The following is a 56,839-nucleotide window of genomic DNA, read 5'->3' on the forward strand; positions in this document are numbered from 1 at the left end:
ACCGTCGAGCACGATGTCGACGGTGCGGCCGGGGAAGCGAACGGTCCGGGAGCCGATGCTGATGTGGTCAAGGGTGAGGTGTCGGAGTTCGGTGGTGGTCGCGGCGTGGAGAAGCGCAGAGAGCCCGATGAATGCCTCGTGCGGGAGGACATCCGTGCTGGTACTCCAGCGGCGGTAGAGGGCCCGCTGCTTGTTGAGAGTGAGTGTGGTCCCCCTGAAGCCGCGCTGCTGTGGGGCGTCCAGGGCGGCAGCGGGGTTGTGAAGCACCAGCCCGGTGCGGTGGGCGTGGGCAAAGAACTGCCGCAGACCTCCGAGCCAGGAAGCTCTGCGCGCCGGGTTGCGGGCGAGGAACGCCTCCAGGTCTGTAATGTTCACGCTCGCCCAAGCGGTGTGTCCCTGGGCGTGGAGATGTAGTGCCAGATCCCGGACGGTATCGAGGCGGATCTCGATGGTCTTGAGCTGGTTCGGTCGAAGCCCAAGGCACTCGGCATTCTGGCGCTGGGCCACCAACGCATCCGCGAAGGCACCCACGGCGGGGCGCAGCAAGGCCGGGACGGCCTGGATCCGACGCTCGCGCCGAGCGAAGGCTCTCGTGCCCTCGATGCCGACAGGGGCGGCGAGAAGACGGTGCGCGTAGAAGAAGTCTGCGAGCGGCCGCCTGAGCCACAGGAACGTCCGGTGAGCTTCGGTGAGGAGCGTGCGCGGGTCGGTGGAGCCGGTGTCGATGACGAGACGGGCGGTATGGGTGAGGGCGTCCGCAGCGTAGAAGGTGTGGCGGTGCGTGGTCAGATGCTCGGCGAAGGCATCCCACCAGGAAGGCTTGCGCGGCATACGGCGGGCCCATCCGGCCGCGCGGGTCTCCACCGTGTGAGGTGAGTGCTCGTAGCAGCGCTTGCACATGCCTCGCGCCCACTGGGCCTGGACTCCGCAGCGCGAACAGGCTGCGAGCGGTTCGGCCCTCGCCGGATCGCTGCACGGACGGCACCACTGGGTAGCGGCGTCGAGGGTCCGCCGGCGCCCGCAGCGCTGACACGGGCCAACCCCATGCCTCCCCGCAGCACGGCGCCGGCAAGCCGCACAGACCTGATCCACCGAGCGCCTGCCGCCACCACAGCCCGGGCACGTACGCGAGCACCAGGCGCACATGCCCGTGCCGGGGCGTAGCCAGCGCAGCTTCCTACAGGTCGGGCAACGGCCCTGAACGGCATCGGGAACGGACGCTGCCATGTGATGAGACCGCCAAATTTGCGAGGGGTGGGCCGGAATCCCGCTGATCACAGCGGCGGCAGTGACCGTGTCGCAAGGACCCGCCGCGATGGAGCGGGCGCAGGTTGCCTGTCCGTCAGCCCGGTCGACGCCGAGACCGCGGCCGGTCCTGCGGGGCGCAGGGCGAGTAGATCTCCAGGAGCGCAGTCCAGGGCCGCGCACAGGGCAGCCAGGGTAGACAGCTTCACCTGGGACGGCTGTTTCGTGAACAGAGCGGACACCGAGGCCGGCGACAAGTCCAGACCCGCCCTTTCGGCGAGCAGTCGGCGCAGTTGAGTTCCGGTCCACACGCCACGCTCCGCTGCGGCCATCCGCAGCCGCCACTCAACTTCTGGAACCGCCGGCTCCGGAGCCGCTGGTCTCGGCTCAGTCATGCACTCGCCTCTCTGATCAGCTGGCCAGCACGCGGACAGCAGAGTCGGTGGCGCGTCGCCAGGCGTCCTCAACGAACTTCTGCGAGGGCTTCACGTACGCCATCGTCGAAGCGATGTGGCGATGCCCAAGAAGCTGCTGCACCGCGATCAGGTCCATGCCCCGCTCGTACTGGTGCGTCGCGCACGCCCGGCGCAGCGCATGAGGCGTGAACCGCTCATCCCAGCCCACACCCTCAAGATCAAGAAGCCGGGCCAGACGATCCCGGACCGTGCCCGCCTTCAGCGCCTGGCCGTCCTCGTCGCAGAACAGCGGCGCGGTCGCAGGAAACAGCGGCCTGACGTCCTGCAGGTACCAGGCCAGGATCTGATCCAGGCCCTCCAGCATTGGGGCCCACCGCGGCCGCGGCCCCGAGGTGTTCGCCGCCTTCCCGAACCTCACGTGCAGCTTCCCCGACGGCCCCAGCTGCGGATGGACATCGGCCTGGTCCAGGCATACGAGCTCACTCACCCGGACCGCCGACAGGTACGGCGTGCGTAGCAGCGCGTAGTCCCGAGCCATGGCCGGGTAGTCAGACGCGACGGCCACCTGGGAGCGGACGAAGGAGAAGAACGTCTGCAGCCGCTCACGACCAGGAGGCGCCCCCACCGCGGCGTCATCGCCGGCATGTCGCACATGATTGAACCGGTCCAGCCCTCCGTTGCCGACCGGGACCCCGAACGCGGCGCGGACCCGGGTCTCGTACCGTTGCGCAACGAACGCGTGGAAAGCGCGCAGCATCTGCAGGTACTGGCGGCGCGTACCAGCCGCCAGACCTGCGACAGCAAGCGCGTGGAGCATCTCATCCACGTCATCGGCTTCCACCGCCCACACCGGACAGTCAAAGCACCCCAGGACCCGGGCGAGGAGCGAGCCATAGCCGCGGACCGTCGTCGGAGCGAACCCGCGCACCACCCACGTCCTCGCGAACGCCTCAGCGCACGCGGCTTGGAACGCCCACGGATCCACTCCACCATCAGGGTCAGTCAGCCCGCCCTCGACCAGACGCAGACCACCACGCTCCCCCACACCCACCCGCGACACCCCAAAGGCTCGTCAGTTAAGGCAGCACCTGAACAATCACGCCACCACCGACGAACCCAACGACCCACCCAACAAAAAGCAACCGTCGCCAGCGAAACAACCGGCTCATCCACACCAGGTCTTGGATAGCCACTGCGCCTCATCACAGACCAGGACATGCGGCTCCTCCAGCGCGCCACGCAGCATCCGGTCGAACTCGATCGCATGGGAGGGTGGGCGCCCCTGCAGGCCGAGAGCGTGGAACAGTTCGTGGCGTAGGTCCCGGGTGGAGGGGCGGGCACGGAACTGGATCCGGCGGGTGAGCTTCGGCGCGAGCTCGCGCAGCGAGGCGTTGACCGCGAAGGACTTGCCGTTGCCGGCCTGCCCGTAGATGCAGATCATCGCCTTCGCCTCGATCGCGGCCCGGATGTTCTCCCTGGCCGTAAGCAGGGCACGGGTGGAGACCACCTGGGCGCCCGGCAGGCGCATGAAGTGGTCCTCCCGCTCCCTGGGCAGACGTCCCCTGCGTTCAGCGGTAGCCATCTGCTGTCACTCCTTGCTGCCCGAACCGGGCTCCATGTCCGTCGCATCGGCCGGCACAGCGCTGCCAGAGCTGCGCTGCTTGGGGGCGGGGCAGGCAGTGCCGGAGCGCGGACGGGGCCGTGCCCAGCCCGCGGGCGGCTCCCGCGGCGGGATCAGGTCCGGCAAGGCTCTCGCCGCCAGATCCACCGCCTGCGCCCCGACAATCTCGGCCTCCGCCTCACTCGCGGTCTCCGTACGCCGCCGGCCCGGCGCAGCCGCCGTCGTCGTGGCCGTATAGCGGGTACGGCGCAGCTTCTCGGCCGCCTTCAGGTCCGCCTTCAGCGCTCTGGCCCTGCTCTCACGGACCCGGGACAGGGCGCGGCGCTGAGCCGGCGTCGCGGTCTCGGCGAGATAGGCGCTGCCCAGATGCCGGCCCCAGCCCTCGGCGGAGAACACCTCGATCCGCCCGTCGAAGTGCGGCAGATACCGCAGCCTCACCCTCGTACCGACATGGCCGGCCATCCAGTCCGCGATATAGGCACGGCGCCGCCAGGAGACCCCGTTCGTGGTGATCTTCCGGACGCGGCGGTCGTCCTCCAGCGCGAAGAACGCCAACCGCTCCTCCGGAACATCCTCGACCGGTGCCGGATCCGCCTCCCAGGCCTGCGCGGGCGTGCGGCCGCCGGTGAGGCCGGCCGGGCGGTGCTCGGTGTTCCACCAGGCCACCCAGTCCAGCAGGACCTTCACGAAGTCGGGGTACGGCAGCAGGTCCTCCACCGGGTCGGGCCGGTACGCCTGCGCGGGGCGGGCACGGCGGGTGTACCCGGGGAGGGAGACGAGCAGCATCTCCTCCACCGCACCGTTGAGGGCCTCGATAGTGCCCTTGCGGTAGGGCTTGTAGGCCGGGAGATCATCGACCGGGACAGCGAAGGCGCCCAACGCCCGCGACACCGCCTTCGACAGGAAGTCCTTACCGCGGTCGACCCGCACCCGGCCAGGCAAGCCCCCGAACGGCCCGTACGGCTCCTGGCGGCTGATCCCCGTGCGCAGCGCGGCCAGGACCGCGTCCCGGGCCGGCTGATGCGGGGTGACCGCCACCCCCACAACCACCTTCGACGCCACATCGATGAACCACGTCACCCACGGACACACCACCACCCCGTCCAGGCTCACCCGGACCGGGATCCGCTTATGGTCGCCCTCCCAGCACGCGTTGCGATGCGTCGGCGGACGCTTGCCGTACACGTCGTAGCGGCGCCGGGCGGCCTCACCGCCCTTCAGGCCCGCCCGATCCCCCGCCGACAGGTCCTGACGCACGGCACGCTGCAGAGTACGGAGAGAAGGAACCGAGTCCGGGGTACCCGCCGCAGCAGCCTCAGCGGTCAGTTCCCGGTGGACCGCGGCCACGTTCCCGCCCCACACCGCAAGACGCGCACGCAGATCCGCACTCACACCCACCCGCGACGGCATCCGCGCCGACAACCGCCCCTCACGTCGGGCCACCGCCACCCAGTTCCACACCGTCCGCAGAGAAACCTGAGGTTGTTCCTGTTTGGCGGACAGGTTCGATGTGTTGGTCAGGCTGCGGTGGTTTCGTACTCGGCTGGGCTTTGGTAGCCGAGGCTGCTGTGGAGTCGGCGGGTGTTGTACCAGCCTTCGATGTACTCGAAGATCGCGCTTTTCGCGGCAGCTCGCGTATGCCAGTTGTGCCGGCTGACGAGCTCGTTCTTCAGGGTCGCGAAGAAGGACTCGGCGAGGGCGTTGTCCCAGCAGACGCCGGTGCGTCCGACCGAAAGCCGGATGGACAGCTCGTCCGCGAGGCGGGCGAAGGCGTGGCTGGTGTACTGGGTGCCGCGGTCGGTGTGGAAGACGACCGGGCCCTTGGGCCGGCGCTGGTGGCAGGCGGCGGTGAGGGCCTCGGCGGCCAGGCTGGTGCCCAGGTGGTCGGCGGTGGCCCAGCCGACCACGCGGCGGGAGGCGATGTCGATGACGGTGGCCAGGTAGAGCCATCCCTCGCCGGTGGGGAGGTAGGTGATGTCCCCGCACCAGCGGGTGTCGGTCGCGGCCGGGTGGGTGCGGAAGTCGCGTCCGACCAGGTCAGGGCGAGTGCTGGAGGCCGGGTCGGGCATGGTGGTGCGGTGGTTTCGTCGGCGGTGCCGGCCGATGATGCCGGCCTGGCGCATCAGGCGGGCGACCCGGCGTCGTCCGCAGGTCAGGCCTTCACGCAGCAGAGCGGCGTGGATCCTGGGGGCGCCGTAGGTGCCGTGTGAGCGGTCGTGGATCTCGCTGATACGGCCTGTCAGTTCTTCGTCCCGCAGGGCCCGCGGCCCACGGGTCTCCTGGCGGCGTTTGTAGTAGGCGGACCGGGAGACCTTCATCAGTTCACAGGCGCGTTTGACGCTGTGACCTGCACGTTTCTCCGCCTCGATGAACGGTTGCACCGTCACCGGGTCCCCCTCGCGAAGAAAGCCGTGGCCCGCTTGAGGATCTCGATGTCCTCTCGCAGGCGGCGGTTCTCCCGCCGCAGCTGGGCCAGTTCGTCCCGCTCGTCGCGGTCCAGGTCCTTGGGCTGGTGACTGTCATCGGACTGCGCAAGCCACAGCCGCACCGCCGACTCGGTCAGGTCGAAGTCCTTGCAGACATCGGGCACCGACCGGTCCCCGCGCAGGCACAGCTCGACGATCTCGGCCTTGAAATCGGCCGTGAACTGCCGCCGCTGCCGCGGCTTCTTCTTCGGCATGTTCTCCATCATGGACATCCCTCCCCGAGCACGGGCCCGGATCCCGGATGTCCGCCAAACCGAAGCAACCCCAAACCCCAAGAGCCTGAGCAACCGCACGCGCATGCTCCGTGGCCAGCTCTCCCCGGGAATCGAGTGTCACCAACCGCGCCACGGCATCCTCGCGCCCCGCACCCCGGCACCACGGCATGTCCTCGCCGGCAGAAATCTGATCGGACACCCACACACCCCCAGCCCGAACCCGCACCATGCGGCTGTCCACACGCAGAGGTGTCCATCCCGACACGCCGGTCAGGCCAACACGAACGGATGAAGCTGAGCCTCTACTTCGCCGCGGCTGGCCGGACTACGGCTACCCGGATACCGACTACCGACCAGATCGCGGCTCGATGAGCAGTGCGTCCATGGGCTTGCTGCGATGCGGACTCAAGACCTCCACCCAGGTCACTCCGCCGTCCAGGAGACGGCCCATGTATCCGAAACCGTTCCACCCCAGATCGACGAAACAACGCTCGGCCTGCTGCTCCCGGCCGAACAGCCGCTGACCGTGCAGCGTCACCTCCCCCAGGTCTACGCCCCGCTGCTCCAACGCCACCAGGGCGCACGTCGCTGCACGGCGCAGAGGGCTCGTCTCCACCCATCGCCGCCGTACATGCCAGGCGGCTTCAGGGTCTTCGAGCTCCCCGTCCACCAGCCTCAGCGGCGTAAGGCTGATCCTTCCCTCGGTGTGCCGGCCGAACAGCTCAATCCTCGCCGGGCGCGGCACGAGGCTCTCCAGCCCTTCGAACTCCGCAAGCATGTGATCCCTGGGCGCAGTACCCGCCTCCGGATCCGCAGTCAGGGAGGCAAGGCGCTCGCGAGCCAGGGAAAACGGCTCGCCCTTACGCCAGAGCAAGAACAGCTCGAAACCCTCGTCCTGCAGACTGCTGCGGCCACGGAACTGGAAGGAAATCCCCCGGGTGCGGCCCCTCAGGGCCTGCCGCATCCCCACGTAGGAATCACGCCCGTTGATCGAGGCATGGAGCGACTCTCCGAGCCAGCGCTTGTCCGTACCGTGCTCGATGACGACATCGACATCGTTCGGCTCCAGCGCACCGCGCGCGTACGACCCGAAGACGTATACCTCCTCCACCAGACCCAGCGGCCAGTCACCACCCTCGAGCCGCGTGATCATGTCCGCCAGCAGCCGCGTCGCGCGCTCGCGCTTCACCCGGCTACTCCCTCGGCATACGCGGCGCGGAACTCCTGCGCCACCACGAAAACAGAACCTGGCACCGCACGCGGCCTCCCGTCCTGCCACGTCCGCCCAATCACCTCCGCCGAGGCCCTCCCCCGCGCCAACTGATACTCCTCGACAGCCGCAGCGAACTCCTCGGGAACCTCACGCCGGTCCACCACACCCGCCACCGCAACCTGCGGAAAGGAACCACCGAACGTCTCAAGCCGCGACCACCCCAGCGACCGGCCGGCCTTCCGCAGCGCCGAACGGATCAGAACGACCCCGCCCAACTCCTCTGCCTCGGCAACCCCGAGCCGGAGTTCGTACGACCCGCCGAAGCCACCCCCGCCTGGCGGACACGAACGACGCAACAACGGCACCAACACGGCGACAAGACGCTCATGACGCGGATCACCCGCAAACGACGGCATCCACCGAGCGTAGCCAGACACAACAGGCCCCCACCCAGCGTTCCGCCACACCCACCCACAGGGGCGACAAGCACCCCACACACCAAACGACAACAGCCTTCACCGGCAAAACGACACCCCAGCACCGCCGCACCCCAGCCCAGCACCAGTGAAGACCCATGACGCACACCCAGTGCACACCACACGACGCCCATCATGTTTCATCCCGGATTACCGGGATGAGTGCGATTTCATAGACCACGCCAAGTCGGGGTGGCTTCGGCGGTGAGTCTGCGGGTCATGAGGTTGATCATCGCGAGGTGGATCATGGCTTCGGAGCGGTGTGGGTGGGCTTCGTAGTCGCGGGCCAGGCGCCGGTGGTTCATGAGCCAGCCGAGGGTTCTCTCGACGGTCCATCGGCGTGGGAGGACGGCGAATCCCCTGGTGGTGGGGTCGCGGCGGACGATGTGCATGTCGATGCCGAGGGTCGCGGCGTGCTCGACGAGGTGCTGGCGGTAGCCGCCGTCGACCCAGGTCTTGCGGACGGTCGGATGGTCGGCGGCGACCCGTTCGATGAGGGTCTGGCCGGCGATCGAGTCCTGCACGCTCGCGGCGGTGACCACGACTGCCAGGAGGAGTCCGACGGTGTCGATGACGATGCTCCGCTTGCGTCCGACGATCTTCTTTCCGGCGTCGATGCCCTGCTCGCAGGCGGGGACGTGGGTGGAGGTCTTGATGCTCTGGGAGTCGATGACGCAGGCGGTCGGTTCCTCCTCGCGGCCCTCCTGCCTGCGGACTTGGCGCCGCAGGAGCGTGTTGAGCTGGTCGAAGACGCCTTCTTCCTGCCAGCGGGCGAAGTAGGCGTAGACGGTGTTCCAGTGCGGGTAGTCGTGCGGAAGGTAGCGCCACGGGATGCCCGTCCGGTTCACGTAGAGCACCGCGTCCAGCAGGCTCCGCAGATCGTGGTCCGGCGGTCGGCCGATATCGAGGCCGCGGCCGCGACGTTCGGACCGCCACGCGGTCAGGACCGGCTCGACCAACTCCCACCGAGCATCGGACAGATCACTGGGGTATCGGCGGCGTTCAGGCATGATCCTGGGCTACCCAACCGGCCCAGGCGCGCGGACCGGCGCCCGAAGCACACGGCGTGAAACCCGGCGCCTTGGGATGAAACAGGAGCAGGCAGACCAAGGCGCCCGCTTGGTAGCCACTCCCGCATCATGAACCACACCAACCCCAACAGCCCCGACCAACCACAAGCCGATACCGACACAAAGAACCATAATGAAGAGCTAAACACCCTCTGAGTACCTGTTTCTGAACCCTGGTGTGGACAGGCTTGCTACGAACATGCGCACCGCCGAAACCAGCAACTAGCAGCCGGGATTTGGCGGAGAAGAATCGGACAGTTCGATCAAGGTTGACGGTGCTTGTGGGCTGCCATGAGGATCACCGCCTGAGGCCCGAGAAGGGCCTGAGAAGTGATCGCCTGAGTGGTGAAGGAGTGATCGTGGCTGAGCACGACGAGGACACGTCGGACTTCGCGAGGAGATTGAGGATGATCCAGGAGGCTGAGACCGGGGGAGCTGGGCGCGGAGCGCCGGGGCGCCGAACAGCGCGACGCTCAGCAGCAGGGCGTCCGGGCGGCGTTCGGTCGCCCGGCGGGCCTCCGCGTGACTCCGGCGCAGCCGGGCGAGGTGCGCCGCACCGCGCAGGGTCCGCCGGGGCCGCACCCACAGGGCCACCGCCCCGGCGTCGGCGAGGAGGCCCAGCAGCAGCCACCCCGCCGTCTGCCCGCCCGCGGCGGCCCCGAGGGGAGCGGCGGCGAAGACGGGGAGCAGCAGGCCCCGTACGACCCCCACCCGTCGCCGCGACACCACCAGCCGAGCCTGCTCCAGTTCGGGGGCCGCCTTCCGGACGGCGTCCCGCACCCGGTCCAGGCCGTACAGACGGCGCGGGTGGAGGGAGCCGAACAGCGCGTGGTACATCGCGCGGGCCACCGCCGAACAGCCGCGCGGCAGCCCGGCCGCACCGGGCCGGACGGTCCGCCGCCAGCCGGCCTCCACCGAGCCGGCCAGGTACAGCTCGACCAGCGCGGTCTGCGCCGCTCCCCAGTCGCCGCCGCGCAGCAGGGCCGTCTCGACGGGAGTCAGCCGCCGGCCGAGCGGGTCGGGTACCGGCCCCGCGCCGGGGCGGAGGCGGAGCACGGCGGCGACCAGCAACAGGAACCACGCGGCTCCGACGGACACCGCGCCGACCACCACACGGACCACCCCTCCCGGTTGCCACCAGACTGGCGCCCAACCGCCGTCTCCGCCAGCCCGTTGGGCGGAACCTCTTGAGCCGGTTGATGGTCCGTTGACTGGCCGCCGGTCGTGCCGTCGAGCTTCTCGCCTGGCCCTGGCCCTGGCCCTGGCCCTGGGAGGGCACCTATCTCCAGCCCGCGTAGATGGTGACGTTCTCGCCGTTCTCCCTGGCTCCGACGCATATGTCACGCCAGTCGAGCAGCCAGCCGCTGGGCCAGCACCTCTCCTGCCGGAAGCCCAGTGCGCGGATGATCTCCGGGCGGGACAGGCCGTCCTGACTGATGACCGTGGCGGAGCGCCAGCAGCCGCCGGAACCGCAGCCGACGCCTTCGTCAACCATGCTGATGCCTGGCGGCAATGCGGGGAGGGCCTTGGACGGCGGGGCGTCCGAGCCCTCGCTGATGAGCATCGCGTACCAGAGGCCGACCACGAGGGTGAGGACGAACTGCATCCCCAGGAAGCCGATCGCTCCGTTGCGGCGGGAGGTCCATTCCGGGGGAGGAGGGTTCCCGTGCCGTCTCTCCAGTCCCGCGCCGCAGGCGATGAGCAGGGGCGCCAGAACCGTGAACAGGAGATGGGCGTCGGGTCGGGGGGCCTCGATCCAGCCCTGCTGGACACTGATCAGCAGGACGGCTCCGCCGAGCAGGGTGCCGCCGATCGCGAAGCCGACGGGTCGAGTGCGGGCGATCGTCATCCAGACGACGGCTGGCACGATGGCGAAGAGTATCCCCAGGACGATCCACATATACGGGCAGACGTTCGGATCCCGGCGACCGGTTCCGGTGAACTCCAAGGCCGGCCTTCGGCCGGTGGGCGGGGTGGTGAGGCGGCGGTCACATTTTTTTGCGGATGGCGCGCAACCGTTCCGTCGTCGTGGGTGTCCCACCATGCAACTCCCATGACCACCAGGGGGAAACAATGAGGTTCACCCGTCCTGTCCTGACCACCACCGCATTCGCCGCCCTCGCCCTGGGGGCCACGACAGCGCTGGCGGCGCCCGCGACCGCCGCGCCCAACACCACGTCGCAGAAGGTCTGCGGAAGCGCCTACAAGACCGTGAACTCGGCCGCCATCGGCTCGCTGGGCACCGTCTACCTCACGTACAACGCCTCCAACGGCAAGAGCTGCGTCGCGACCATCCGCAACAACCCGGGTGCGGCCGTGGACATGGCCCTGTGGATCGAAGTCCCCGAAACGTGGGAGCGGGGCGAGGACTACGGCCGGTACACGTCGTACGCGGGGCCGGCCTACGTGTACGGCAAGGGCCACTGCGTCGACTGGGGCGGGGGCATCAGCAACGTGCACGTGCAGGTGTACAACTCCAACTGTGGCGCGCGCAAGGAGCACCGGGTCACCGAGGTCCGCTGACCCGGGGACGTACGCGAACCGCCGTGGGCCGGCTCGCCCCGGCAGACTCGCCGAGTCTGCCGGGGCGGGGGCACGTCCGGCCCCCTCACCGTCGGTGGGCCGGTCAGCTGATGGACTTGATGGCGCCCCAGCCGCCGCTGCCGACCTCGATGCTCGGGCCGTCGATGGGGCCGTGGACGTCGGCGCCGCCCTTGTAGAACTTGAGGGTGCCGTCGCCGGCCGTGGCCCACATGTCGGCCGTGCCGTCGAGGTTGGCGTCCGCGGCGCCGGCGATGAGCGGCCGGTTGGCGACGGTGTAGGCGCGGCCGAACTCGTTGAGGTCGCTGAAGGTCTTCCCGTCGGGCTGCCCGAGGTAGGCGTAGAGGACGCCGTCTCGGGTGTTGCGGGCCAGCAGGTCGGGGCGGCCGTCCTTGTTGGCGTCACCGAGGGCGCTCAGGTCCATGACGTCCCAGCCGCCGTTGCCGATGACGACGGGCGCACCGACGGCGGCGGCCGCGCCGACGACACCGGGGTACAGGAAGAGCTTGTTGGTGTGCGTGACGACGAGGTCCGGCTTCCCGTCGCGGTTGGTGTCACCGATGCTGACCACCTGGGCGGTGGCGGGCAGACCACCGGCGATCTTGATCGGCGCGCCCAGTGTGCCGGTGCCGAGGTTGGGGTAGACGCGGACATCGCCACCGACACGGGCGACGACGTCCTCCATGCCGTCGCCGTTCCAGTCGCCCCGGTGCGTCACCGAGGCCCCCGACCAGCCGCCGGTACCGATGATCGTGTGCGGGCCGAGACCGCCGGTGCCCGTGCCGGGGTACAGACGCAGCTTGCCGGTGTCGTCGACCGCGACGAGGTCCGGCTTGTTGTCACCGGTCAGGTCGCCCGGAACGGCGTACGACGTGCTCGCGACCCAGGCGCCTACGTCGTCCACGCGGGTCGCGACGGCGCCGGTACGGGTCTCCGTGGACGGCGTGCCGAAACATCCGCCCTGCCACGAACGGCTGGTGACGGCGAGGAGCTCCTGGGTGCCGTTCCTCTCGCGCAGCACGGGGCCGCCCGCGTCGCCCTGGCAGATCGCCCCGTCGCCGGAGGCGGTCAGGGCGAGGTCGACGGAGCCGTTGGCCGTCGCGGTGAAGGAAGCGGTGTGCAGGCGGTCGGGGACCCAGTCGGTCCTGGTCCGGCCGAAGCCGGCCGCCCGGACGGCCTCGTCGGCGCCCGCGGGAGTGCTCGCCAGGACGGCCGGCTTCAGGTTGGCGACGCCGGTGTCCAGCTTCACCATGACGAGGTCCCGCCCGGGGTGCGGGACCAGCCGGATCGCGGTGCGGGTGGCTCCGCCCGTGGTCTGGGTCAGGTCCGTCCTGCCGACGGTGACCGTGGTGGCCGTCTTGGGCTTGCCGGGCTGGACGGCGCCGGTCGCGTCGGCGAAGCAGCTCGCGGCGGACAGGACCCACTGGGGGGCCACCAGGGTGCCCGTGCAGGCGCGCTCGGCGTCGCCGATGACGATACTGGCGGTGTGGGAGTGGGCGGCCGCGTCGGCCGCGGTTCCCTGCAAGGCGTGCGAAGGCGACGCCATCAGGCCCCCGGCCACCGCGGCGAGGACGGCGGAGCCGCCGATCCATGCTCTGCGCCTGCGTACGTTCGACATGACGTTCTCCGTAAATCGAGTCGGGGTGGTCGTATGCGAGGGCCGGCGGGATCTCCCCGGCGCCGGCCGTCGGTGCGGGCTACGAGGAGACGGTGATCTCGACGAGGACGTGATCGCGGCGCTCGGGGTCGGCCGCCTCTCCCACGCCCTTCCATTCGTTCGGGGCCACCGTCACGTTCTGCTTGCTGCCCTCGGCGGTCAGCGTCACATCGGCCTCGTGGGTGGCGTCGCCCTTCATTCCGTACACCGCGGGAACCTCCAGGCTGAGGTGGCCGGTCTTCCCGGTGGCGCGGAAGCAGATCTTGCCCTTGGTGCGGGAGTACACCTCCATCAGCCCGGAGGCCGAGGCGCAGTCGGCGAGCACGATGTGCCCGTCGCCGCGCTTGAGGGTGATGCCGAGTTCGGCCTGGATCCTCGCGGCGTCCGGGTACGCGAAGTCCTCCACCGCGTAGGGCGGCAGGTCGGTGCTCACCGCGGCCGTGCCCTGGGCGGGGGCCTCACTGGCGTGTGTCGCGGTGACGGCGAGGGTGATGCAGGCTGCGGCGGCCGCGGTGGTCGCCATGACGCGTCGTACGAACTTCATTCCGTCGTTCCTTTTCATGCGGAGGGAAGAGGGCCGCCGACGCGGCGGCCGTGAACGCCGAGGGGCCGAGAGGGGACAGAGGGCGTGTGGATTACCACTTCAGCCAGCCGATGACCGTGGTCACCGCTTCGCCCGTGACGTCCGCGACCTTGCCGCCCACCGTGTGGGCCAGGCCCGATCTCTCGAGGAATTCGGACCTGCCCAGGAACATGCCGCCGAGCACGAACATCCCGAGCGACGTGTGGAACTCGCTGCTGTCCCAGCCGTACGCCTGGCCCGTGAAGTAGGCGCTCACCCCCTTGAGGGCCACGGAGACACCGGCGAGCACGCGGCCGGCGGCCAACAGGAAGGGCGCGGCGGGCGTGGGGAAGAAGCCGCCCACCGTGGCGATGATCGAGGCCGTGCCTGCGAGGGTGGACCAGTGCTTGGTGACCTTGGCCCAGTCCTTGTCGCTTCCCGTGTCCGAGGGCCACAGTCCCGATTCCACGTACCAGGGGACGTCGTTGGCGGTGGTCTGCGAGGGATCGGTGCCGTTCGCCTCGTTCCGCTGCGCCTCCTCGGCCGCCTGCTTCGCCCTCGCGATGGCCTCGGCCCTCCGCTTGACCTGGGCGGTCTGGCGGGCGGCGGTGGCCGCGTCGGCGGCGGCCCGCTCGTCCCGGCCGGCCTCAAGGGCGGAGGCACGGGCCTGGCTGGCGCTCGCCTGGGCACTCGACGCGGAGGAGGCCGCCTGCCGCGCCGACCCCACGGCCTGCCGCATCGAATGGTTCGCGGAGCGGGAGGCGACCTGGGCGGCGGAGGCCGCCTGCTTGGCGCTCGCCGCCGACTTGGCCGCTTCGGCCGCCGACACGTCGGCGGCGTCGGCGTTCGACTTCGCGTCCTGCCTGGCGGTCTCGGCGTCCGCGGCATGGCCCTGTGCCTTCGCGGCCCACATGGTCGCGTCGCCGGCGGCCTGGCGGGCGTCGGCCGCCGCCTTGGCGGCCAGCGCCGCCTCCTCCAGGGCCTTCGCCGCCACTTTCGCGGCGTGCGCGATCGAGGCGCGGATCGCGGAGACGTGGGTGGCGTGGTCCTGGTCCAGGCGGGCGATGTCGAACCTGTCCTGGAGGACGAAGTTCCGCCGCATGCGGGCGGGGCCCTCCAACACGATCTGCGCGGCCGACTTCATGTAGGGGCCGCCGCTGGAGAGAAGGGCGAACACCTGGGCCTGGTCGTCGACCTTCACCGCGTCCAGCAGTTCGGCGGTGAGGAAGCGGTGCAGGGCGGCGGCGCTCCCGTCGGCCAGGGCCGCCTCGGCCTTGGACCTGGTGTTGGCGCCCGGGTTCTGGTTCAGGAGCTCGAACACCATGACGCGGTTCTGCGTGGCGGAGGCCTCAATGACCCCGTGGGTGAGGAAATCGCGCGCCGCGTTCGGGTCGTCGTCGGCGAGCGCCCGGTGGGCGGCCGCGGCGACCTCCGCGCCGGCCGTCGTGGCCATGGCGAGTACGGTCTCCCGGTCGTCCTGCTGCTCGGCGAGAAGGCGGTCGGTGTCGATCCAGTTGACGACGTCCTGTTCGGCGCCGGCGAGGGCGTACTCCGCGGCGTCACGCGTCCACGTGCCGGGCGAGTCGAGGAGCCGTACGGCGGCCTTCCGCCCGGCGGTGACCGCCGCGGCCGGGTCACCGCCGCGCAGCGCCTCGGAGGCGGCCGCGAGGAGGTCCTTGATGTCCGTGGCGGTCCTGTCGGCCTGCGTGCGCTCCCTGGCCGCCCGGGCGACTTCCTCGGTCTCGGCCCGTGCCCTGAGGCGGGCCTCCTCGACTCCCATCGCGGTGTCCTCGGCGATGCGCGCCGTTTCCGCGTCCCGGGCCGCCCGTTCCACGGCCTGGGCCTCCTTGACCGCGTCGGCCGCGGTGGTGGCGGCCTGCAGCGCGGCCTCCGCGTATGCGGTGGACCGCTTGGCGTACTCGATCGCCTTGCCGGCGTTCGCCGCGGCGTCGTCCGCCGCGGCCGCGGCGTTCTCCGCGTGGCCGGCGGCACTGTTGGCGGCGTCGCGTGCGACAGCGGCGGCGGAGGCGGCGCGGTTCGCCAGGGTCTGCGAGAGGGCCGCGGCCCTGGCGGCGCGTGCGGCGGCCACATCGGCCTCGGCCGCTGCCGCCCGGGCCTCGGCCGCCTGGGACTTGGCGCTGCCGGCGGAGGCGGCCGCGTCGGCCGCGGCGCCTGCCGCGGCCGCGGCGTTCTGGGCCGCGCTCTTGGCGGCGGCGCAGGCGGCGGACGACTGCTGCGTGGCCGCCGCGGCCTGGGCGGCGGCCACGGCCGCGGTGCGCGCCCGGCCGGCCGCGTCCCGTGCGCCCTGGGCGGCCTGGCGCGCCGCCGAGGCCTTGCCGGCGTCCTTCGAAGCGGCGATGGCGGCGCCGTAGGCCCGCGAGGCGGCACGGCCGGCGGCCGCGGCGGCGCCGGCGGCGGCCTGAGCGGCCTGCGTGGCGCGGCCGGAGGCGGCCTGCGCGGTACGGGACGCGGAGATGGCCATGTAGGCGGCACTCGCGGCGCCCCGTGCGGCACTCGCGGCGCTGTTCGCCGCCTTGGCCGACTCCCGTACCTTGTTCTGCGCCGCCCTCGCTTCCTCGGCGGCCTTCAGCGCGGCGGCCTTCGCCTTCTCCGCGGCGTCCTTGGCCCGGTTCGACGCGGCCACGGCCTGTTCCGTCTGCAGCTTCGCCCGGTTGCCCTCCCGGATCACGATCTTGACCAACTGGTCGACCGTCGCGGCTTCTTCGTCACGGGCGCGCGCGATGTACTGCCCGGAGCCGAGGAACCGGCGGAGCGCCTCGGGCGAGCCGTCGCTCAGGGCACGCTCCGCGTACTTCTTGACCTCGGGGGAGGCGGTGGTGAGGATCGTGAATACCTCGGCCCGCTCGTCCTCCTGCTGCGCGGTGTGCTGCGTCGTCTGCAGGAACGTGCGCAGGGCCGCCGGAGTGCCCAGCTCCAGCGCCTTGGAGGCCTCCCGCTTGACGGCGGTCCCGCTGTTGTTCATCACCGTGAAGACCGCTGCCCGCGTGTCCGTGTCGAGTGACGGCGCGTAGCCGTCGCGCAGGTAGGCGGCGATCGCCGCGTCCCCGGCGGACAGTGCGGCGTTCGCACTCTCGCGGACCGACTTGTCCGCGAGGGGGAGGACGGTGAGTATGCCGAAGCGGTTGTCGTCCGCTTTCGCGAGCGGCAGTTCGCCCGTGAGGAATGCGGAGACCGCGGCCTGGGTGCCGGTGAGGGCGGCGGCAGCGGCCTCGCGGACGGCCCGGCCTCCGCTCTTGTAGGCCCATACGGCCTTGCCCCGGTCGGTGTCGGGCAGGCCGTTGCCCGTCGCGGGGTCGCCCTCGGCGGCCCGGGCCGGGCCCGCGCTCAGGGTGACGGCGGACGTCATGGCCGGGATGGCGGCGGCCCCGGCCATGGTGCTGAGTATCCGGCGCCTGCTCCACAGCGACGGCGGCGTCACGGGGACACCTCGGTGATGCCGTCGCGCGGCGGGCAGGGCGGGGCGGCTATCTTGCCCAAGGGAGATCTCCTCGGTTCAGATGAGAAGCGGGTGGTTGCGGCGTCCTGGCTGGGCGATCGATCGCCGGCCGCGCCGACCCACAGACTCCCGCTTGGGGATCATCCGAACAACACTCAATGCTGGAACCCTCGTTTAGCCGGGTTCAACACACGGACCGGGCGCGACGGTCGAGGAGAGAGATACTGGAACCTTCGTTTGACCGGGGTGGACTAGGGGTGGTGGACGGGTGCTCGAACGCCTGGAAATGGAAGCGTTCCTCGGGCTGGCCGCGGAGTTGCACTTCGGACGGACCGCGGAGCGCCTGCACGTGAGCACCGGCAGGATCAGCCAGCTCATCAAGGTGATCGAACGCAAGGTCGGGGCGCCGTTGTTCGAGCGCAACAACCGCAGCGTTCGTCTGACTCCGCTCGGCCACCGGCTTCGCGACGAAGTCCGGCCCGCGTACGAAGAGATCCAGGCTGCTTTCGCCCGCGCCGTCAGCAGCAGCCGGGCGACCTCGGAGGTCTTGCGGGTCGGATTCATCGGTGCCGCCGCGGGCCAGGTCGTCCACCAGGCGGCCGACAGGTTCCCCGAGCGCGAGCCGGGCCGACGCGTCCGTCTCCGTGAGGTCCAGCTCTTCGACGCCCTCGCACGACTTCGCGAGAGGGAGATCGACATCCTGATCCTTCACCTGCCGATCGCCGAACCCGGCATCGTCGTCGGGCCGGTGATCCTGTCCGAGCGGCAGATGCTGGCACTTCCCGCGGACCACGCCCTGGCCCGCCGCGAGAGTCTGACCATGGAGGACCTCGCCGACGTCGCGCTCTTGCGCGTCGCCGGCGTAGGCCCCGGGACGTGGCTCTCGGACCGCTGGCCCGACCGCACGCCACAGGGCAGGCCGATCGCCCCTGGCCCGGAGATAGAGACGTTCCTGGAAGCCTTGCAGGTGATCGCCTCAGGAACCGGCGCCGGCATCGTCGGCGAGCAGGTCACCCGGTTCTACGGCCGCCCCGACATCGCCTACGTTCCGATCACCGACATGCCGTACATGGCCTGGGCCCCCGTCTGGCTGGGCTCGCACGAATCCTCCGCCGTCCGCCCCTTCGTCGCGACCGTGCTCGAGGCCTCCCGACTCCTCTACCCCGCCCCCGCGCATCCCGGACGGCCATGACCGCGACACCGGACGGCGCCGGCACACGGTCCTGGCCGCGGTCCACGACGGTCAGTGGGTGTCGGTGCGCTTTTCGAGGCGGGTGCCGTTGCGGAGGGTGATCGACATCAGGTCGCTGGGGGCGTCCAGTTCCAGGCGGTGCCAGCGGCCGCGGGGGACGATCACGGCGGCGCCCGCCCGCAGCCGCAGCATGTCCTCGGCCCCGCCGGGCTCGTCGGGACGGAGGTAGAGGCGGATGCCGCCGGTCAGGCAGCACACCGCTTCCTCGGCCTCCGGGTGCATCTCCCAGTGGTCGGCGTGGACGTCGGCGTCGGTCTCCACGTGGAACGTGGCGATCTGCCAGGTGCCGGGGCCGCTGTTCGTCATCCGTCGTGCGACGGCTCGGACATCGCCGTCGGGGTGGAGGTGGAGCGCCGAGGCGAGCAGGTCGACGGTGGTGGTCGTGGTCGTCATGAGGGGGTGCCTTCCCGTTGGTGCTCTGCGGGGTCGGTGGATCGTGGGACGGGGGTGACGGCCCGGCGGCGCGGCAGTACGGCGATGGCCACCGCTGCCGCGACCACGAAGACCGCGGCGGCGATGGCCAGGCCCAGGGCGTAGCCGTCGTTGAGTGCGGCGGGGCCGGGGTCCGTGCCGGTGTGGTGCGCGGCGAGGGTGGCCAGGGCGGCCAGGCCGATGCAGCCGCCGAGTTGGCGGGAGCTGTTCATGAGGCCGCCGGCCATGCCGGCCTCCCGCGGGGCGACGCCGGTGGTCGCGGCGGCGGCGACCGGGGCCAGGACCAGGCCGGCGCCGACGCTGGTGACGAGGGACGGGCCGAGCACGTCGGCGAGGAAGCTGCCGTCCGGGCTGATGAGGGCGAACCAGGCCAGGCCCGCGGCGGCCAGCAGGGCGCCGGGCACCAGGGAGGCGCGGGGGGTACGGGACGCGGTGATGCGGGTGGCGACGACCGTTCCCGCGACCAGGCCCAGGGAGAAGGGCAGGAATGCGGTGCCGGTTGCCGCGGCACCCATGCCGAGGACCTGCTGCATGTACAGGGACACGAAGTAGAACGCCGCGAACTGCCCGGCCGCCGCCAGGAACACCAGCACGTTCGCGCCGGCGACCCAGCGGCTTCGCAGCAGGCCGGGGCGCAGCAGGGGTGAGGTGACCCTGGTCTCGGCGATGACGAAGGCGGCGAGCAGCACGGCTGCGGCGGCGAGGGTCGCCCAGGTGACCGGGGAGCCCCAGCCCAGGGTGTCGGTGCGGACGACTCCGAGCACCAGCAGCCCGACTCCGCCCGTCGCCAGGGCGGCGCCCGGCGCGTCCAGCCTCTCGCGCTGGACGGGCGGCCTCCCGCCTGGCATCCCGGCGAGGGCCGGCCCGAGGGCCGCCGCGACGACGGGCAGGTTGACCAGCATGACCCAGCGCCAGCCCGCGTACTCGGTGAGCAGTCCGCCTGCCAGCACGCCCAGGGCGCCGCCCGCTGCGTTCACCGCGCTCCACACCCCCAGCGCCCTGACGCGCGGGGGGCCTTCGGGGAAGGTGGTGGTGAGCAGCGCCAGCGCGGCCGGCGCGGCTGCGGCGGCGCCCAGGCCCTGGCCGGCGCGTGCGGCGATCAGTTGCCAGGGTTCCCGGGCCAGCCCGCCCGCCAGCGAGCACAGCCCGAAGACGGTCAGCCCCAGCACGAACATCCGGCGCCGGCCGTACAGGTCGCAAGCGCGTCCCCCCAGCAGCAGGAACCCGCCGAAGGTGAGCGCGTACGCGTGGACGACCCACGACAGGTCGAGCGGCGCGAATCCCAGCGCCGTACGGATCGCGGGTAACGCGACGTTGACCACGGACATGTCCAGGGCGACGGCGAACTGGGCGGCGGCGGCTGCCGCCAGCACCACTCCGGGCCGCCCCGCAGAGTTTCTATACATGTAAGAAAACTTAGCGCGGGGGTTCGCCGTTGTCGACGCCTGGGGAATGATGGGGGGCATGCCGCAGCCGTCCGCACCCCGCAAAGCCCTGGGCCGACCTCCCCGCATCTCCCGCGAGCAGACCATCGAGACCGCCCGCCGGACCGTCGACGAGGGGGGTGTGGACCGGCTGACCATGCGGCGGCTGGCCGCGGAGGTCGGCGGTACGCCGATGGCGCTGTCGGCGCTCCACACCTCAGGGCCGCCGGATCGGCCCGTCCTCGGAGAGGTCGACGTCCTCAAGGCCGGCGCGGCGCAGGAACTCGCTCACGTCGAGGGGGGTGAAGGCGCGGCCGAGGTCGGCGTCGACGCCGTGGACGTGCGCGGTGACCTTCCGGCCACCCTTCGGTGACACCGGGTGCACGACGATCTCTGTCTGGCCGGCCATGCCTCCAGCCTGCGGTGCCGCGGTCAGTCGAGCACGCCGAGCGCGGCGGCCGACCGATAGTACGGGCACGATTGCAGCTGGTCGACGCCAAGGGCCCTCAGCGCCGCTTCCCGGGTCAGCGGCTTCCGCCGGAACCCCTTGCCGCCCACAGCGCAGCCGCCGACGTGGACGCGTATCGGCCGCTGGCGGAGGTCTAGCTCGAGCTCCCAGTCCGGCGGCAGTGCAGGAGGTCGACGGGCGGCAACCTCAGCCGCCAAGGCCTCCTCGGCCGCGATCTGCTGCTGGACCCGGGCGAGCGACATCTCGAGCCACGTCTCCAGGGTGCGGAGGCGGGCAGGTCGGGCGGGAGATCGGACACGGGTGCCACGCCCGAGCGGGCCCGGCTGCGCGCCGTGCGCTCCCGCCACACGGCCACCGCCGCGTAACACCACCTACCCCGAGGCGATGGCCGACATAGGCTCTGCTGGGAGTCCAAGGTTGCTGCCGCCCGCCGTCAGCGGGAGCGGAACGTCGCGCGCGAGGTTCTGCAGATCACCTGCGAGAGATGCGGGGCCACGGACGGGCAGCAGTGCCGCACGGGCAAAGGCTGGGTCAGCGAGAAGGCCCACGTCGGCTGGCAGGGGGAAGCAGAGGCGATGCTGGACGCCGCCCTCGGCTACCTCGACGACAAGCCGTCGTCGTCCCGGAGGTCCGATAGAGGGCCTGTGCCGCTTCTACAGCTGGAAGGGGACCACGCGGACGTCAGCGGCGCCGGAGGCCTCCAGCTCCGCCCTGCGCTCCTCGGCCGACGGCTCGTCGTAGCTCACCACGGACTCCATCGGCGTGCCGTCGTCCTTGGTCCACAGCACCTTGTAGCTCTTCGCGGTCGTCTCCTTCGCCTTGCGGGAGGCCTTGCGCCACCCACCGAAGGGTCGCATCCGGCACTGACACCGGCCGGACGCCGCCCGACCTACGCTGGATGTAGGTTCTCACCACTTGTGGCACCGCCTGGGATCGCTGGCCAGCATCCCTTCCGCAGTCTCAGGTAGTTGGCACAGCGGCTCAGTCTCAAAAATTTGGCATCTCCTTAGGCGATCGATATACGTAGGTGTTGCGGGACATGACGTTGGTTTCACAGGCCGACGTCCGTGAAACCCAGATGTTTTGACGGGCATCGATCGGGTACTGTGCGGGCCATGTCGAGTCCTGAGTCAGACAAGGTGGGGGCTTTCGGTCACGCCGTCAGCCCCCTGAACCACTGAGCTCGTAGCCCTGTCGTCGCGCCGCTTTCTGCGGTGGGACGAGTGAGCGCTTGGGGCTGGCCGCGGTGACGAGATGACCTTCTCGTGCCTCTCCTCACCTCGGAGCCATTCGATGCCTTTTCCGCTGTACCTGCTTGCCATGGCGGTCTTCGCCATGGGCACCTCGGAGTTCATGCTCGCTGGCCTTTTGCCGGACATCGCCTCAGATCTTGACGTCACCGTCGGGACAGCAGGCGTCCTCACCTCGGCCTTCGCGATCGGCATGATTGTTGGAGCCCCCCTTGTGGCCGCACTGGCTCGTGACTGGCCTAGGCGCCCAGCACTTCTCGGGTTCGTCCTCGTATTCGCGGCAGCTCACGCCGTGGGCGCCATCACCACGAGCTTCCCTATCGTGTTCGCTACCCGAGTCGTTGCCGCGCTCGCGAACGCAGGGTTCCTTGCCGTCGCTCTGACGGCTGCGGCCACGCTGGTATCCCCCGACAGGAAGGGACGCGCGCTGGCCGTGCTGCTGTCAGGAACGACGGTGGCCACGATCGCCGGTGTCCCTGGTGGGTCGATGCTCGGCGCGTTGCTTGGCTGGCGGGCCACCTTCTGGGCCGTCGCCGCGCTCTGCCTGCCCGCAGCTCTCGGCATCCTGAAGGGAATCCCAGCAGGACGTAACGAGGATGAGACGACTGGCAGGCCAGCGCTGCGAGCGGAACTCGCCCAGCTCACTAGGCAGCCGTTGATCCTGGTGATGATACTTGGCGCGCTGGTGAACGCGGCAACTTTCGGAAGCCTCACCTTCATCGCCCCCGTGGTGACCGACAGCGCGGGGCTGGGCGAGTTGTGGATCTCTGTCGCTCTGGTGCTCTTCGGTGCCGGTTCCTTCGTGGGCGTCACCGTCGCCGGCCGGCTTTCCGACCGGCGTCCCGGTCTGGTCATCGCGGTCGCCGGTCCGTTGCTGCTCATCGGCTGGCCGGCGCTGGCGATGCTGGCCAACGAGCCGGTCGTCCTGTTCATCCTTGTGTTCGTGCAGGGTGCACTGTCCTTCGCGCTGGGCAGCACACTGATCACGCGAGTCCTCTACGAGGCCGTGGGAGCCCCCACCATGGCCGGCTCGTATGCGACCGCGGCACTCAACGTGGGCGCCGCGGTCGGCCCCGTCATCGCTGCGGCCACCCTCAGCACCGAAGCTGGGGCCCTCGGGCCGCTCTGGGCAAGTGGAATCCTCGTCGCGATCGCGCTGCTCATCGCGTATCCCCTCCTCGCCGCCATCACAGGCGGCCGGAGCACCGAGGTGATCCAATGACACATGCGGGTCACCTCATTTGGCTAGTCTGCGGTAGCAGATCAGGGTGCAGGCGATGCTCGTGAAGGCGCGGAAGTCAGCCTTGCGTTCGTAGCGTCGGTGGAGTCGGCGAGCCAGGCCATGGTGCGTTCGATCGTCCATCGGTGTCGTCCCACTCGTTGACGGCCGGGGCTCCGACGGGTGGTGTTGTCGTTTCTGCGGCTGACACCGTCGGTGGGCAGCCGAAGGTCGGTGGGCCACCTTCAGCACTGTTGTTCGGGTCCGATGACCGTGAGTCCCACCTGAGCGGCGAGCCAGTGAGCGTACGGCTCGTTTCTCTGGTGTCCGTCGAAGTTGGCGCTGCGCACGTGGACGAGGACGGTGTGGTCGTCGGCGGGCTCGTTCCAGTGGCGGGGTGCGGTTGTTGAAGAGAAGCGTCACTTCAGCATGTGTGGACTCGCCATGGAATCCCGCCTCGGGCACATCAGGCCACTCCAGTGACTGCCAGTTGATCTCGCCTGTGTTGGGGCCGATGGTCGTGGTGAAGGCATCCTCGATGCTGTCGACCGGCTGGTCCAGCACGTCCCATTCCACCGGCAGTCGCCTCTCGAAGGCTGCCTCGTCTGCCGGCAGGTCGCTCGCCGGGACGCCTACGACGAAAGCAGGCTGGTCCTCGAACGGCACCCCTCGGAATTCTTCCAGTTCGGACGCTCCGCGGAACCAGCCCTCGGGCATGGCCTTGGCCACTCGCCGGACCTCGGCGACGGACGATAGCTCGGCGAAAGCGGAGACACTCGAATACTCGCGGCGGCCGACCTCCATGAGCCGGCGTGCGGTGCGCAGGGCGAGGACCGGGTCGGGGGTACGGAAGACGGGATAGGCGACGTCGGTGGACATCCGACGACTGTGCCACGGTCTCCCACCCTAGGTCCCGGCAATTTCGGCACCTGCCTGCCGGTGAGGTCAAGCTGCGCAGGCTGAGGTGGAGACCGGGCGAGGGCATGGCCGCCTGCCGGGCTGTCGTTTCGGCAGGACCGCCCCGGAGGGGATCCTCACCCCCAACAGTTCGACGTCGCCTGTCCGCCCCCAGGGTTCGCTCGGCCGAGGAAGACCGCGCGACCCCCGGAATCCTCCTCTCCCTGGTCAGCAGCGCCCATGAAGGGCAGGGCGGCACGAAGTCGGCTGCCCCGGTCGGCTGCTCATGGCGTCCCCGGGGCCAGGAGGCCGTTCACCAGGGCTCGGAGGCCGGCCAGGTAGGTGTTCTCGGCGGTCAGCGACGCCCATTGGTCCGCGACCTGTGTCAGGCGGGGAAGCTCGCCCGGATCGAGATCGGCGAAGACCCGCTCCCGGTAGGTCGCGCGGTCATCGCCCGCACGCCGGCGGGCCGCTGCCGTGCGGACGGTGATCTCTCCGGCCGTGTAGTACCAGATCGCGCGGTAGCCGTGCACGGCCTGCTCGGGGGTCAGCCCGCACTCGACCAGGCCGTCGACCATCTGCTCGACGAACCACAGCGCGGACGCGGACATCAGGTCGTCGGCGGTCAGCACTTCCACGATCCACGGGCAGGCGGCGAGGACTTCGTGGATCGCGGCGGCGGAGGCGACGACCCGCTCGCGGGGGTCGTCCGGCAGTTCGGCCCGGTGCAGCGTCCGCGCGGTGTGGTCGTCCAGCAGCAGGACGAGCAGTTCCTCCTTGTCGCGCACGTGGTGGTAGAGCGCCATCGGCGTACTGCCGATCTCCGTGGCCAGCCGGCGCATGGTCAGCCGGTCCACGCCTTCCTCCGTCACGATCCGGCGGGCCTTCTCGATGACCTCCTCGCGGGAGATGCGGGGCGGCCGGCCGGTGGTCTTGCGCGGTGCGGAGGGCTGAGACATGTCCTCATCATCCCCCACGTGTCGACAGCGGTGCCCCTCCGGAGCCACTTTCTATACATGTATAGAAACTTGCGTGAGCGTCCCGGAGTGACGCTGGCGGCGGTAGCCGTCGCCCAGTTCGTCTTCGCACTGGACATGGCGGTGGTCAACGTCGCACTGCCCGCGATCCGCACCGCGCTGGGATGCGCACCGCTCGGCCTGTCGTGGGTCGTACACGTCTACGCCCTCACGTTCGGCGGGTTCCTGCTGCTGGGCGGCCGGGCTTGCGACCTGTACGGCAGACGGCGGCTGTTTTTACTGGGCCTCGTCGTCTTCGGACTGTGCTCACTGGCGGGAGGGCTCGCCCAGGCGCCCTGGCAACTGGTCGCTGCCCGGGCCGGACAGGGCCTGGGCGCGGCCGCGGCCGCCCCCGCCGCGCTGGCGACGCTCACCACCACCTTCACCGAGGGGCCCCGGCGTCTGCGCGCGCTCGGAGTGTGGAGCGCGGTGAACGCGGCAGGCGGAGCGCTGGGCGTGCTGGCCGGCGGGCTGCTGACCGAATACGCGGGTTGGCGCTGGGTGATGCCGGTCAACCTGCCCATCGTGGCCGTGGCCATCGTGCTGGTCCTCGTCGGCGTGCCCGCCGGAGCACGGCCCGCCCGGCGGGAAAAACTGGACGCGCTCGGTGCCGTCCTGGCGACCGCCGGAATCGGGCTGCTGGTGTTCGGTGTGGTCCGTACCGAAGCCGAGGGGTGGGATTCACCGGCCACGTGGGCGTCCCTCGCCGCCGCGGTCGTGCTGCTGGCCGCTTTCGTCTTCGCCGAATCCAGGGCCTCCGCACCGTTGCTGCGTCTCGGCCTGTTCCGAAGCCGGTGGGTCGCCGGCGCGAACGCGCTGGTGTTCTTGGCCGCGGCCGGGCAGTTCGCGGCCTTCTACTTCGTCTCCCTGTACATGCAGCGCGTCCTGGGTATGGGCGCCGCCGCCAGCGGGGCCGCGTTCCTTCCCTTCTCCGTGGGCATGGTGGCGGGCACCATCGTCGCGACCCGCTACACCACGACACACGGTCCACGCACGCCTCTGCTGCCTGGCGCGCTCCTGGCCGCCGCGGGCCTGGTGTGGTTCGCCTTCATCAGCCCCGACGGGGACTTCCTCACCGACGTACTCGGCCCGTCCATCGTCACCAGCGTGGGCGCCGGACTGGTCCTCGCCCCGGTCGCCGCCGCCGCGACCACCGACATAGCCGCCCACGAGGCCGGCATGGCCTCCGGCCTCCTCAACAGCTCCCGCCAACTCGGCGGCGCGGTCGGCCTGGCCGCCCTTGCCACCCTCGCCGCCCACCGCACCGGCACCGCCACCGACTCCGCCGCGCTCAACGACGGCTACGCCCTGGGCCTGACCGCCACCGCCGTCCTCTTCGTGATCGCGGCGGTCGTCGCGATCAGCGTGTTGCTCCGCGGCCGGACCACCACACCCGTCCCGCAGCCCGCTGCTCCCGCAGAGAACCGACTGGAAGGAACACCATCATGACGACGACCACCATCGACCTGTTCGCCTCGGCACTGCTCTTCCACACCGACGGCGACGTCCGCGCCGCCGAACGCAGGATGGCGGGCGGCGACCGAGACGCCTGGCAGATCGCGACCTTCCGCGTGACCACCGACGCCGACGTCCACGCCGACCACTGGGAGATGCACCCGACGGCCGAAGAGGCGGTGTGCTGCCTGACCGGCGGCGTCCGCCTCTACCTCCGCCCCACCGCGCCCGGCGCGACCGAGGACATGGTCCGTCTGCGCCCGGGCACCGCCGCGGTCGTCCCCCGCGGCCGCTGGCACCGCCTGGAACTGGACGCCCCCAGCGAGTTGATGTCGATCACCCATCGCGACGGCACGCGCCTCGAGACGCGCACCGCCACGCACTGACCGCCACCGCCACCCCACTCCTCCCAACAGTCTCCCGAGCCTGCTGGAAGGACAGTTCGTTCGCGCACGGGGACGTGATGACGCGAACGGCAGGTCCCCCTTGAGGTGGCTAGACGAAGAAGAAGGCCCAGGTCCCTGACCTGGGCCTTCGTTCAAAAGCGGAGGAGGGGAAATCGAACCCGCCCTCCGCGATCACGAAGCTCACTGTCAGTACGGCACCGGCTCGGAGGGGAAGCAGACCTCCCGATCGCTTCTGCAGATCTCGGCCTGCGGGTCGAATTCCCATCCGTGCCCGGGGTAGTCGTACGTCAGGAAGGTGACCATCCGGCCTGAGGGGAACTTTGCGACCGCCTGGTGCACCGGCCCCATTCCCTTGCTGCGCCTGACATGATCGAAACGCTTCGGACCGCCCTCGGCGATCACGAAACTCACGGCACGGACCTTGTCGAAGTCGTCCTCACTCGCCACCCGGTCGGTGAAACCCGGGACCGTGACAAGCAGCCCGGGCGCAGGAGCCTCCTCGGGGAGCAGGCCGCAGTTGGACGAGCCGTAGCCTTCCCGGACCATTCCGTAACAGAAGGTGCGCCCGTCGGGCATCCATGCCAGCTCCCCGCTCTTGGCACCCAGGCGACGGATCACGACCACCTCGTCGACCGGCGGAGCCTTGTGCCCGGCGGGCACCATGGAAAATGCCTCATCCAGGAAGGCCGAGTCACGTCCTGCGGCCGCTGCTTTGCCCAGCGGCCGCGCCGGCAACCGGTCATACGGTCGTTTGGTGACGGTGGGCCGTGACGCGGCCGAGGACTTGCGGCCGCGGGCTTCGAGGAATCCCGCGGTTGCTCCGCCCCCGAGGTACATCCCGTCACCACCAGCAGCGTGACTGCAGTGCTCATGAGAAACCGGCGCCCCAACACAATTCCCCCCAGGCGTATAGATCTTGTTTCCGGCAGACGATAGCGCCGAAGCGATGGCCACTCCGGCTTTCTGGGTGCTGTCTCAACTGGCTCGGTAGGAGCCGACTTCGTCCAGGTATGTCACAGTGGGCTGCTCCGTGCAGATCTCGCTCAGGGCGGCGCGGTAGCGCTGGAACGAAGCCAGCTGGTGGTGAGGGGCCTCCACCGGGTCCCCCACGGACTCGATCAGCGCCAGGAAGCTGCCGCTGCCGTCGAGCCGAAAGGTGTCGTAGCGCAGGCCGCGCGGGCGGACCCGCTCCAGGTCCGCGTACACAGCGTGCAGCAACGCCACGCTCTGCTCAACCAGTTCCGGCCTGACCGTGTACCGGATCATCACGCGCATGCTGTCCCCCTTCGTCGCGGTGCCTCGGACGGCCCGCTGATTTAATCGGACAGCCTGTCTTTCAAAAGACAGGCTGTCAAGCGAATGCTAGGGTGTCGAGCCATGCCCCCTACTCGGAAGTACGAGCAGCGCCTGCGGGCCCGGGCCGCGGAGGAGACAAGACGCCGCATCCTCGACGCCGTCTACCAGCGCCTGTGTGACGCTCCGTCCGACCCGGTCAGCGTCGACAAGGTCGCCAAGCTCGCAGAGGTGTCACGTTCCACCGTCTACACCGTCTTCGGCTCCCGCGGGGGCTTGTTCGACGCGCTCGGCATGGACCTGCTCCACCGCGGCGGATTCACCGACATGGTGCGCGCGGTGCTCCACCCGGACGCCCGAGAGGGCCTACGCGGCGGCCTCCGCGGCAACGTGCTGATGTACGCGGCACACCGGGACGTACTGCGCGCGCTGTTCTCGATGGCCCAGCTCGACGCCGAAGCGGTCGGCGGCGCGGTCCAGCGCCTGGAACGCGGACGCGCCGAAGGCATGAGCGGCCTCGCCGGCCGACTGGCCGAACAAGGCGTTCTCCGCGACGGACTCACCGCCGCCCACGCCACCGACGTGCTATGGCTGCTGACCAGCTTCGACAGCTTCGACCTGCTCTATACCGGCCGGGCGATGCAACCCGACCGCATCATCACCACCTTGGTCAGCACCGCCGAACACGCTTTGTGCTCCTGAGGCCGCACCAGTGGGACGACAATTCGCTGCCGAACCGTAGGTTGAGCAGCTGGTGCCGGGTGAGTTGTGGGAGCTGTTCCAGTGGGTGGTGCTGGAAGTGCCGTCGCAGAGACGTTTCGCCAGAACCCAAACTCAGGTTCTGGCAGGCAAGCCGCGAAAGTGAGCCAGAACCGTGCACATGGCGACGCACCTGGGTTCCGTTGCCGTCGGAAGTGTCATCGGCCTCGCTGTGTCCGCGTCGCGCGGGGGCCACAGTCCGCTCTCGGGGATAGAGGGAGTTCACCTGCGTCTTGGCCGGCCGGGATATGACCCGGCGGGCCTGAGCGGGACAGCGTTCTTGAGCAGTGCCAGGCGCACGGCGGCGAGACTTGTTCCTTCCCGGTCCGCGATGGCCTGGAGCGAGAGGTGTTCCTGTTCGTACCAGATACGCCACTGCCCGATGCGAGTGGCCGTGTGTTGAGTGCGCCGAAACCGGGGTGGGCTCCAGTCGACCGGGTTTTCGGACAGCAGGTAGATGGCATGGGCTGTTGTGGTGTTCAGAGCCTGCGCAACTTTGGCGATGGAGATCGCCCACGGGGACGGTCTGGTGGAGCTGGGTGACGGTGATGCTGCCCGGTTCGGGCCCGGGCAGAACGAGGTTACGCAGGGCACGAGCAGGGAGCTGAGGAGTCCACTGGAGTGGTTCGTCGATGCCGTGCGCGTCGAGGATCGCTTGAGCGGTTTGGGTGAGGAGGTCGGCTTCGGCGGGCAGGATCCGCCAGCGGAATCGCTGGTACTGCTGGCGCGGTGCACCGGCAGCCGGCGCCAAGTCCGGGTGGGCGAGGTGTGGTGGCGAGCCCGTCAGGGTGTGGAAGATCCAGCGCTGGGCGTGTGCGACGTTGGGGGCGCCGGTCGAGCGCAGGCGGCGCTGTAGATCGCTCCAGCAGCGTGGGTCGATGAAGCGGGCCTGTTTGGTGAATAGGGCGCGGCGGCGTGCGTAGTCGATGGGGGCGCCGTGCTGGTCGAGGTGGTCGGCCAGGAGGATCAGGGCGTGCCTGACGTCGACGCAGTCGCTGCGGCGGGTGAGGTCGGCGAGGAGCGTGGAGACGTTGTGGCTGGTGACGTTGGTCCCGGTCAGCCGGGTCGCGGCCTGGATCGAGGTGGTGTTGCCGACGAGCTGGCAGACCACGGCCAGGAGCTCGTCCGTGCGTTTCGCCACGGGCCTGCCGTTGGGGTGGTGGGGGGACAGGCGCAGCGTCCACTCTGGCCACAGGGCGGCTGGCAGCATGCCGGCCCTGGTGTCGTGGTTGGCGGGGGGCCTGGTGGAGTGGATGGCGGTGCGGTGACGCAGACGGTAGACGGGCATGATCTGTGTCTCGCGGCTGCAGCGCAGGGCCGCTTCGAGGACGGGTGAGAGCGTGCCGCCGACGGAGACGACGCCGGCGGGATAGAGGGGGCGGCCGGAAGCGGCCACCCGATCGGTCAGCCACCGTGCGGCGTCGGCTGCTGCGGAGATGTCCGCCGCGCACAGGATTCGAAGCGCCGCCGTGGTCGCCACGGCGGTGGCTGCGGCGTCGGCGGGCGCGAAGTAGCTGTGCACGTCGCTGCGCTGGGTGTTCGGATGGCGTTGGGAGCGCGCCGACAGCGGATTGGTCCGGTAGTGCTCCATGCGTTCGATGGCTTCGCCCGGAGCCAGAGGGTATAGGTCGGCGGGCGTCGCATGGTTGAGGACCAGGGCCCCCAGGCATTTCACGTCTCGCAGCGCCGTCCGCAGGGGCACGCCGCCTGGCCCGTAGAGCGGCCAGTGCGCCCTCCGGTCTGTGGCCGCGAGGGCTGTGTCGATCAGGCGTTGCGTTCCCTCCAGGGCTCCGTCAGGCGTGAGGGTGGTGACCGGGGTGTCGGTCAGGGGGTGGTGGCAGCGTCGTGGGCGGGGGCCGCCAGCCAGGGCCGCGCTGGAGCACAGGCCGGGGCGGGGCACTTCTCGGCCTGGGTGGGAGCGCAGCCGGGGGGTGCGTAGACAGGCTGGACAGCGGTCGGCGAGCAGGACCTGGTGACGGGTGCAGGCGAAGGACCAGCCCAGTCGCCAGGTCAGTTGCCAGCGGCCACCGGTTTCCTCCAGGCAGGCGGGGCAGAACCGAGACCCTGCCCGTCCCCATAGGGCCTGCCGGTGCACGCGGCGCTGTCCGGGCACGATCACCACCGCGTGGCCGTCGTACGGTTGCAGGGTCATGGCCGTGAGCACATCGGCGGTGACCCCGGTGACTTCGGTGATGGCGGCCAGTTCGTCGGGGGTGGCCAGGGTGGTCCAGCGGGGCAGGACCGGGGCGGCCACGTCCGGGTCATGGTTCGGGAGTCCGAGTGCGCCGAGGAGATCGGTGAAGGGACAGTTCAGCCTGGCGGCGAAAAGAGGAGATGCTAAGGGCGCGGAAGCAGCGGCGCGCCGGGCCGCCGAGCAGGCAACACTGATGGCCTGGGACGCGTGGCATGGCTCCGGCTACGACATGGGGACCTCGTAGGAGCGGAGACTCTCATGCAAGAAGCAGCCGACGCCGGGGATATCGAGACGCTTCTTCCTCTGGCTGAACTGAAGGAAAAGGCCGGATCTTACATGCAAGCTGAAGCTCTTGCACTGCAGGGAGCCAAGGCTGGCGATACTCTGGCGCTGGAACATCTGGTATTGATACGGGAATCGGCCGGACGCCATAGGGACGCGGACAGCCTAAGGGCTGTCCCGCAAATGATCTTCTTGTCGCCTCGGGCGAGGTCGACCGTTATGCGGGGCCGCTGGCCTATCCGGCGAGGGCGAGGTTGTGCATCCGGGCGATGCCGAGCATGGCGTGGTGGACGCCGTCGCCTTTGAGGCGGCAGTCTCGGAGGATCTTCCAGGTCTTCATGCGGGCGAAAACGTGCTCGACGCGGGCGCGGGCTTGTTTGTGGGACCGGTTGTGTTCCTCTTTCCAGTCTGGGAGTTCGGTCTGGCCGCGTTCGCGGCGGTGAGGGATGACGAGTCCGGTGCCCGGGTAGCCGCCATCGGCGATCGTGAGGGTCTTGCCGACGGCGGCCTTGGCGCCGGACTCTTCCCAGGCCTTGCAGTCGTTGCGGTTTCCGGCGAGTGGCCGGCCGACCACGACGATCAGGCGGGTGTCGGCGTCGATAACGACCTGGTGGTTGGTGGAGTACCGGCAGTTCTTCGACAGCTCGGCGATGGTGTGGTCTCGTGTGGGGACCAGGGTGCCGTCGACGATGAGCACGGTGTCCTTGGCGAACCGCTTGCGGGGCTGGAGAGCGAGCATCGGCCCGAGGTGGTCGATGATGCGGCCCGCCGCCGACTTCGAGACCCCGAACAGCGGGGCGAGCTGCCGCATCGTGAGATTCGTCCGCCAGTACGCAGCGACAAGCAGTGCCCGGTCCTCCAGCGGAAGACTCCACGGTCGGCCCCTGCGGACCGCGTCCGCACTCTGGCGCCGCAGAACCGTCACCAGCTTCCCGAACACGCGAGGACCCAGCCCGGAGAAGGGGGCTATCCAGGAAGGCTCCGACGCCTTGATCACACCAGCCACGCCAAGACCATCTCATTGGCGACCAGACGGTCATGAGACGTGGAGCTACAGCTCGATCCGCCCCGTCAACCACCATTCGAGGTACTTGGCAAGGCTGGGCGCCACCCAGGTCCGGCTGTCGTCCTCGTGGTTCCAGACTAAGACGTCGGGCCGGTCGATCCTGGCCAAGAGCGCGAACAAATCCCCGTTACCCGCGTCCGCGAAGAAAAGCAGCGGGTCGAACGGCATGTACAAGGTGGCGAGCTCGGCATCTGCGCGAAGACTCTGGTTCTCGGAGGCGATGCGCTCGGCAGACCAGATGAGCCCGTCGCCGTACTCGCCCTCGATGCCGTTGCTCTCCCGGAGGAGGGCTGCGAGGTCCGCAGGCAGTGGATGGCCGAGGACCGTAGCGCAGTGAACCAGCGACTGCTCCGATGCAGGCGGCTGAAAGAGCGTCGTTCCGGGCAGGGCCGTTACAGCTTCGGTCCACACGGTGGAATCGACCTCCAGGAGCCTGGCCACCGATCGAGCCGGCTGCGGCCGGTCACCATCGACAGGGGCCAGCGGCTCGACCAGAGGCGCAACTGATCATCAGCCGAACAGTATGGCCCCGGCCGAGTCAGCCGCTCACTGCCCCGGGGGAAATGCGGGACAGCCCTTAGCGGAGGCTGGCCTTGGCACCGAGGGAGAAGACGTGCGCGAGATGGAGGGGGTCCGCGCCATTGGCGAGGGCTTCTTCGAGGATGCGGTCCTGCCTCAGCCGGTCGACGCCCACCGGCAATTCCTTGACCAATCTGTCCATCCAGAATGTGCCCACCGACGTCGTAGTGGTGGCGGTGCTCCTGGTGTCGGCGTACACGTGAACGTCCCCAGTCTCGTACGGATGAATAGGGACAGTTGCTGATGCGGCGAGACCTGCTGCTCGGCACTCTGCTGCTTGGTCGATTCGGGTGGCGGAGGGGGCTGGCAGTGGTCTTGGATCCGCAGCGTTGGCTGGAGCTTCGGCGCTTTCGTGGCTTGCTGGAGTCCGGGGCTATGAGCCTGTCGGAGATCGCCCGGGAGACCGGGCTAGACCGGAAGACGGTCCGCAAGTACCTGACGGCACCGGGGCCGGCAACCCCTCCGCGGCGGTCGCCGAGCGGGCGGTCGCGGGCAAGGGTGATCGACGAGTTCGGGCCGCTGATCGACTCGATGCTCAGGGCCGAGGTCCTGATGAAGGCCGCGGTCATTCACGAGCGACTGGCCCAGGAGTACGGCTTCACCGGCAACTACCAGCGGGTCAAGCTCTACGTTCAGACAGCCCGGCCGAGGATCGCCGAGGAACTCGGGATCACGCCCAAAGAACTTGCGGGTATGCACCGCCGGTTCGAGGTGATTCCAGGAGCCCAGGCCCAAGTGGACTGGGGTGACGAGGGCAAGATCCTCACCCACATGGGCATCGCGAAGGTCTACTCCTTCCACATGACGCTCTCGTACTCGCGAGACCCGTTCTGCTGCTTCACCACCAGCCAGGACCTGCAGACCTTCTTCGACTGCCACCGCCGAGCGTTCGCACACTTCGGCGGGGCTCCGATGACGATCGTCTACGACCGGACCAAGACCGTCGTCCGCCGGCACGTCGCACCTGGTGAGGCCGTCCCGCTGCATCCGGAGGCGGTCGGACCGGCCACTACGACTTCGACATCGACGTCCTGGCCGCTTACCGGCCGCAGGGCAAGGGCCGGGTCGAGCGGCAGGTCCTGATCGTCCGCGACCACGTCCTGTCCGGCCGGTCGTTCTCCTCAGTCGAGGAGATGGATGCCGCGTTCACCTCGTGGGTGCCGCAGAGGCGGGCCCAGATCCACAAAACCCACCGAGAGGTCATCGCGGAGCGGGCCGCGAGGGATCACGCGGCTCTCAAGCCGCTTCCCCCGACTCCGTATCTGGTGGCCGAACGGCAGCTGCGGCACGTCGGCAAGGACTGCCTTGTCGCCTTCGACGGCAACCTCTACTCCGTGCCGGCCCGCCGAGTCCGGGCTCGCCAGCTGGTCGAGATCCGGGCGACGAAATCCCAGGTCATGCTGCATGCCACCCTCGCCGATGCCCACGGCAGCACGCTGCTGGCCTCCCATCCCCGGGCCATCGGACGCGGTGCCTGTGTAGTCGACGAGACACACTGGGACGGCCTGCCCACCGGCAAGGGACGCCGGACCACCACCGGCGACGTCCCGGTCCAGCCTCGTCCGGAGCGGCCGCGGGGCGAGGAAGTCGGCCCCCTCCAGGCCCTGCTGAACAGAGCCGCGGCCACCCGGATCGAGGTCGGCCGACGGCCTTTGTCGGTCTATGACGAGCTGACCGGAACCCGGCCGTTCACCACCCGTCGAGTGACGAAGGAATCCTCTTGAGCGAGCTGACCGGAAACCGCATCCGCACCACGGCCGGCAAGCTCGGCCTGCCCCACCTCGCGGAAACCATCAATGAGTTCACCCGCCGGGCGGACGAGGCGAAGATGGGCTACCTCGACTTCCTCGACCTGGTCCTCTCCGAGGAACTGGCCGTCCGCGACGACCGCCGCTTCCGCCAGGGCCTGCGACTTTCCCGGCTGCCGCACCACAAGACACTCGATGAGTACGGCTTCTCCTTCCAGCCCGACCTCGACCCGCGCAAGGTCAAAGACCTGGCCACCCTCTCGTTTGTCGAGGCCAAGGCGAACGCCGCTCTCCTGGGGCCGCCCGGGCTCGGCAAGACACACATCGCCGTCGCTCTGGCCGTCGCGGCCTGCCGGGCCGGCTACTCGGTCTACTTCACCAGCCTCGACGACATGGTCCGCAACCTCAAAGCCGCCGAGGCAGCCGGCCGCCTGGCCAACAAGCTGGGCACCTACCTACGGCCGGGCGTCCTCGTGGTCGACGAGGTGGGCTACGAGATCCTCGAACGCGGAGAAGCGAACCTGGTCTTCCAGGTCATCTCAAAGCGGTATGAAAAGGGCTCGATCATCCTGACCTCAAACAAGACCTTCAGCGAATGGGGACAGGTGTTCGGCGACGAAGTCCTCGCCACAGCCATCCTCGACCGCCTCCTGCACCACTGCGACGTGATCTCCATCAACGGCCCCAGCTACCGGCTCAAGAACCGACTCAAGGCCATCGAGCGAGACACCGACGTGGCCTGATCCGGGCCGGATATCCGACGAGGAACATGTTCCTTGTCGATTCGGAAGGTATGCCACACCTCGCGATCGGTGACACTTGGCGATCGCACGGCTTCAATCGAGCGCTCGCAGGACGAGGACCGTCTGCCGCGCAATGGCCTGCTGGCACATTGGGTCCCGCTTCTCATCTTCAGCTGTGACTCGCCCAGTCAACTGGGATACAGGATTGCCTCGTAGCAGCTGGACAGGCACTCCAACGCTTCGTCGGCCGACAGGAAGCCGCCAGGCGCTTCGAAGAGTCGAACCAGCGCCATCAGGAAGGGGCCGACCGCTGGCCTGGTGGGTATATCCGGCAGAAGGTCGTATTGAGTCAGGAAGTCTCGTGCGAAAGCCGTGTCGTCCCACCAGCTCGCAGGAGCTTGTGCGCGCAGGGTCAGTACGGACTTGACGAGCTCGCGGTGCGGTTCTGGGAAGAAGTCGTCGAACGGCGGCTCGAAAAGCGGCATCGTCGATGCCACCACGTCCAGCACGAGGTCGGCCCGCGCGCTGTTATCCAACGCCTCCAGCTCCTCTTCGTAGGGCGCGACGTTCTGGTCCCACAGCGCCAACCCAGTCCTCCAACGCTCTGCTACCCCTGAACCGTAGATGGGGACGTTCATCCGTACACAACTGGGGAGCCGAGGTTGTACGCCGACAAACGCGCCCGCATCCACAGCGAAAGAGGCATCCGCCGGGGCGGCAGACCCCTACCCTCCACGGCCTGACCGCTCAACCCGGCGAACCTTCCCGGTCACAGCACTAGGCGCCGGCAACCACTACTCCGTCCCGCCCGGGCTGACCGGCGCCCACGTGACGGTCGGGATCCGCCTCGGCGAGGACGACCTGCACGTGGTCACCGCCAGCCGAGCGGTCATCGCCCACCACCGCCGGGCACCGGACGGAGCCGGCCAGACCGTCCGAGACTCCGGGCACGTCATCGCCCTCGAACGAGCCGTTCTCGCCTCGTTCACCGACAAGGCTCCCTGCCGCACCAAGGTCCGCCCTCCCCCGTCGGCCGCGGCCCAGGCGGAAGCCGAAAAACTTCGCGGCCGACCTGAATCGGACGTTGCGAACCGGGTCGTCATCGACCTGTCCCACTACGCCGCCGACGCCGACCGGCTGCGGCAGGCCCCCACCCACGAAGACCAGGAGCGTGAGAGTGAGTGACACCATGCCGATGAGCGAGGCCCGCCGCTACCAGCAGCTGCGAGGCCACCTGTCCTATCTGAAACTCAATGACGCCGCCGAAGCCCTTCCCCGCGTCCTGGACCAGGCCCGAGCCGGGCGGATGACCCTCACCGGCGAGTTGAGCCGTGGGGCGGTAGCGCCGGGCGGGGGCGGCTGTATCCGTGGTTTCGGTGAGCGCGCAGGCCGCCTCGGCGGCGGCGGTGGCGGAGCGGCGCTCGGGCAGGTCGAGATAGTGGGTACTCTCGAGCCAGGAGCGCAGCCGGGTGTTCAACCATGCCAGGTAAACGAAACAGCCCAGTGCCAGTGGCACCCCGAGTGCGAACCGCGCGACACCGTCACCTCTGCTCATGCCTTCGGCAGGCCGCACGGCCCCGATGTCCTGCTCCGCTGCGGCAGTGCGGCTCCGGGGGCGACGGGCAGGTGGGGTTGTGCCGGGAGTGTCGACGTTCGGCCGGCGGAACCGGGCGCGGGTAGGACCGGGGTCGTACCGTGGAACGGGTTCCTCAGCCCGGGCGGGTGAGCACCACGCCGGACAGGGCCTCCGCGCGCACGTAACCCCACTGCTTGGAATCGACGCTCGCCGGATGGCTTCCCAGGACCAGGTAGCAGCCGCGCGGCACCCGCTCCTCCCCGCGGAACGCCGGGAGGTTTGTGAAGGGAGCGGGGACCCGGTCCCCGGGCGCGGCGACCAGCCGCTTGAGGAAGAGGCCCTCGCCGGGGTCCGCATGGGCCGGGGAGTCGACGAGGGCCCGGTCCAGGACCACGAAACGGCCCGGGCGCAGTCGGGTGCGTGTGCCCCGGCGGATCATCAGCACCCGATCGCCGTGCTCGTAGTCCGGGGACATGCTCGACCCGCTCACCCGCACCACGACCAGCGACCGGCGCAGCCAGAGCGCACCCCACACCAGCGCGCCGGTGGTGAGGGCAGTGACCCCGAGTACAGCCCCGCCGGTCACGACGCAGCCCCTTCGCGGGCGGGGCCCGGCGCGGGAACGGCAGCGGCACCGGCCGCGTCCAGGTAGCCGCTGGCCTGTGTGACGAACAGTCTCCGGTATTCGCCGTCCGCGGCCATGAGCGTGTCGTGGGTGCCGGACTCCACCAGTTCCCCGTCCTTGAGGACGATGATGTGGTCGGCGCGCCTGACCGAGTTCATGCGGTGCGACACGATCACCTTCGCCGCGCCGGGCGCGAACCACCGCAGGCGGTCGGTCATCTCGGCCTCAGCCGCGGCGTCCATGCCCGAGCCGGGCTCGTCCATGACGACCAGGCCGCGGTCGTCCCGCATGAAGGCACGCGCGATGGCCAGCCGCTGCCACTGGCCTCCTGACAGGGAAACGGGGGCAGCCTCCTGCTGCGGCTGGTCACCCGACAGGAACGCTCTGCTCAGGAAGGTGTCGTAGGAGTTCGGCAGAGACGAGACGAGGGTGTGCACGCCCGCCCGCTCGGCCGCCAGCCGCACCCGCTCCCGGTCGAAGGAGGCCGACAGGTCCCCGATCCCGATGTTCTCGGCCGCGGTCATGTCGTAGGTGTTGAAGTCCTGGAAGACCGTGGCGATGTGGTCCCGGTAGGCCTCCGGATCGAACCCGTCGATGCTGCTGCCGTCCCAGCGGATCGTTCCGCGGGCGGGGGCGTAGAGCCCGCAGAGGAGTTTCACGAGGGTGCTCTTCCCGGATCCGTTCACGCCCACGATCGCCGTCGTCGTTCCCGGCACGAGGTCGAACGAGACCCCCCTCAGCGCCCAGTCGGACTGCTCCGAGTAGCGGAACCACAGGTCCGACACGCTGATCCGGTGCGTCAGGGGAGCAGGCCGGGTGAGCGTCTTGGCCGCCCCACGGGCCGGGATGTCCACCACGGCGAGGTAGTCGTCGAACAGCATGAACCCCTTGACCGCATTGCCCGCCGTCTTCGCCGTCGTCGTGAAGCTCGCGGTCAGGCCGGCGATGCCCGACAGGACCACGGTGACGTCCCCGACCGACAGTCGTGCCGCCACCACCTCGCGGGTCACCCACAGCGCGGCCCCGGCGACGACCGCCGCATTGGCGACGAGGGCGGGCACCTGCCACCTCAACGTCGTGCGGTCGACCGCGGCGAGGGCGGCGTGGGACCGGGCCAGGTCCCCGTCGAGCCGGCGCAGCCAGAAGCCGCCCGTCCCGAGCATCATCACGTCCGTCATGGACGTCGGGTTGGTCAGCATCATCGTGTAGAACGCCTGGCGGCGGGCCGCGCTCATCGTCTCCCGCATCGCCTTCGTCGCCAGGCGGGAGGTCACGACCTCCACGGCGGCGACGAGCAGCGCGACAGAGAGGACGGCGAGGAGGATGAACGGCTGGACTGCGAACAGCGCCGCGGAGAAACCGGCGATGGCCGTGACCGCCTGGAGCGAACCGAACGCTCCCGTCACCACCTGCGTGGGCACCGCGTGCGCCGTCCGCTGCGCGAGGTTGACCCGGTTCAGGAATCCGGGGCTCTCGAAGTCCGACAGCCGATCGAGGCGGCCCAGGCGACCGAAGATCTCCTTCTGCATGTGCCGCTCCACGGCACGGTTCAGTTCTGCCTGCGCATGGACGACGACCCGGGGGAGGAAGAGCCCGCCGGCGCTGGCCACGGCGATCAGTACGACGGCCGTCGTGCGCGCGGATCCGGCGGAGGCGTCCCCGGTCAGCGATTCGAGCAGCAGTTTCACCGCCCAGACCAGGACGGGCGAGAGGGCGCCGCCGACCAGGCTGGTCAGCAGGAGGACGTACGGGTACGGCCCGCCGCACGTGCCGACGATCCGGGCGATGCGCAGTCCCGTACGGGCGACGTCGCGGACGTCGCCCCACCTCGGACTAGACATCTTCCGGCCGGCGCCCGAACTCGTTCATGACCTTCTTGAGGGACACGGCTCCATCGCCCCAGGTACGGATCAACCCCGTTTCCGAAACGACTCCGAACGCGGGGAAGTTGCGGATGCCCAGCGGCGCGAGCACGGGCCCCTCCACCTCTTGGCGGATGACAACGGCGACCTCTTCCAGTGACCGCTCGAACTCGTCGGCCAGCCTGTCCTGCCCGACGAGCACGGCGACGACTCGGCCGCGGTCGACGTGGTGGGTGGCGAGCACCTCCTTGAAGAGGGGGAGCTGGTCCGCGCAACCGGAGCAGCCCGAGGAGAAGATCCCGAGGATGACGGAGTCGCTCATCTCGCCACCCAGCGGGGCGACCTCGCCCCGCGAGCTCAGGAGTGGAGCGGCATCCGGGAAGGCCTTTCCTATGGGGGTCACGGGAATCGGCGGACGGCCGGCGGAGGCCTCGACTATCTGCTTCGTACGGCGGGCCACGGTGAGTGAAAGAACGAAGGCCAGCGCGGAGAAGAGCAGCGCCAGACCGGACATCGCGGTATTCAATGATGTTCCTCAGGGGAGAACGTGAACAGGGAAACGAGGTCGTCGAAAAGGGTGACCACGGCGGCGGCCGCAAGGGCCGGCACCGCCACCATCAGCTGCTCCGCCGCCTCCGGCGGCACGTCACCGTGGCCTGGCGCGCTCCACACGCCTGCCGCGGCCGCCACTGCGAGAAGCAGAAGCGCACAGTTGCGCCCGACATGGAGTGGAGAGGCGGACACATCGGACTCGCCCATGCACCCGCAGGACTCACCGCCGTTCCGCCGGACCAGCCGCACGACATAAGCGGTGAAGGCGGCGCAGACGACGGCCGCCAGCGTGAATCCGTACGCAAGGAACGGTGGCGGGAGCAGCATCGACGAGGCCACCGCCACTTCGACAGAGATGACGGATCCCGCCAGAAGCGGAGCGCCGGAGATGGCGCGCGGAAGTGTGGCCTTGACATGGTGTTCGAAGGCGGAAAACCGGCGGATCTTCATGATCGCGGCCATCGCGAAGACGGCGAAGAAGAAAACCTCGGCGAATATCAGGAAGTACGTCACGAGTGGCCTCCATGGGGTGACCGCCGTGGTGCCGGCCTGACCGAGCAGGCCAGCACCACGCGCTCAGCTACTGGAAGTCGATCAGCCGCAGCTGTAGCTGCAGTCCCACTCGTAGCAGCAGGTGATGCTGCCGCAGCCCTGGACCTTGCTCCCCTGGCACTTCGGTACCTCGAAGCAGGTGGCGGCACAGCCCGCGGACGCGGTCGTGCTGGGCACGAGGGCCTCGACCAGCTTCAGCCCTGCGCCAATGATCGTCTTGGTCATTTCTCACTCACATTCCCAAGCAGTGGACCCGCAGGAGACCTGCGGTTCCCGGCCCTCGCCGGGCCGGCACAACCGATCTTGTCGGGGCGCACCAACAGGCCGCCAACACGCCGCCAACCGCCTGCCTGCGGTGGCACCTCGAAGGCTGCGTTCACCTCGCGCGCCGCGTCCGGGCGGGCTTCCGGCAGGGCCGAGATCCGTTCCATCTCGGGGGCACAAGTTGATCAATTCCTGCTGCTGATCGACAATGCTCTCGCTCAGACTTGGGGGTGCGGCTGATGAGATTCGGCATATTGGGTCCGCTGACCGTGCAGGATGACGCGGGCCATCCGCTCCCGGTCGTGCGGCCGATGTCCCGAGCCGTGCTCACTGCCCTTCTCCTCTAGGCGAACCGCACCGTTGCGTTCGGGACGGTGATGACCGCGCTGTGGGGAGATGACCAGCCGGCTTCCGCGACCGCCTCCCTGCACAACCACGTCGCGCGACTCCGCAGAGACCTGGGGCCGGAGGGCGGAGCCCGCCTCCGCACGGTTGGCCGGGGATTCCAACTACAGGTCGCCGAAGGGGAAGTCGACTGCGATGCCTTCACGCGGCATGGTGACCGAGCCCAGGAAGCGCTGCGCCTGGAGAAGTGGCATGAAGCAGAGCGGGAAGCCGAGGCCGCACTGAGCCTGTGGCGGGGTGCGCCCCTGGCCGAGGTAACGTCGGTGGCTGAGCACCCCAGGGTCGCCTATCTCAAGGAGCGGAGGCTGCACACCTTGGAGTGCCGGTTCGAGGCCCTCCTTCGCCTCGGGCAACTCGACGGTCTGTCCGCCGAGCTCGCGCTCTTGGTCGCGGAGCATCCGCTGCGCGAGTCCTTCCACCGACAGCTGATGCTCGTGTTCGACCGTACGGGCCGGCAGGCAGAGGCGCTCTCCCAGTACCAGAACCTGCGGAGCATGCTCGTCGACGAACTGGGCGTGGAGCCGGGACAAGCGGTCCAGAAGGCGCATCAGCTCATCCTGTCGGGGAAGAGCCACTCTCCCTCGGAGGAGAAGGCCGCGCCCCCCACCGTCGGCCGGCCTGCCCAACTCCCGGCCGCGCCGATGCACTTCGTCGGCCGCGCCGAGGACATTGAGGCGATCCGCTCCGTGCTGCTCGGCCCTCGTACCCACCCGGCCGTCGCCGTGATCAGCGGGATGGCGGGCGTGGGAAAGACCGGCCTGGCCCTCCACGTCGCCCGAGGGCTGCACGACGCCTTTCCGGACGGACAGCTGTTCCTGAACCTGCATGCGGCCACTCCCGGAGTTTCGCCGCTGGAGTCCTGCCAGGCCGTCGCGATGCTCCTGCACGGCATGGGCGTGGACCCGCGGCTGATTCCGGCGAGCAGCGCCCGGGCATCGGCGCTGCTGAGGTCCACTCTGGCCGACAAGCGCGTCCTCCTCGTGCTTGACGACGTTTCCTCGGTGAGTCAGATCAGGCCTTCTCTGCCGGCTGGACCCGGATGTGCCGTCCTGGTCACGAGCCGGCTTCCGCTCGCGACCCTGGATTCCGGCAAGCACATCCGACTGGGGCCTCTTCCGCCGGCGACGAGCAGCCTGCTTCTGGGCAAGGCGTCGGGTCGCTCGCTGACGGTGGACGACTCGGCTTCGGTGGACCGGCTCGTCGCCCTGTGCGGGGGAATCCCGCTTGCGCTCCCGATCACGGCCGCCCGGCTGGCGAGTCGCGAAAGCCTGACCCTGGAGGCGCTCTCCGAAAGGCTCACTGCGCTGGAAGGCCGACTCGACCACCTCGAACTGGATGACCTCAGTGTCCGCAGGTCGCTCGCCGTTGCACACGAGGACCTCACCTCATCGGGTGAGCAACGCGACCTCGACGCGGCAGCCGCACTCACCCGTCTCGGTTCCCTCGACCTGCCCGAGTACTCCGCCCGCTTGCCGGCACACCTCATGGACGTGTCGGAGGTCCGCGCCGATCTGGCCCTTGAGCGTCTTGCCGAGGTTGCGCTCCTGGACGAGCTACCGGCCGGCAGATACGCACCGCACGATCTCGTGCGGGACTTCGCAAGGGAGTTGGCCGCCTGCCATCCTGCCCGGTCGCACCACAGCCAACTGGACGAGCGTGCACTGAAGTGGTACGTCCGCTCGGCGGCGGCATGTGCCGAAGCCCTGCGCCCCGGAAAGCCGTCGGCACGTCGCTCCCGTGCGGATGCGGCCCCGGTCTCCCCGGACGGCCCGTCCTTCCGCGATTCGGCAGAAGCCCTCTCGTGGGCGGACCAGGAAGCGGAGAACCTGATCTTCCTGGCCGGGCAGCAAGACGGCGGCAGGATGGGCCGCCAACACACCATCGAACTCATCGAAATACTCTCCCCCTACCTGCACGACCGCGGACTGACGCAGGCGAGGAGGCGTCTGACCCACCACGCGATCCGCCTGGCCCGGGACAGCGGCAACGTGGAGGCCGAATCCACTGCCCTCGGCAGCCTGGCCATCGCGCAGTACTCCGACGGGCACCTCAACGAGGCACTGCTCCTGCTAGAGGAATCCAGCGCCATGGGAACAGCCCTGGACCCCATTGACCAGATGCTCACACTCGGCAACAAGGCGGCACTCCTGAGCAGCCTGGGACGGTCCGCCGAAGCTCAGCAGACCCTGGCACAATGCCTCTCACTCCGCCCCGACCCCGTCTCCGACTTCCATGAGGCGATACTCCTGGGCCACCAGGGCTCCGTGGTCGAACCGATCGATGCGCGCCTCGCGATCTCCTACCACCTCCAGAGCCTGGACATCGCGACGCGGATCGGCGCGCACGCGCTCCGCCTGGTGGCGCTGTGCAACATGGGCAACGCCCACCTGACACTCGGCGAACCCGAAGCCGCACTGTCACGCTTCGCCGCGGGCCTCGCCGCCACCGCCACGGGTGCGACTCACTGGAACGCCGAGCGGGAGATCCACCTGGGCAAGGCCCGGGTGCTGCGGCTGCTCGGCCGCCTGGAGGCGGCACAGCGCACATGTGAAGCCCTCCTGGAGCTCACCCGACAACGCAGCGACACGTACGCCACCGGGCTGGCCGAGCACGAGTACGGGCACATCCTCCGTGATGCGGGAGAGGTGAGGGCAGCCGATCGGCACTGGCGCAGCGCACTGCGCACCCTGGAAGGCACTGACGCCCCGGTCCTGCCAGAACTCCGCCGACTGGTGAGCTGACGGGGCCGGCATGGGCCGCTGAGCCCCTCAAGCCTCGGTGAACACCCTGGTCAGGTGGCGCGTACGCTTCAACACACCCTGCTTCCGAAGGCAAACCGCTTTTCCGGCTGGTGATGGACAAGAGGTTCTGGTCACCTCCTTCCTCCACCACCCCTGGGAGTGGCGAAGCGCCGGCCCGTCCTGCGCACCATGAGCGCCACGTGGCGCGTGACACACAACCACCCGCAGTCGAACCGGGATCCATGCCGCTGAGCCTGACCACGACCTGTCAGTCCACGCTCAGCCGGCGTCCCCCGACGGCTCTGTCAAGGAGCCGAGTCCCACGACGCAGTCGCGTATCACCCGGTGTAGTTGACGCTCCTCGGCGATGGCCAGGGCCTCCTCCCAACAGCTTCGGGCCTGGCCGGGGTCGCCGAAGTGGAGATGGGCACGAGCAAGTGCCTCCAGGGCGTCAGCGATGGAGAAGTCCCGGTCGAGCTCCCGCGACAGCGCGAGGGACTCCTCGATGCAGGCGAATGCCTCGTCGCGGCGGCCAAGAGCGCGCAGGGAATCGCCGAGGTTGACGAGGTCCGTAGCCACGAAGAGGAGCTGGCCCTCGCTACGCCAGACCTCCAGGCACTGACGGAAGGCACGTTCGGCACCCGCCGCGTCACCTGTGTTGAGCAGCAGCCTTCCCAGGCTGTGGATGAAACGAGGCGGCGGACTGCTGGAGTCCTCACGCAGCGCGATGGCCTGCCGGACCGCGTCCAGCCCCTCGTCCATACGGCCGGCCTGAGCACACGCCTGCGCGTAGTTCGACAACGACTGGGACTGCTGCTCGGTATCGCCCAGCTGCCTGTACAGGGCGGTTGCTGCGGCAAGATGTAGGAGGCTGGCCTCATTGCGGTGGGCGGCTCCGTACGCCGTGCCGAGAAAACGCTGCATCTGAGCCTGCCCCCGCAGGCTACCGACGCGCACGGCGGTGGCGAGGGCGTCGCTGACCGGCTGTTCCCACTCTGCGCCGGCCCACCAGTAGGCATGGGTCCAACCCCACAGGGAATCGGCGAGGCCCCAGCTCAACTCCGGCTGCTCACTGGCGGAGGCGGTGCGGACGGCGTGCTGGATGGCAGGCATTTCAGCGGTGATCCACAACAGCGCAGCGTCTTCGTCCGGGAACTGGGGCAACGGGGCACGAGTGGCCGGCGCCTCATCGGCGGCCACTCTGGCTTTGGTGGCCAGGTCTGCCTGCCGGGTCGCGGCGCGGTACCACGTCACCATCCGCAGGAGAGCGGCTTCCCTCTCCTGCGGGCTTTCCTCCTGTTCGGCGCGCTCGGCGGCGAACTCCGCGAGCAGATCGTGAAAGCGGTATCTCCCGGGTGTGGGGTTCTGCAGAAGGTGGGCACCAGCCAAGATGTCGAGCAGGTCGAGGACCTGCTCCACCGGCTGGTCCAGCAATGCGGAGGCGGCCTCGACGGAGAACGGGTGTGAGGGCCACAGGCCCAGACGGCGAAAGGCCGCAGCCGCGTCGCGCTCCGCCTGCCGATGGCTGCCGCCCAGTGCCTGATAGCTCATCAGGAAGACCTCCCTGACGTCCAGGTGGTCGAGAGTGAGCGTTGCGAGCCGGTGTCCCACTTCTTGCAGGCGGTCGGCGATGGCGCCGACGTTCCTCCCGTGGTGGGCGAGGCGGGCACCGACGATACGAAGGGCGAGTGGCAGTCCCGCACAAGCCGTGAGGATTCGCTCGGTGGCGGACTCCTCGGCAGAGAGCCGGCCCGGGCCGCAGATGGCGGCCAGGAGCTGCTGCTGCTCCGCAGCACCCAACGGCTGGAGAGTGATGTAGGTGGCCCCCGCGAGCCCGGCGAGCGCGTGCCGGCTGGTGACGACGACCGCGCCGGCCCCGCTGCCCATGAGGAGCGGAGCCACCTGTTCGGCGTCACGGACGTTGTCGAGGAGCACCAGAACGCGCCGCTCGGCGAGGGCAGCCCGGTAGAGCGCCGCGCGGTCATCGGTGTCCTCGGGCAACGCGCCGGCGGAGACACCGAGGTCGGCGAGGAAGCGGGCGAGGAGGTCATGCGCGGTGCGCGGAGTACCCGATCCGAAGCCCCGCAGGTCGGCGTAGAGCTGACCATCGGGAAAGGCGGCGCGTGTGCTGTGGGCAGCGCGCAGGGCGAGCGTGGTCTTGCCGACACCACCCATACCCGTGATGACCACCACGGGGGGCAGGCCCTCGGCGGCGGCCGTCAGCAGTCGCTCCCGCAGGGCAGTGAGCTCCACTGTCCTGCCGGTGAAATCAGCTGTGTCGCGCGGGATCTGGAACGGCGCGCGGCCCGCGGGCCCGGACCCTGGCGTCGTCACATCGTTATCGATGGCCGGGTGGAGCGGCTCCCTCGACGTCGTGGCCACCGGTGCCAGGCCTGCCGAGGACGTGCCCGGGCTGAGCAGCTCGCTGAGGAGCTGCTGGGTGCTCGGCGCGGGATCGATGCCGAGTTCGTCGGCGAGATTGCGCCGCAGGCTGTGGTAGGCGGTGATCGCGTCGGCGGTGCGGTCGGCTTGGTGCAGGGCGGCCATCAGCTGACGGTGGAACGGCTCCCGCAAGGGGTGCTCAGCCGCGTAGCGGGCCAGTTCGGCGGTGATCGTGTGGTTACGGCGGGTGCGGAGGTGGGACTCGAACCGCAGCTCGACCGCCTGCAAATGCAGTTCGACGAGATGGTCGATCTCTGGAGTGCCGTGGAGCGAGGGAAACTCGGGCAGGGGCCGGCCGCGCCACAGGGCCAGCGCTGAGGTGCTCTCCTCACCGAGCGTTTCCCAATCGCCTTTCCAGTGGGCTTCCTGGGCTCGCTTCAGCCGTGTACCGAAAACCTCTGCGTCGAGTTCGCCGGCCTCGATCTCCAAAACGTATGAGCCTCGCGTAGCGCGGAGGCGGTCCCGCTCGGGCCCCAGTGCCGATCGCAGCCTCGCGAAGTGGTTGTGCAGCGAGGCGAGCGCGGTACGCGGCGGATGGTCACCCCACACGGCGGTCATGAGGTGGTCCACCGACAGGGGCAGGTTGGGACGCAATAGCAGGGAGGCCAGTAGCACGCCAGCTTTCGACCCTGGTATCTGTCTTTGCTGCCCATTCAGACAGAGGGTCAGATTACCGAGCAGGCCAAACTTTACCATCGCTGACAACAACCCCCGAATTGCCCCAGACGTAGGTCCAGACCTCGTTTCCCACGTCGCTGTTACCGTCATGCTAGTGCCGCGGCCGCCCACCAGTTCCACGTAGTGGTGGCCCGGCTGCGGCCCGCGGTGCGGTTCGTCCGGCTCCGCCCCGTACAGGAAGAAAGCCTGCACCGAGGCCGGCCCGGACGGCCTTCTGGTAGTGGACCTGGCGCAGGTGTCGTTCGCCGATTCCAGCTTCCTCAACCTCCTGGTCCACCTCCGCAACACCCGCCCTCTGGTCCTTCAGGGCCCCCTCCCCCACCAGCTGCACCGGGTCATGGAGCTCACCGGGGCGCTCGCCCTGTTCGAGATCCGCGACTGCCCCGGCCAGATCGCCTGAGCCGCAATATGGGGGACAGCCGGAATCTTCCGCCGGGGCCGGGGCAGTCGCCTTCCATGAGGCCTCGACCGGGCAGGACGGGTCTCCCGGCCGAGATGAGCTGTGCGCGGGCGCGGGAGGCCACCCGCGCTGTCCTGGCCGAACACGACGTTCCCGCGGTGCTGGTCGACGATGTGCTGACGGTGGTGAGCGAGCTCGTCTCCAACGCGCTGCGGCACGCAGGCGGCCTTACGGGTTTCCGTGTCGCGGTCGGGGCCGGGCAGGTTATCGTCGAGGTGTCCGACCGCTCCACGCTCCAGCCCCACCTGCGGCCGCCCTCCCCGCACACGCCCGGGGGCTTCGGCTGGCGCGTGGTCAAAACTCTCGCCCCCACCACCTTCGTGCGCTTCCACCGCGGCGGCAAAATCATCATCGCCGCCCTCCCCACAGGCGCCGGGCGCCCATCCGCCCCCTGAACGAACACCGCCGGAAGCAGCTCTGCCGTGACACAGGGCCGCGCCGGCTGCGGTGGGAGGGTGACGCCGGTCTACCGTCCGGGGGCGTCGGCGCACGGCGCGGCCACAGGCGGCCCACGATGGCCCGGTACCCCGTCCCGGCCAGCCCTCTGGAGCACGCCCATGCCGGAACGCACCCTGCGCAAAAGCCACACCGAGGTCACCTTCATCCTGCCCGCCGACACCCCGCCCGGCCCCGTCAGCGTGGTCGGCGACTTCAACGACTGGCAGCCCGGCACCCACACCCTCACACCCCGCAAAGACGGCAAACACGCCGTGACCGTCAAGCTGCCCGGTGAGAACACCTACGCCTTCCGGTACCTGGCGGCCGGGGACTACTGGTTCAACGACGACACCGTCGACGACCAGGACGGCCCCAACAGCCGCCTCCACACATAGACCCTGCCCGGCACGTACGGCCGAGTCGGCCCCCCGGCCGCAGTTAACCCCCGTCCAGGGACCGCCTTCGCGTCACCGCAGCCCCGACAGGAGCGGGCCGGCCCGTATCGGGCCTCGGGCCCGGACTGTGCCCATCGGTGCAAACACCACGTCGGCGCTCTCCCATCCTGCCACTCTGGGGCTGACGGTGGCCGGCCGGCGCGAAGGGGTGACGGAGTTGGGTGGACGGTCCGCAGTGTGGCTGCGCGTCGGGCAGACGCGAATCCGGGCCGACCGGCTCGTGGCCGTCGAGCCCGCCTCCCACGGCCTGGCCCTGCACTTCACCGGCATGCGCGAACCCCTCCACCTCGCCCTCCCCGCCCCCGCTCCCGGCCCCGGCCCCGGCCCCGGTAGGGCACAGGCGCCCGCCTACGCCGACCATCTCCACCGGCGGCCGCAGCACCATCCCGCCGTCCTCCTCCGCCGGTGCGCCATGCCCAGGGCCAGCCTCGCTGCCGCGGCGCGGTGCGGTGCGGCGGAGGACGTCGGACGGCGTACCGCACACCCTGCCCTGATTCGTTGGGTGCGACGCGTCGGCTGCGCTCCCAGGGCCCGCCACCGCCGAGGTCGAAGGACGACGGCGTGCCACCCCCGACCGGCCGGGCGCAGCGCCTCTACGGAGCGCGTATGGGGTCCGGCTACAGCGCCTCGCCCAGCCGGCCCTCCGCACCAGGCGGAACGGGCTTTGCCATGCTCGGTCGCAGGGCGATGAGAGGGTTCGCGCACGCCGGGCCCGGCCGCCCCCAGAAGCCCCCGGCCGGGCCCCGCAGCGCGTACCCGGCTACCGCTTGCCACTGCCGACGGACCGGACTCTGGTCTGCCCCGGTACACCGGCCGCCCCTCGTCCGTGGTGTTGCGTCGTCCGGCGGCCAGAGGGTGCCCGGCGATCCGTCCGGGCGCAGGCTGGTGGCATGCCTGATCAGACGGAGATTGTGATCCATCCCGTGTCGCCGAGGGGTGGGCGGAAGGTGACCGTGCACGTGCTGGGTGTGGACGCCGACCTCGGCCGCGCGTACACGCCGGGCGACGTGGCCGAGTTCCTGCGCCGTGCCGGGCTGGAGGATGTGGACCTTTCCGAGGACGGTCCTATCCGCTGGGAAGGCGGCGGCCCGGACGTCTGGAGCGCCGACATCTGATCCACGGGCTTGCAGCCGCCGGCGCCTGGCCGGGGCCCGAACCAGTCCCACCCGCAGGCGCGCATCCGGCTCGTCGTCCGCAGCCCCGGCCGGGCAAGGGCGGCCTCTCGGTTCAGTCCGCCATGTGGTGGGCGAAGCGCTCGTGCGCGGACTGGCGCGTGCAGCCCAGTGCCGCGCCGACCGCCTCACCATGGCCTCTCGCGCCGCCCGCACCAAGCGACCAGGACCACGAAGCAGACCGACGCCAGGACCACCGTCAGGACTTTGCCGGTCTTCCCCCATCGGGCCATGAACGCCGGCGCCGCCCCCAGCGGAGGGACGACCAGTGTCGCGAGCCGGGAGGCGGCCGCGGTGGTAGGTGGCGCGGGCTTCGACGTGGAGTTCGGTGACGGCGTCGAGGTCAGTGGTCCGTCACCAGATGCGAACAGGGGACGGGATCATGAACCCTCAGGACGACGCGGAGGCGACGGACGCGGTTGCGCCGAGGCGGCTGAAGGATGCCCGGTAGGCGCTCGGGGTGAGGCCGGTCCTGCGCAGCAGGTGCTGGCGGAGCGAGTCCGCGGTGCCGAGACCGGACGCCCTGGCCACCTGGTCCATGGGCAGTGACGTGGTCTCCAGGAGTTCCTTCGCCCGCTCGACGCGCTGGTGCAGCAGCCACTGGAGCGGGCTGACGCCGGTCTCGGCGTGGAAGCGGCGGGAGACCGTGCGCACCGAGACGCCGGCGTGCCGGGCCAGGTCGGTGAGGGTGAGGGGCTCGTCGAGGTGTTCCATGGCCCACGCGCGCGTGGCGGCGAAGGAGACGCCCCGCTCGGCGGGCAGCGGGGTCAGCGTGAACTGGGTCTGGCCGCCGGGGCGTACGGGCGCGACGAGGGCGAGCCGGGCCACGGTGTTGGCCACGGCGGCGCCGTGGTCGGTGCGGATGATGTGCAGGCACAGGTCGATCCCGGCGGCGTATCCGGAGGAGGTGAGCAGCGGCCCGTCCTGGACGAAGAGCACGTCGCCCTGGAGGTCGATGGTGGGGTGCCGCTCGGCGAGGAGGTCACTGTAGGCCCAGTAGGTGGTGGCGGAGCGGCCGTCGAGGAGGCCGGCGGCGGCGAGCACGAAGGCGCCGGTGCAGATGGACGCGATCCGCTTGCCGTCGGCGGCCGCCCGGCGCACCACGTCGACGACGCGCGGGTCGGGAGCGTCGTACCGGCCGCTGCCGGCCAGGATCACGGTGTCGGCGCGGTCCACGGCGTCGAGGCCGAGCGGAACGTGCAGGTCGAGTCCGCCGCTGGTGGCCACGGGCCCGGGGTCGGGCGTGCAGATGACCGTCTCGTAGCCGGGGCCGCCGTCGATCTCGACCTTGGCGAACAGCATCTGGGGGATGGCGAGGTTGAACATCGAGGCGGGCGGCGCGGCGATGACGGCGACACGACGGACACAGGACATGGCCAGAACCTCCGGTCACATGGCATTCAGGCCACTACTCTAGGCGTCCGGCGATCACGAAGCTGAGGTGCATGAGCACAACAGATCTTGTCGCAGCCCCGGTTGGTTCCTCCGCCGCCCTCCGCGCCCCGCACCCCGGCGCGAGGCCCGCCCTCGCCGCCGCGATGCTCGGCTTCGCCCTCATCACGCTCGACACCTCGGTCGTGAACGTGGCCCTGCCCGCCGTCGGGGCGGAGCTGAGGGCCGGGATGAGGGGCCTGCAGTGGGTGGTGGACTCCTACACGCTGGTCTTCGCCGCGCTGCTGCTGTCGAGTGGGGCGCTCGCCGACCGGATCGGCGCGAGCCGCGCGTACGCCGCCGGGGTCGTCGTCTTCACGCTCGCCTCGGCCGCCTGCGGTCTGGCACCCGGCCTGCCGGCGCTGCTCGCGGCCCGTACGGTGCAGGGCGCGGCGGCCGCCGTGATGCTGCCGGCCTCCCTCGCGCTCGTACGGGAGGCGTACGGCGACCCGGCGCGGCGGGCCCGGGCGGTGTCGCTGTGGGCGGCAGGCGGTACGGTCGCGGTCGCCCTGGGCCCGGTCGCCGGCGGGGCGCTGACCACGGCGTGGAGCTGGCGCGGGATCTTCTTCCTCAACCTGCCGCTGGGCCTCGTCGCCCTCACCCTGCTGATGCGGGTGGCATGTTCGGCGCGCCGCCCGGCCCCGCTCGACCTGCCGGGGCAGCTGACAGCCGTGGTGGCGCTCGCGGCGCTGACCTTCGCGGCGATCGAGGGCGGTTTTGAGGCGTGGGTGGCGCTCGGTCTCGCGGTGGTCTCCTTCGCGGCCTTCCTCGTGATCGAGTCGCGGCGGAAGCATCCGATGGTGCCGCTGGGGCTGTTCCGCAGCACGACGGTCGCGGTCGCGGTGAGCGCGGGCGCGGCCAACACCGTCGCCTTCTACGGCATGGTGTTCGTCTTCAGCCTGTTCTTCCAGCAGGTGCTCGGCCTGTCCGCGCTCGGCGCGGGTCTGATGTTCCTGCCGATGACGGGGCTGCTCGCGGGCGTGAACGTGCTGTCGGCGAAGGTGGCGGCCCGGCACGGGGCCCGGCTGCCGATCGTGGTCGGCCAGGTCGTGGCGGTGGCCGGGCTGTTGGGGCTGCTCACGGTGGACGCGGGCACCCCGAGGGCGGCGCAGGCGCTGCTGCTGGTGCCGATGGCGCTGGGCTGCGGCTTCGCGCTGCCACCGCTGATCGCGGCGATGCTGGAGGCCGTTCCGGCCGAGCGCGCGGGCACGGCGGCCGGCCTGCTGAACGCGATCCGGCAGACGGCGGGGGCACTGGCCGTCGCGGTCTTCGGCTCCTTCGCGGCCGCCGGCGTGGAGCACGCCCTGCGTGCATCGCTCCTGATCAGCGCGGTCCTGCTGACCTTGACCGCGCTGGCCTCTCTGCGCCTTCCGCGCCGTCGCTGACGGCTGCGCGGCGCTCCCGTACTGGCCGGGGGTGATCCCGTATTCCCGCCTGAACGCATCCCGGGTGATGCGCCACCAGGTGAGGTACGCGAGCGGCCGCGGCTCACGAGGGTGGTGAAGCGGCGGGCGAAGGCGGCGCGGCAGAGGCCGCCGAGGGCGCCGAGGGCGCCGGGTTCCTCGGCCCGTCCAGGGCCGGGCCGGGTCGCCGTGGAGGGCGCGCAGGGCGGCGGCGACGGCCGGGTCGGCGAGGGCTGCGGCAGCCGGTGGAGCGGTCGGCGCGCTCGGTCAGCCACCAGGTGCGCAGCAGGTAGAGCAGCAGGGTGTCGAGGAGCGCGGGGACGGTCGCGTCGGATCCGATTGGGGCATGCGGCCTGCTCGATACCTGGGCCAGGAGCCGGCTCATGGGGGTCGACGCCGTGAGCTGCACGCCGCCGCCAGCCGCTCTCTCCCTCCGTATACTCCCGGTGTTCATGGGGAGCCGGTCCGTACGTGACCGTCGTCGGCTCTCGCGAGCCGGCGGCCCCCGCTGTCCGGCAAGGCTCGCCAGGTGGGCCGGTTACGGGCGGTCGAGGGCAGGTGGAGGGATCACGCACGTGGGCTTGGCCAAGGACCTCGGCCGTCCGCATCGGCCCGACGCGTCGGGCCCCGTTCGGCGCGCGCGGTTCGGCGGGAGCGACGGCGTCCCGCGGTCGCTCCGTCCGCCCGTGGCCCGCCGTACGCGCGCCGCCGCAGGTGGTGGCCGACGGGTACCCGCCGGGGTCCTGCGGTCGGGCGGGGTTTCGGCGACCGCGCCGAAGCCCGTCACGGCCGGCCGGGCGGTACCGCCGGTTTCCACGTCGGCGCGGCAGCCTTGAGCACGGGCACCGTGGGGTCCGCGTCGTCGTCCGGGGGTGGGGCCGACGCTTGGCGGGTCGAGGTCGATGCGGCGCCGGGCCGCCTGGTCGTGGCCGGAGTAATCGGCATGGCCCGGGAGCACGCGCACGCCGCCGTGCAAGTGCTGCTGGCGTGCGGGTCCGGCAGGGTGCTGCTGAGCGACGGGCGGGACGAACTGCCCGTGCGAGCGGCCGTCATTCCCGCCGGGCACAGGCATCGCGTGCGTCCGGCCCCGGGGCCGGCGCCGACGGGGGTGATGGTCTACCTCGACGCGGACACCACCGCCGGACGCGCGCTGCACAACACAGCGGCCCGTGGCGGGGTGGCCTGCTGGGCCGCCGCGGCGTCCGTGTTCGCCGAGGCCGACCCGCCGCCCGTCGCCGTGTCCGCGGCGGGCGTGCTGCGGGCGCTGGACCGGCTAGGCGCCGCCGCTCCCGGGCAGCCCCGGCATCCGGCCCTCGCGGCGGCGCTGGCGGCGCTGCCGGCCGCGGTGGCGGACGGACCGGTGCGGGTGGGCGAGGTCGCCGCCCAGGCCGGGGTGTCCGCGAGCCGGCTGGGACACCTGTTCGCCGAACAGTTGGGCTGGTCGTTCCCGGCGGCGGTGCGGTGGGCGCGGCTGCACGCCGCGATCGTCTCGGTGCGTGATGGGGCGAACGCCACCGAAGCCGCGCACGCCGCCGGGTTCTCGGACAGCGCCCACCTGACCCGCGTGTGCAAGGCCATGTTCGGCATCACACCCTCCCAGGCCCTGGCCGCCGCCCAGTGGACGCCGGCGGCCGGCCCGGGTACGCGGCGGGACCGGTAGCGGATCCGTTCAAGCCCGCCGGACACCGCAGCCGCGAGGCTGCCGGTATGCCTACAACGACCGCCGCGGCGCCCGCTGTCGCCCTCGCTCGATTCCTGGTCCGGTACGCGTACGTGCCCTTCATGCTGCTCGGCGTCAACGGTGCCGCCATCTGGCTGGTCGGCGCGGGCGCCCCGAAGCCGTGGCTGCTGTTGGTGCTGGCGTTCGCGGTGGGCTGCTCGTTCGCCGCCGAACGCGTGCTGCCGTACCTGCCCGCGTGGAACGCCCCGCGCGGGGACGGCCGCCGCGACACCGTCCACGCCTTCGTGAACGAGGTGTTCACCCTTGCCGGGCTCGCCGTCGTGCCCATGGCAGCCGCGCTCGCGCCGGCCCCGGGGGCATGGCCGGACAGCTGGCCGCTGTGGTGCCAGGCGCTGCTCGCCGTCGCCGTCGCCGACCTCGGCATCACCCTCGTACACCGCGCCAGCCACCACGTCGGCTGGCTGTGGCGGCTGCACGCCGTCCACCACAGCCTGACGCGCTTCTACGGCTTCAACGGTCTGATGAAGCACCCCCTCCACCAGAGCCTCGAAACCCTCGGGGGCGTCACCCCGCTGCTGCTGCTCGGCATGCCCCTCGACGTCGCCTCCGTCCTGGCCTTCGCCGTCGCCGTCCAACTACTGCTCCAGCACTCCAACGCCGATTACCGCACCGGCCCGCTCACCAAGGTCCTCGCCCTCAACCAGGGCCACCGGTTCCACCACCTGAAATGGGCCGGTATCGGAGACGTCAACTTCGGCCTGTTCACCCTCCTCTGGGACCACGCCATGCGCACCTACACCTACGACCCGGACCGGCGGTTCACCTCCGAAGACCTGGGCATGGCCGCCAAACCCGACTACCCGGCCTCCTACCTCGCCCAGCTGGCCGAACCGTTTCGGCCCGGTCCTTGATCACGGCATGTGGCCACTGCCACCCCCCACGCACCCCATGACCGGCCGGTCCGCATCCGAGCCCGGTCTTCACGGGATCGACGAAGACAGGAGAACCATGACCACCACCGGCCCCCGCCAGACCAGGGAGCGGTCCGCACCACCACCCGGTGCCGACTCCGCAGCGAAGGAGAGCACGGCGGCGCTGCTGCGCCCCTATTACCCGGGTTTCGCCGCCGTGGTGACGCTGCAGGTCATAGGCGCCCTCGCCGGTCTGATGCCGCTGCTGGCAGTCGTCGAGCTGGGGCGCACCCTGTTGGCGCCCGGCCCGGCCGATGCCGGCCATGTACGGATCATCGTGATCGAGGGCGCCGCGGGCCTGTGCCTCCGGCTCCTGTTCACGGCCGCTTCCTCAGGGCTCGGGCACGTCTTGGACGGCCGCGTGCAACTGACGCTCCGCCGGCGACTGGCCGCGCGGCTCGGACGGGTACCGATCGGCTGGTTCTCCCGGCGCCGGACCGGTGAGCTGGCGAAGGTGGTGGGGGACGACGTCAGCGCGGTGCACCCGTTCATCGCCCACACCCCCGGCGAGCTGGTTTCCGCCTTCGTGGTTCCTCTGGCGTCGCTGGTCTACCTGTTCACCGTCGACTGGCGGCTCACACTGATCACGCTGATACCGGTCGTGCTGGCAGTGGCGCTGGTCCCCTTGATGATGACCCCGGCCCGGCTGCGCGAGCAGGAGGAGTTCGACGCGGCCATGGGACGGATCTCGAGTTCCGTCGTCGAGTTCGTCCAGGGCATCGCGGTGGTCAAAGCGTTCGGAGCGTCGGGGCGCGCCCACCGCAGGTTCCTCACGGCGGTGGACGATTTCGTCGGCAGCTTCTTCGGGATGGTGCGCGGGCTCGCCGGCGTCGCCGCGGGGATGCAGGTGGTGCTGTCGCCGCCGTTCGTACTGTTGGTCGTCCTCATCGGCGGTACGACTCTGATCACCACCGGTGGCATGACTCCGGCCGACCTGCTGCCCTTCCTGCTCCTCGGGCTGGGCCTGACCGCTCCGGTGGCGGCCCTCGGCCACGGGTTCGACGACGTGCAGGCCGCCCGCCGCGCCGTCGGCCGGATCCGGGAGGTACTCGCGGTGCGGCCGCTGCCGGAGCCCGCGCACCCGGCGGTACCGCGGGGTAACCGGGTGGAACTGCGTGGCGTCCGATTCGGCTACGAAGCCGATCACGAGGTTCTGCGCGGGGTCGACCTGGTGCTCGAACCGGGAACGACCACCGCGATCGTGGGGCCGTCGGGAAGCGGTAAGTCCACCCTTGTCCAGCTGTTGCCGCGGTACTTCGACCCGACCCACGGTTCGGTGACCCTGGGCGGTGTGGACCTGCGCGAGCTCGGCAGCCGGGAGCTCTACCGGATGGTCTCCTTCGTCTTCCAGGACGTCCGCCTGCTGCGTGCGTCGGTCGCGGACAACATCGCGCTGGCGGTACCGCACGCCGACCTCGACGACGTGGTGCGCGCCGCCCGGCTGGCGAACATCCACGATCGCATCCTGGAACTGCCCCGCGGATACCGGTCGGTGATCGGTGAGGACGCCGGCCTGTCGGGTGGGGAGGCGCAGCGGATCGCGCTCGCCCGCGCACTTCTCGCCGACGCGCCCGTCCTCGTGCTCGACGAGGCGACCGCCTTCGCGGACCCGCAGACCGAGCAGGCGGTGCGCCGCGCACTGGCCACGCTGGAGGGTGACCGGACCGTCCTGGTCATCGCCCACCGC

General features: G+C 70.2%; 50 protein-coding genes and 5 pseudogenes (1 of these 55 cut by a window edge). 19 read left to right on the forward strand and 36 right to left on the reverse strand.

What is annotated here, in order from left to right:
- From SSNG_RS33210 to SSNG_RS33260, 12 genes and pseudogenes are all read right to left on the reverse strand, one after another.
- Positions 1–864, reverse strand: a pseudogene (locus SSNG_RS33210) (hypothetical protein); the annotation flags it as partial.
- Positions 865–1,274: 410 nt separating this feature from the next.
- The gene (locus SSNG_RS40610; protein WP_128637591.1) at positions 1,275–1,640 is read right to left on the reverse strand and encodes a helix-turn-helix domain-containing protein; all 366 of its coding nucleotides are present in this window, start codon (positions 1,638–1,640) and stop codon (positions 1,275–1,277) included.
- Between the two features lie 16 nt (positions 1,641–1,656).
- Positions 1,657–2,721 (reverse strand): site-specific integrase, encoded by a 1,065-nt coding sequence (locus SSNG_RS33215; protein ID WP_007268344.1) that lies wholly within the window; start codon positions 2,719–2,721, stop codon positions 1,657–1,659.
- Positions 2,722–2,826: 105 nt separating this feature from the next.
- The gene (locus tag SSNG_RS33220; protein ID WP_007268345.1) at positions 2,827–3,243 is read right to left on the reverse strand and encodes an ATP-binding protein; all 417 of its coding nucleotides are present in this window, start codon (positions 3,241–3,243) and stop codon (positions 2,827–2,829) included.
- Positions 3,244–3,249: 6 nt separating this feature from the next.
- Complete coding sequence (locus tag SSNG_RS33225) at positions 3,250–4,743, reverse strand: Mu transposase C-terminal domain-containing protein (RefSeq protein ID WP_128637592.1); 1,494 nt, start codon at positions 4,741–4,743, stop codon at positions 3,250–3,252.
- A gap of 56 nt (positions 4,744–4,799) precedes the next feature.
- Positions 4,800–5,669, reverse strand: coding sequence for an IS3 family transposase (locus tag SSNG_RS33230; protein ID WP_042804576.1), 870 nt, complete (start codon positions 5,667–5,669; stop codon positions 4,800–4,802).
- Positions 5,666–5,974 carry a transposase gene (locus SSNG_RS33235; RefSeq protein WP_165365078.1) on the reverse strand — a complete coding sequence of 103 codons (309 nt, stop codon included), beginning with the start codon at positions 5,972–5,974 and terminating at the stop codon, positions 5,666–5,668. The genes SSNG_RS33230 and SSNG_RS33235 overlap by 4 nt, the downstream gene beginning before the upstream one ends.
- Before the next feature lie 355 nt (positions 5,975–6,329).
- On the reverse strand, positions 6,330–7,172 hold the full coding sequence (locus SSNG_RS33240; RefSeq protein ID WP_042804577.1) for a nucleotidyltransferase domain-containing protein: 843 nt from the start codon (positions 7,170–7,172) through the stop codon (positions 6,330–6,332).
- Positions 7,169–7,612 carry a hypothetical protein gene (locus SSNG_RS33245; protein WP_007268350.1) on the reverse strand — a complete coding sequence of 148 codons (444 nt, stop codon included), beginning with the start codon at positions 7,610–7,612 and terminating at the stop codon, positions 7,169–7,171. Before SSNG_RS33245 ends, SSNG_RS33240 begins: the two co-directional genes overlap by 4 nt.
- A 230-nt stretch (positions 7,613–7,842) precedes the next feature.
- On the reverse strand, positions 7,843–8,682 hold the full coding sequence (locus SSNG_RS33250; protein WP_007268351.1) for an IS5 family transposase: 840 nt from the start codon (positions 8,680–8,682) through the stop codon (positions 7,843–7,845).
- A gap of 282 nt (positions 8,683–8,964) precedes the next feature.
- Positions 8,965–9,864: a TIGR04222 domain-containing membrane protein gene (locus tag SSNG_RS33255; protein WP_165365079.1), complete on the reverse strand. Its 900-nt coding sequence runs from the start codon at positions 9,862–9,864 to the stop codon at positions 8,965–8,967.
- 157 nt (positions 9,865–10,021) lie between these two features.
- Positions 10,022–10,609, reverse strand: coding sequence for a hypothetical protein (locus tag SSNG_RS33260; RefSeq protein ID WP_241695294.1), 588 nt, complete (start codon positions 10,607–10,609; stop codon positions 10,022–10,024).
- Positions 10,610–10,815: 206 nt separating this feature from the next.
- Here SSNG_RS33260 and SSNG_RS33265 point away from each other — a divergent pair, with 206 nt between their 5' ends.
- On the forward strand, positions 10,816–11,265 hold the full coding sequence (locus SSNG_RS33265; protein WP_007268354.1) for a hypothetical protein: 450 nt from the start codon (positions 10,816–10,818) through the stop codon (positions 11,263–11,265).
- A gap of 103 nt (positions 11,266–11,368) precedes the next feature.
- Here SSNG_RS33265 and SSNG_RS38345 read toward each other — a convergent pair whose 3' ends face one another.
- From SSNG_RS38345 to SSNG_RS33280, 3 genes are all read right to left on the reverse strand, one after another.
- Entirely contained in the window at positions 11,369–12,901 is a 1,533-nt protein-coding gene (locus tag SSNG_RS38345) for an FG-GAP-like repeat-containing protein (protein WP_007268355.1), read from the reverse strand.
- A gap of 79 nt (positions 12,902–12,980) precedes the next feature.
- A complete protein-coding gene (locus tag SSNG_RS33275; protein ID WP_007268356.1) occupies positions 12,981–13,484 on the reverse strand; it encodes a hypothetical protein in 504 nt (167 codons plus the stop codon).
- A 91-nt stretch (positions 13,485–13,575) separates the two neighbouring features.
- A complete protein-coding gene (locus SSNG_RS33280) occupies positions 13,576–16,896 on the reverse strand; it encodes an ALF repeat-containing protein (RefSeq protein ID WP_007268357.1) in 3,321 nt (1,106 codons plus the stop codon).
- A 331-nt stretch (positions 16,897–17,227) separates the two neighbouring features.
- Between SSNG_RS33280 and SSNG_RS33285 the strand changes: the two genes are divergently transcribed.
- Positions 17,228–18,151 (forward strand): LysR family transcriptional regulator, encoded by a 924-nt coding sequence (locus tag SSNG_RS33285; RefSeq protein ID WP_007268358.1) that lies wholly within the window; start codon positions 17,228–17,230, stop codon positions 18,149–18,151.
- A 51-nt stretch (positions 18,152–18,202) separates the two neighbouring features.
- Here the strand turns inward: SSNG_RS33285 and SSNG_RS33290 are convergent, their stop codons facing one another.
- Entirely contained in the window at positions 18,203–18,604 is a 402-nt protein-coding gene (locus SSNG_RS33290; protein WP_007268359.1) for a hypothetical protein, read from the reverse strand.
- Positions 18,601–20,049, reverse strand: coding sequence for an MFS transporter (locus SSNG_RS33295; RefSeq protein WP_007268360.1), 1,449 nt, complete (start codon positions 20,047–20,049; stop codon positions 18,601–18,603). Before SSNG_RS33295 ends, SSNG_RS33290 begins: the two co-directional genes overlap by 4 nt.
- Positions 20,050–20,107: 58 nt before the next feature.
- Between SSNG_RS33295 and SSNG_RS40615 the strand changes: the two are divergent.
- Positions 20,108–20,269, forward strand: a pseudogene (locus tag SSNG_RS40615) (TetR/AcrR family transcriptional regulator); the annotation flags it as partial.
- Between the two features lie 230 nt (positions 20,270–20,499).
- Here SSNG_RS40615 and SSNG_RS33305 read toward each other — a convergent pair.
- Together SSNG_RS33305 and SSNG_RS33310 are read right to left on the reverse strand one after the other, a co-directional pair.
- Positions 20,500–20,778: a DUF6233 domain-containing protein gene (locus tag SSNG_RS33305; protein ID WP_050779969.1), complete on the reverse strand. Its 279-nt coding sequence runs from the start codon at positions 20,776–20,778 to the stop codon at positions 20,500–20,502.
- Positions 20,779–21,189: 411 nt separating this feature from the next.
- A complete protein-coding gene (locus SSNG_RS33310; protein WP_007268363.1) occupies positions 21,190–21,393 on the reverse strand; it encodes a hypothetical protein in 204 nt (67 codons plus the stop codon).
- Between the two features lie 436 nt (positions 21,394–21,829).
- Between SSNG_RS33310 and SSNG_RS33315 the strand changes: the two genes are divergently transcribed.
- Entirely contained in the window at positions 21,830–23,008 is a 1,179-nt protein-coding gene (locus SSNG_RS33315; protein ID WP_007268364.1) for a Cmx/CmrA family chloramphenicol efflux MFS transporter, read from the forward strand.
- A 15-nt stretch (positions 23,009–23,023) separates the two neighbouring features.
- Here SSNG_RS33315 and SSNG_RS40625 read toward each other — a convergent pair.
- Together SSNG_RS40625 and SSNG_RS33320 are read right to left on the reverse strand one after the other, a co-directional pair.
- Positions 23,024–23,166, reverse strand: a pseudogene (locus tag SSNG_RS40625) (IS5/IS1182 family transposase); the annotation flags it as partial.
- Positions 23,167–24,186: 1,020 nt separating this feature from the next.
- Positions 24,187–24,861: a TetR/AcrR family transcriptional regulator gene (locus SSNG_RS33320; RefSeq protein ID WP_007268366.1), complete on the reverse strand. Its 675-nt coding sequence runs from the start codon at positions 24,859–24,861 to the stop codon at positions 24,187–24,189.
- 57 nt (positions 24,862–24,918) lie between these two features.
- On the opposite strand from SSNG_RS33320, the gene SSNG_RS33325 reads away from it, so the two are divergent.
- Positions 24,919–26,367 (forward strand): MFS transporter, encoded by a 1,449-nt coding sequence (locus SSNG_RS33325; RefSeq protein ID WP_007268367.1) that lies wholly within the window; start codon positions 24,919–24,921, stop codon positions 26,365–26,367.
- The gene (locus SSNG_RS33330) at positions 26,364–26,759 is read left to right on the forward strand and encodes a hypothetical protein (RefSeq protein WP_007268368.1); all 396 of its coding nucleotides are present in this window, start codon (positions 26,364–26,366) and stop codon (positions 26,757–26,759) included. Before SSNG_RS33325 ends, SSNG_RS33330 begins: the two co-directional genes overlap by 4 nt.
- Positions 26,760–26,966: 207 nt before the next feature.
- On the opposite strand, the gene SSNG_RS33335 is transcribed toward SSNG_RS33330, so the two are convergent.
- Both SSNG_RS33335 and SSNG_RS33340 read right to left on the reverse strand, forming a co-directional pair.
- Positions 26,967–27,617 carry a hypothetical protein gene (locus SSNG_RS33335; RefSeq protein WP_007268369.1) on the reverse strand — a complete coding sequence of 217 codons (651 nt, stop codon included), beginning with the start codon at positions 27,615–27,617 and terminating at the stop codon, positions 26,967–26,969.
- A gap of 138 nt (positions 27,618–27,755) precedes the next feature.
- Entirely contained in the window at positions 27,756–28,055 is a 300-nt protein-coding gene (locus SSNG_RS33340; RefSeq protein WP_007268370.1) for a hypothetical protein, read from the reverse strand.
- 102 nt (positions 28,056–28,157) lie between these two features.
- On the opposite strand from SSNG_RS33340, the gene SSNG_RS33345 reads away from it, so the two are divergent.
- Positions 28,158–28,775, forward strand: coding sequence for a TetR/AcrR family transcriptional regulator (locus SSNG_RS33345; protein ID WP_042804584.1), 618 nt, complete (start codon positions 28,158–28,160; stop codon positions 28,773–28,775).
- Here the strand turns inward: SSNG_RS33345 and SSNG_RS40630 are convergent.
- The 4 genes from SSNG_RS40630 to SSNG_RS42640 form a co-directional block, all read right to left on the reverse strand.
- Positions 28,744–31,086 carry a TniQ family protein gene (locus SSNG_RS40630; protein WP_007268372.1) on the reverse strand — a complete coding sequence of 781 codons (2,343 nt, stop codon included), beginning with the start codon at positions 31,084–31,086 and terminating at the stop codon, positions 28,744–28,746. The genes SSNG_RS33345 and SSNG_RS40630 overlap by 32 nt on opposite strands.
- A gap of 457 nt (positions 31,087–31,543) precedes the next feature.
- Positions 31,544–32,314: an IS5-like element ISStsp6 family transposase gene (locus SSNG_RS33365; RefSeq protein WP_007268373.1), complete on the reverse strand. Its 771-nt coding sequence runs from the start codon at positions 32,312–32,314 to the stop codon at positions 31,544–31,546.
- Between the two features lie 45 nt (positions 32,315–32,359).
- Positions 32,360–32,785 (reverse strand): SMI1/KNR4 family protein, encoded by a 426-nt coding sequence (locus SSNG_RS33370; RefSeq protein WP_007268374.1) that lies wholly within the window; start codon positions 32,783–32,785, stop codon positions 32,360–32,362.
- Between the two features lie 166 nt (positions 32,786–32,951).
- Positions 32,952–33,095: a hypothetical protein gene (locus SSNG_RS42640; RefSeq protein WP_165365080.1), complete on the reverse strand. Its 144-nt coding sequence runs from the start codon at positions 33,093–33,095 to the stop codon at positions 32,952–32,954.
- Between the two features lie 167 nt (positions 33,096–33,262).
- On the opposite strand from SSNG_RS42640, the pseudogene istA reads away from it, so the two are divergent.
- Together istA and istB are read left to right on the forward strand one after the other, a co-directional pair.
- Positions 33,263–34,677, forward strand: a pseudogene (gene istA, locus SSNG_RS33380) (IS21 family transposase).
- Entirely contained in the window at positions 34,674–35,444 is a 771-nt protein-coding gene (gene istB, locus SSNG_RS33385; RefSeq protein WP_007268377.1) for an IS21-like element helper ATPase IstB, read from the forward strand. The pseudogene istA and the gene istB overlap by 4 nt, the downstream one beginning before the upstream one ends.
- A 188-nt stretch (positions 35,445–35,632) precedes the next feature.
- Here istB and SSNG_RS33390 read toward each other — a convergent pair whose 3' ends face one another.
- Positions 35,633–36,031 carry a hypothetical protein gene (locus SSNG_RS33390; protein WP_042804588.1) on the reverse strand — a complete coding sequence of 133 codons (399 nt, stop codon included), beginning with the start codon at positions 36,029–36,031 and terminating at the stop codon, positions 35,633–35,635.
- Between the two features lie 241 nt (positions 36,032–36,272).
- Between SSNG_RS33390 and SSNG_RS33395 the strand changes: the two genes are divergently transcribed.
- Entirely contained in the window at positions 36,273–36,629 is a 357-nt protein-coding gene (locus SSNG_RS33395; RefSeq protein ID WP_007268379.1) for a hypothetical protein, read from the forward strand.
- Positions 36,630–37,153: 524 nt separating this feature from the next.
- Here SSNG_RS33395 and SSNG_RS33400 read toward each other — a convergent pair.
- The 5 genes from SSNG_RS33400 to SSNG_RS33420 all read right to left on the reverse strand — a co-directional run bounded on the left by SSNG_RS33400 (position 37,154) and on the right by SSNG_RS33420 (position 40,836).
- Complete coding sequence (locus SSNG_RS33400; RefSeq protein ID WP_007268381.1) at positions 37,154–37,606, reverse strand: S26 family signal peptidase; 453 nt, start codon at positions 37,604–37,606, stop codon at positions 37,154–37,156.
- Positions 37,603–39,486 carry an ABC transporter ATP-binding protein gene (locus SSNG_RS33405; RefSeq protein ID WP_050779970.1) on the reverse strand — a complete coding sequence of 628 codons (1,884 nt, stop codon included), beginning with the start codon at positions 39,484–39,486 and terminating at the stop codon, positions 37,603–37,605. The genes SSNG_RS33400 and SSNG_RS33405 overlap by 4 nt, the downstream gene beginning before the upstream one ends.
- The gene (locus SSNG_RS33410) at positions 39,479–40,021 is read right to left on the reverse strand and encodes a hypothetical protein (RefSeq protein ID WP_042804589.1); all 543 of its coding nucleotides are present in this window, start codon (positions 40,019–40,021) and stop codon (positions 39,479–39,481) included. The genes SSNG_RS33405 and SSNG_RS33410 overlap by 8 nt, the downstream gene beginning before the upstream one ends.
- Positions 40,022–40,029: 8 nt before the next feature.
- Positions 40,030–40,572, reverse strand: coding sequence for a MauE/DoxX family redox-associated membrane protein (locus SSNG_RS33415; protein WP_007268384.1), 543 nt, complete (start codon positions 40,570–40,572; stop codon positions 40,030–40,032).
- Between the two features lie 81 nt (positions 40,573–40,653).
- Positions 40,654–40,836, reverse strand: coding sequence for a hypothetical protein (locus SSNG_RS33420; protein WP_007268385.1), 183 nt, complete (start codon positions 40,834–40,836; stop codon positions 40,654–40,656).
- A gap of 416 nt (positions 40,837–41,252) precedes the next feature.
- Between SSNG_RS33420 and SSNG_RS33425 the strand changes: the two genes are divergently transcribed.
- Complete coding sequence (locus SSNG_RS33425; protein ID WP_128637594.1) at positions 41,253–44,021, forward strand: BTAD domain-containing putative transcriptional regulator; 2,769 nt, start codon at positions 41,253–41,255, stop codon at positions 44,019–44,021.
- Between the two features lie 279 nt (positions 44,022–44,300).
- On the opposite strand, the gene SSNG_RS33430 is transcribed toward SSNG_RS33425, so the two are convergent.
- On the reverse strand, positions 44,301–46,892 hold the full coding sequence (locus tag SSNG_RS33430; RefSeq protein ID WP_165365081.1) for a BTAD domain-containing putative transcriptional regulator: 2,592 nt from the start codon (positions 46,890–46,892) through the stop codon (positions 44,301–44,303).
- A 463-nt stretch (positions 46,893–47,355) separates the two neighbouring features.
- Here SSNG_RS33430 and SSNG_RS33435 point away from each other — a divergent pair, with 463 nt between their 5' ends.
- The 4 genes from SSNG_RS33435 (at position 47,356) to SSNG_RS33450 (ending at position 49,609) form a co-directional block, all read left to right on the forward strand.
- Complete coding sequence (locus tag SSNG_RS33435) at positions 47,356–47,541, forward strand: STAS domain-containing protein (RefSeq protein WP_128637596.1); 186 nt, start codon at positions 47,356–47,358, stop codon at positions 47,539–47,541.
- 95 nt (positions 47,542–47,636) lie between these two features.
- The gene (locus tag SSNG_RS33440; RefSeq protein ID WP_050779973.1) at positions 47,637–47,996 is read left to right on the forward strand and encodes an ATP-binding protein; all 360 of its coding nucleotides are present in this window, start codon (positions 47,637–47,639) and stop codon (positions 47,994–47,996) included.
- Positions 47,997–48,158: 162 nt separating this feature from the next.
- Entirely contained in the window at positions 48,159–48,434 is a 276-nt protein-coding gene (locus SSNG_RS33445) for an isoamylase early set domain-containing protein (protein WP_007268391.1), read from the forward strand.
- Positions 48,435–49,384: 950 nt separating this feature from the next.
- Positions 49,385–49,609: a hypothetical protein gene (locus SSNG_RS33450; protein ID WP_007268392.1), complete on the forward strand. Its 225-nt coding sequence runs from the start codon at positions 49,385–49,387 to the stop codon at positions 49,607–49,609.
- 447 nt (positions 49,610–50,056) lie between these two features.
- On the opposite strand, the gene SSNG_RS33455 is transcribed toward SSNG_RS33450, so the two are convergent.
- Positions 50,057–51,040 (reverse strand): helix-turn-helix domain-containing protein, encoded by a 984-nt coding sequence (locus SSNG_RS33455; protein WP_007268393.1) that lies wholly within the window; start codon positions 51,038–51,040, stop codon positions 50,057–50,059.
- A 71-nt stretch (positions 51,041–51,111) separates the two neighbouring features.
- Here SSNG_RS33455 and SSNG_RS33460 point away from each other — a divergent pair, with 71 nt between their 5' ends.
- Positions 51,112–52,482 carry an MFS transporter gene (locus SSNG_RS33460; RefSeq protein ID WP_007268394.1) on the forward strand — a complete coding sequence of 457 codons (1,371 nt, stop codon included), beginning with the start codon at positions 51,112–51,114 and terminating at the stop codon, positions 52,480–52,482.
- Positions 52,483–52,545: 63 nt separating this feature from the next.
- Here SSNG_RS33460 and SSNG_RS44430 read toward each other — a convergent pair.
- Positions 52,546–52,837, reverse strand: a pseudogene (locus SSNG_RS44430) (AraC family transcriptional regulator); the annotation flags it as partial.
- Positions 52,838–53,443: 606 nt separating this feature from the next.
- Between SSNG_RS44430 and SSNG_RS33465 the strand changes: the two are divergent.
- The 3 genes from SSNG_RS33465 to SSNG_RS33475 form a co-directional block, all read left to right on the forward strand.
- Positions 53,444–54,160, forward strand: coding sequence for a helix-turn-helix domain-containing protein (locus tag SSNG_RS33465; RefSeq protein WP_007268395.1), 717 nt, complete (start codon positions 53,444–53,446; stop codon positions 54,158–54,160).
- Between the two features lie 47 nt (positions 54,161–54,207).
- Positions 54,208–55,092, forward strand: a complete 885-nt coding sequence (locus SSNG_RS33470) for a sterol desaturase family protein (protein ID WP_050780071.1) — start codon at positions 54,208–54,210, stop codon at positions 55,090–55,092.
- A gap of 97 nt (positions 55,093–55,189) precedes the next feature.
- Positions 55,190–56,839 carry the 5' portion of an ABC transporter ATP-binding protein gene (locus tag SSNG_RS33475; RefSeq protein ID WP_007268397.1) on the forward strand. It continues 189 nt past the right edge of the window, so 1,650 of the gene's 1,839 nt are visible here — the first part of the coding sequence; its start codon is at positions 55,190–55,192; its stop codon lies off the right edge, out of view.

The sequence above is a fragment of the Streptomyces sp. C genome (assembly GCF_000158895.1).
Classification (GTDB): domain Bacteria; phylum Actinomycetota; class Actinomycetes; order Streptomycetales; family Streptomycetaceae; genus Streptomyces; species Streptomyces racemochromogenes.

Bases quoted from the DNA above. Each gene is read 5' to 3' on its own strand.
- SSNG_RS33250 (WP_007268351.1), bottom strand. From the start codon at position 8,682: ATGCCTGAACGCCGCCGATACCCCAGTGATCTGTCCGATGCTCGGTGG.
- SSNG_RS33245 (WP_007268350.1), bottom strand. From the start codon at position 7,612: ATGCCGTCGTTTGCGGGTGATCCGCGTCATGAGCGTCTTGTCGCCGTG.
- SSNG_RS33305 (WP_050779969.1), bottom strand. From the start codon at position 20,778: ATGTCGCTCGCCCGGGTCCAGCAGCAGATCGCGGCCGAGGAGGCCTTG.
- SSNG_RS33410 (WP_042804589.1), bottom strand. From the start codon at position 40,021: ATGTCCGGTCTGGCGCTGCTCTTCTCCGCGCTGGCCTTCGTTCTTTCA.
- SSNG_RS33275 (WP_007268356.1), bottom strand. From the start codon at position 13,484: ATGAAGTTCGTACGACGCGTCATGGCGACCACCGCGGCCGCCGCAGCC.
- SSNG_RS33265 (WP_007268354.1), top strand. From the start codon at position 10,816: ATGAGGTTCACCCGTCCTGTCCTGACCACCACCGCATTCGCCGCCCTC.
- SSNG_RS33460 (WP_007268394.1), top strand. From the start codon at position 51,112: ATGAGCACAACAGATCTTGTCGCAGCCCCGGTTGGTTCCTCCGCCGCC.
- SSNG_RS33235 (WP_165365078.1), bottom strand. From the start codon at position 5,974: ATGATGGAGAACATGCCGAAGAAGAAGCCGCGGCAGCGGCGGCAGTTC.
- SSNG_RS33280 (WP_007268357.1), bottom strand. From the start codon at position 16,896: ATGGCCGGGGCCGCCGCCATCCCGGCCATGACGTCCGCCGTCACCCTG.
- SSNG_RS33335 (WP_007268369.1), bottom strand. From the start codon at position 27,617: ATGTACCTCGGGGGCGGAGCAACCGCGGGATTCCTCGAAGCCCGCGGC.
- SSNG_RS33450 (WP_007268392.1), top strand. From the start codon at position 49,385: ATGCCTGATCAGACGGAGATTGTGATCCATCCCGTGTCGCCGAGGGGT.
- SSNG_RS33445 (WP_007268391.1), top strand. From the start codon at position 48,159: ATGCCGGAACGCACCCTGCGCAAAAGCCACACCGAGGTCACCTTCATC.
- SSNG_RS33465 (WP_007268395.1), top strand. From the start codon at position 53,444: ATGGCCCGGGAGCACGCGCACGCCGCCGTGCAAGTGCTGCTGGCGTGC.
- SSNG_RS33470 (WP_050780071.1), top strand. From the start codon at position 54,208: ATGCCTACAACGACCGCCGCGGCGCCCGCTGTCGCCCTCGCTCGATTC.
- SSNG_RS33315 (WP_007268364.1), top strand. From the start codon at position 21,830: ATGCCTTTTCCGCTGTACCTGCTTGCCATGGCGGTCTTCGCCATGGGC.
- SSNG_RS33290 (WP_007268359.1), bottom strand. From the start codon at position 18,604: ATGACGACCACGACCACCACCGTCGACCTGCTCGCCTCGGCGCTCCAC.
- SSNG_RS33295 (WP_007268360.1), bottom strand. From the start codon at position 20,049: ATGTATAGAAACTCTGCGGGGCGGCCCGGAGTGGTGCTGGCGGCAGCC.
- SSNG_RS33310 (WP_007268363.1), bottom strand. From the start codon at position 21,393: ATGCGACCCTTCGGTGGGTGGCGCAAGGCCTCCCGCAAGGCGAAGGAG.
- SSNG_RS33320 (WP_007268366.1), bottom strand. From the start codon at position 24,861: ATGTCTCAGCCCTCCGCACCGCGCAAGACCACCGGCCGGCCGCCCCGC.
- SSNG_RS33455 (WP_007268393.1), bottom strand. From the start codon at position 51,040: ATGTCCTGTGTCCGTCGTGTCGCCGTCATCGCCGCGCCGCCCGCCTCG.
- SSNG_RS33420 (WP_007268385.1), bottom strand. From the start codon at position 40,836: ATGACCAAGACGATCATTGGCGCAGGGCTGAAGCTGGTCGAGGCCCTC.
- SSNG_RS33345 (WP_042804584.1), top strand. From the start codon at position 28,158: ATGCCCCCTACTCGGAAGTACGAGCAGCGCCTGCGGGCCCGGGCCGCG.
- SSNG_RS33325 (WP_007268367.1), top strand. From the start codon at position 24,919: ATGTATAGAAACTTGCGTGAGCGTCCCGGAGTGACGCTGGCGGCGGTA.
- SSNG_RS38345 (WP_007268355.1), bottom strand. From the start codon at position 12,901: ATGTCGAACGTACGCAGGCGCAGAGCATGGATCGGCGGCTCCGCCGTC.
- SSNG_RS33440 (WP_050779973.1), top strand. From the start codon at position 47,637: ATGAGCTGTGCGCGGGCGCGGGAGGCCACCCGCGCTGTCCTGGCCGAA.
- SSNG_RS40610 (WP_128637591.1), bottom strand. From the start codon at position 1,640: ATGACTGAGCCGAGACCAGCGGCTCCGGAGCCGGCGGTTCCAGAAGTT.
- SSNG_RS33405 (WP_050779970.1), bottom strand. From the start codon at position 39,486: ATGTCTAGTCCGAGGTGGGGCGACGTCCGCGACGTCGCCCGTACGGGA.
- SSNG_RS33330 (WP_007268368.1), top strand. From the start codon at position 26,364: ATGACGACGACCACCATCGACCTGTTCGCCTCGGCACTGCTCTTCCAC.
- SSNG_RS33340 (WP_007268370.1), bottom strand. From the start codon at position 28,055: ATGCGCGTGATGATCCGGTACACGGTCAGGCCGGAACTGGTTGAGCAG.
- SSNG_RS42640 (WP_165365080.1), bottom strand. From the start codon at position 33,095: ATGGACAGATTGGTCAAGGAATTGCCGGTGGGCGTCGACCGGCTGAGG.
- SSNG_RS33220 (WP_007268345.1), bottom strand. From the start codon at position 3,243: ATGGCTACCGCTGAACGCAGGGGACGTCTGCCCAGGGAGCGGGAGGAC.
- SSNG_RS33425 (WP_128637594.1), top strand. From the start codon at position 41,253: ATGACCGCGCTGTGGGGAGATGACCAGCCGGCTTCCGCGACCGCCTCC.